The 54,976-nt window shown below is 68.1% G+C and carries 56 protein-coding genes and 1 pseudogene (2 of these 57 cut by a window edge); 28 read left to right on the top strand and 29 right to left on the bottom strand.

The features are described from left to right. Positions 1-492, bottom strand: partial view of an aldolase gene (locus F1599_RS17380; protein WP_150083901.1) — the 5' portion only. Its footprint begins 297 nt before the window's first position; the window shows 492 of its 789 coding nt (coding positions 1-492); its start codon is at positions 490-492; its stop codon lies off the left edge, out of view. An 11-nt stretch (positions 493-503) separates the two neighbouring features. Beyond that, positions 504-1,211, bottom strand: a complete 708-nt coding sequence (locus F1599_RS17375; RefSeq protein WP_149315980.1) for a haloacid dehalogenase type II — start codon at positions 1,209-1,211, stop codon at positions 504-506. Positions 1,212-1,313: 102 nt separating this feature from the next. Between F1599_RS17375 and F1599_RS17370 the strand changes: the two genes are divergently transcribed. Beyond that, positions 1,314-2,183 carry a LysR substrate-binding domain-containing protein gene (locus F1599_RS17370; RefSeq protein ID WP_150083900.1) on the top strand — a complete coding sequence of 290 codons (870 nt, stop codon included), beginning with the start codon at positions 1,314-1,316 and terminating at the stop codon, positions 2,181-2,183. Here the strand turns inward: F1599_RS17370 and F1599_RS17365 are convergent. Together F1599_RS17365 and F1599_RS17360 are read right to left on the bottom strand one after the other, a co-directional pair. Continuing rightward, positions 2,166-2,831 carry a Vgb family protein gene (locus tag F1599_RS17365; RefSeq protein WP_150083899.1) on the bottom strand — a complete coding sequence of 222 codons (666 nt, stop codon included), beginning with the start codon at positions 2,829-2,831 and terminating at the stop codon, positions 2,166-2,168. The genes F1599_RS17370 and F1599_RS17365 overlap by 18 nt on opposite strands. An 80-nt stretch (positions 2,832-2,911) precedes the next feature. Beyond that, positions 2,912-4,132 carry a helix-turn-helix domain-containing protein gene (locus F1599_RS17360; protein ID WP_149315983.1) on the bottom strand — a complete coding sequence of 407 codons (1,221 nt, stop codon included), beginning with the start codon at positions 4,130-4,132 and terminating at the stop codon, positions 2,912-2,914. A 140-nt stretch (positions 4,133-4,272) separates the two neighbouring features. On the opposite strand from F1599_RS17360, the gene F1599_RS17355 reads away from it, so the two are divergent. Together F1599_RS17355 and F1599_RS26545 are read left to right on the top strand one after the other, a co-directional pair. Then, complete coding sequence (locus F1599_RS17355; protein ID WP_150083898.1) at positions 4,273-5,052, top strand: DUF899 domain-containing protein; 780 nt, start codon at positions 4,273-4,275, stop codon at positions 5,050-5,052. Further along, a pseudogene (locus F1599_RS26545) lies at positions 4,937-5,873 on the top strand (DUF2182 domain-containing protein). Before F1599_RS17355 ends, F1599_RS26545 begins: the two are co-directional and overlap by 116 nt. 56 nt (positions 5,874-5,929) lie before the next feature. Here F1599_RS26545 and F1599_RS17345 read toward each other — a convergent pair. The 8 genes from F1599_RS17345 to F1599_RS17310 all read right to left on the bottom strand — a co-directional run bounded on the left by F1599_RS17345 (position 5,930) and on the right by F1599_RS17310 (position 13,063). Beyond that, positions 5,930-6,883, bottom strand: coding sequence for a phosphatidate cytidylyltransferase (locus F1599_RS17345; protein ID WP_150083897.1), 954 nt, complete (start codon positions 6,881-6,883; stop codon positions 5,930-5,932). A 39-nt stretch (positions 6,884-6,922) separates the two neighbouring features. Then, positions 6,923-7,549 (bottom strand): lysophospholipid acyltransferase family protein, encoded by a 627-nt coding sequence (locus F1599_RS17340; protein ID WP_149315986.1) that lies wholly within the window; start codon positions 7,547-7,549, stop codon positions 6,923-6,925. 4 nt (positions 7,550-7,553) lie between these two features. Continuing rightward, entirely contained in the window at positions 7,554-8,006 is a 453-nt protein-coding gene (locus F1599_RS17335) for a hypothetical protein (protein ID WP_223819709.1), read from the bottom strand. After that, positions 7,996-9,378 (bottom strand): phosphatase PAP2/dual specificity phosphatase family protein, encoded by a 1,383-nt coding sequence (locus tag F1599_RS17330; RefSeq protein WP_150083989.1) that lies wholly within the window; start codon positions 9,376-9,378, stop codon positions 7,996-7,998. The genes F1599_RS17335 and F1599_RS17330 overlap by 11 nt, the downstream gene beginning before the upstream one ends. Before the next feature lie 101 nt (positions 9,379-9,479). Next, positions 9,480-11,243, bottom strand: a complete 1,764-nt coding sequence (locus F1599_RS17325; protein WP_150083896.1) for a bifunctional alpha/beta hydrolase/class I SAM-dependent methyltransferase — start codon at positions 11,241-11,243, stop codon at positions 9,480-9,482. A gap of 3 nt (positions 11,244-11,246) precedes the next feature. Then, positions 11,247-11,897, bottom strand: coding sequence for a CDP-alcohol phosphatidyltransferase family protein (locus F1599_RS17320; RefSeq protein ID WP_149315988.1), 651 nt, complete (start codon positions 11,895-11,897; stop codon positions 11,247-11,249). Between the two features lie 370 nt (positions 11,898-12,267). Beyond that, positions 12,268-12,681, bottom strand: coding sequence for a GFA family protein (locus tag F1599_RS17315; protein ID WP_150083895.1), 414 nt, complete (start codon positions 12,679-12,681; stop codon positions 12,268-12,270). Next, complete coding sequence (locus F1599_RS17310; RefSeq protein ID WP_150083894.1) at positions 12,671-13,063, bottom strand: hypothetical protein; 393 nt, start codon at positions 13,061-13,063, stop codon at positions 12,671-12,673. The genes F1599_RS17315 and F1599_RS17310 overlap by 11 nt, the downstream gene beginning before the upstream one ends. A 199-nt stretch (positions 13,064-13,262) precedes the next feature. On the opposite strand from F1599_RS17310, the gene F1599_RS17305 reads away from it, so the two are divergent. Next, a complete protein-coding gene (locus F1599_RS17305; protein ID WP_150083893.1) occupies positions 13,263-14,813 on the top strand; it encodes a serine hydrolase in 1,551 nt (516 codons plus the stop codon). Between the two features lie 178 nt (positions 14,814-14,991). On the opposite strand, the gene F1599_RS17300 is transcribed toward F1599_RS17305, so the two are convergent. Together F1599_RS17300 and F1599_RS17295 are read right to left on the bottom strand one after the other, a co-directional pair. After that, entirely contained in the window at positions 14,992-17,205 is a 2,214-nt protein-coding gene (locus F1599_RS17300) for a phosphocholine-specific phospholipase C (RefSeq protein ID WP_150083892.1), read from the bottom strand. A 33-nt stretch (positions 17,206-17,238) separates the two neighbouring features. Then, the gene (locus tag F1599_RS17295) at positions 17,239-17,445 is read right to left on the bottom strand and encodes a hypothetical protein (RefSeq protein WP_149315993.1); all 207 of its coding nucleotides are present in this window, start codon (positions 17,443-17,445) and stop codon (positions 17,239-17,241) included. A 255-nt stretch (positions 17,446-17,700) separates the two neighbouring features. On the opposite strand from F1599_RS17295, the gene phnC reads away from it, so the two are divergent. The 3 genes from phnC to phnE all read left to right on the top strand — a co-directional run bounded on the left by phnC (position 17,701) and on the right by phnE (position 20,599). After that, positions 17,701-18,552 (top strand): phosphonate ABC transporter ATP-binding protein, encoded by an 852-nt coding sequence (gene phnC / locus F1599_RS17290; protein ID WP_149315994.1) that lies wholly within the window; start codon positions 17,701-17,703, stop codon positions 18,550-18,552. A 94-nt stretch (positions 18,553-18,646) separates the two neighbouring features. After that, positions 18,647-19,627 carry a phosphonate ABC transporter substrate-binding protein gene (phnD, locus tag F1599_RS17285; protein WP_150083891.1) on the top strand — a complete coding sequence of 327 codons (981 nt, stop codon included), beginning with the start codon at positions 18,647-18,649 and terminating at the stop codon, positions 19,625-19,627. 162 nt (positions 19,628-19,789) lie between these two features. Further along, positions 19,790-20,599: a phosphonate ABC transporter, permease protein PhnE gene (gene phnE / locus F1599_RS17280; protein WP_150083890.1), complete on the top strand. Its 810-nt coding sequence runs from the start codon at positions 19,790-19,792 to the stop codon at positions 20,597-20,599. A gap of 70 nt (positions 20,600-20,669) precedes the next feature. On the opposite strand, the gene phnN is transcribed toward phnE, so the two are convergent. The 3 genes from phnN to phnF form a co-directional block, all read right to left on the bottom strand. Further along, a complete protein-coding gene (phnN, locus tag F1599_RS17275; RefSeq protein ID WP_150083889.1) occupies positions 20,670-21,269 on the bottom strand; it encodes a phosphonate metabolism protein/1,5-bisphosphokinase (PRPP-forming) PhnN in 600 nt (199 codons plus the stop codon). After that, positions 21,266-21,991, bottom strand: coding sequence for a DUF1045 domain-containing protein (locus F1599_RS17270; RefSeq protein WP_149315998.1), 726 nt, complete (start codon positions 21,989-21,991; stop codon positions 21,266-21,268). Before F1599_RS17270 ends, phnN begins: the two co-directional genes overlap by 4 nt. Before the next feature lie 105 nt (positions 21,992-22,096). After that, positions 22,097-22,831, bottom strand: a complete 735-nt coding sequence (phnF, locus tag F1599_RS17265; RefSeq protein WP_150083888.1) for a phosphonate metabolism transcriptional regulator PhnF — start codon at positions 22,829-22,831, stop codon at positions 22,097-22,099. 208 nt (positions 22,832-23,039) lie between these two features. Between phnF and phnG the strand changes: the two genes are divergently transcribed. Genes phnG through F1599_RS17230 form a run of 7 tightly spaced genes read left to right on the top strand, consistent with a single transcriptional unit; the run spans position 23,040 to position 29,137 of the window. Beyond that, the gene (phnG, locus tag F1599_RS17260) at positions 23,040-23,612 is read left to right on the top strand and encodes a phosphonate C-P lyase system protein PhnG (protein WP_150083887.1); all 573 of its coding nucleotides are present in this window, start codon (positions 23,040-23,042) and stop codon (positions 23,610-23,612) included. Position 23,613: 1 nt separating this feature from the next. After that, positions 23,614-24,231 (top strand): phosphonate C-P lyase system protein PhnH, encoded by a 618-nt coding sequence (gene phnH / locus F1599_RS17255; protein ID WP_150083886.1) that lies wholly within the window; start codon positions 23,614-23,616, stop codon positions 24,229-24,231. 1 nt (position 24,232) lies between these two features. Next, on the top strand, positions 24,233-25,417 hold the full coding sequence (locus F1599_RS17250) for a carbon-phosphorus lyase complex subunit PhnI (protein WP_150083885.1): 1,185 nt from the start codon (positions 24,233-24,235) through the stop codon (positions 25,415-25,417). After that, positions 25,414-26,355 carry an alpha-D-ribose 1-methylphosphonate 5-phosphate C-P-lyase PhnJ gene (locus F1599_RS17245; RefSeq protein ID WP_150083884.1) on the top strand — a complete coding sequence of 314 codons (942 nt, stop codon included), beginning with the start codon at positions 25,414-25,416 and terminating at the stop codon, positions 26,353-26,355. Before F1599_RS17250 ends, F1599_RS17245 begins: the two co-directional genes overlap by 4 nt. Further along, positions 26,352-27,128 (top strand): phosphonate C-P lyase system protein PhnK, encoded by a 777-nt coding sequence (phnK, locus tag F1599_RS17240; protein ID WP_150083883.1) that lies wholly within the window; start codon positions 26,352-26,354, stop codon positions 27,126-27,128. The genes F1599_RS17245 and phnK overlap by 4 nt, the downstream gene beginning before the upstream one ends. Positions 27,129-27,131: 3 nt before the next feature. After that, entirely contained in the window at positions 27,132-27,869 is a 738-nt protein-coding gene (phnL, locus tag F1599_RS17235; protein ID WP_150083882.1) for a phosphonate C-P lyase system protein PhnL, read from the top strand. A 53-nt stretch (positions 27,870-27,922) separates the two neighbouring features. Beyond that, positions 27,923-29,137, top strand: coding sequence for an alpha-D-ribose 1-methylphosphonate 5-triphosphate diphosphatase (locus F1599_RS17230; protein WP_150083881.1), 1,215 nt, complete (start codon positions 27,923-27,925; stop codon positions 29,135-29,137). A 158-nt stretch (positions 29,138-29,295) separates the two neighbouring features. On the opposite strand, the gene F1599_RS17225 is transcribed toward F1599_RS17230, so the two are convergent. The 4 genes from F1599_RS17225 to F1599_RS17210 all read right to left on the bottom strand — a co-directional run bounded on the left by F1599_RS17225 (position 29,296) and on the right by F1599_RS17210 (position 33,407). After that, positions 29,296-30,297 (bottom strand): acyl-CoA dehydrogenase, encoded by a 1,002-nt coding sequence (locus F1599_RS17225; RefSeq protein ID WP_150083880.1) that lies wholly within the window; start codon positions 30,295-30,297, stop codon positions 29,296-29,298. Positions 30,298-30,403: 106 nt separating this feature from the next. After that, positions 30,404-31,561 (bottom strand): acyl-CoA dehydrogenase family protein, encoded by a 1,158-nt coding sequence (locus F1599_RS17220; protein ID WP_150083879.1) that lies wholly within the window; start codon positions 31,559-31,561, stop codon positions 30,404-30,406. A 135-nt stretch (positions 31,562-31,696) separates the two neighbouring features. Further along, entirely contained in the window at positions 31,697-32,155 is a 459-nt protein-coding gene (locus tag F1599_RS17215; protein WP_149316009.1) for a MaoC family dehydratase, read from the bottom strand. 28 nt (positions 32,156-32,183) lie between these two features. Beyond that, positions 32,184-33,407 (bottom strand): CaiB/BaiF CoA transferase family protein, encoded by a 1,224-nt coding sequence (locus F1599_RS17210; RefSeq protein WP_150083878.1) that lies wholly within the window; start codon positions 33,405-33,407, stop codon positions 32,184-32,186. A gap of 301 nt (positions 33,408-33,708) precedes the next feature. Between F1599_RS17210 and F1599_RS17205 the strand changes: the two genes are divergently transcribed. From F1599_RS17205 to F1599_RS17190, 4 genes are all read left to right on the top strand, one after another. Continuing rightward, positions 33,709-34,683 carry a Bug family tripartite tricarboxylate transporter substrate binding protein gene (locus F1599_RS17205; protein ID WP_370639495.1) on the top strand — a complete coding sequence of 325 codons (975 nt, stop codon included), beginning with the start codon at positions 33,709-33,711 and terminating at the stop codon, positions 34,681-34,683. Between the two features lie 85 nt (positions 34,684-34,768). After that, complete coding sequence (locus F1599_RS17200; protein WP_149316012.1) at positions 34,769-35,563, top strand: crotonase/enoyl-CoA hydratase family protein; 795 nt, start codon at positions 34,769-34,771, stop codon at positions 35,561-35,563. 68 nt (positions 35,564-35,631) lie between these two features. Continuing rightward, positions 35,632-36,555 (top strand): LysR family transcriptional regulator, encoded by a 924-nt coding sequence (locus F1599_RS17195; RefSeq protein ID WP_150083877.1) that lies wholly within the window; start codon positions 35,632-35,634, stop codon positions 36,553-36,555. A gap of 133 nt (positions 36,556-36,688) precedes the next feature. Further along, entirely contained in the window at positions 36,689-37,180 is a 492-nt protein-coding gene (locus F1599_RS17190; protein WP_149316014.1) for a flavodoxin family protein, read from the top strand. Positions 37,181-37,201: 21 nt separating this feature from the next. Here the strand turns inward: F1599_RS17190 and F1599_RS17185 are convergent, their stop codons facing one another. From F1599_RS17185 to F1599_RS17175, 3 genes are all read right to left on the bottom strand, one after another. Next, positions 37,202-38,575, bottom strand: coding sequence for a HipA domain-containing protein (locus tag F1599_RS17185; RefSeq protein WP_150083876.1), 1,374 nt, complete (start codon positions 38,573-38,575; stop codon positions 37,202-37,204). After that, positions 38,572-38,886 carry a helix-turn-helix domain-containing protein gene (locus tag F1599_RS17180; protein ID WP_150083875.1) on the bottom strand — a complete coding sequence of 105 codons (315 nt, stop codon included), beginning with the start codon at positions 38,884-38,886 and terminating at the stop codon, positions 38,572-38,574. The genes F1599_RS17185 and F1599_RS17180 overlap by 4 nt, the downstream gene beginning before the upstream one ends. A 306-nt stretch (positions 38,887-39,192) precedes the next feature. Then, complete coding sequence (locus tag F1599_RS17175) at positions 39,193-40,086, bottom strand: LysR family transcriptional regulator (protein ID WP_150083874.1); 894 nt, start codon at positions 40,084-40,086, stop codon at positions 39,193-39,195. A 101-nt stretch (positions 40,087-40,187) separates the two neighbouring features. Between F1599_RS17175 and F1599_RS17170 the strand changes: the two genes are divergently transcribed. The 4 genes from F1599_RS17170 to F1599_RS17155 all read left to right on the top strand — a co-directional run bounded on the left by F1599_RS17170 (position 40,188) and on the right by F1599_RS17155 (position 43,989). After that, on the top strand, positions 40,188-41,105 hold the full coding sequence (locus F1599_RS17170; protein WP_150083873.1) for a dihydrodipicolinate synthase family protein: 918 nt from the start codon (positions 40,188-40,190) through the stop codon (positions 41,103-41,105). A gap of 80 nt (positions 41,106-41,185) precedes the next feature. Next, on the top strand, positions 41,186-42,145 hold the full coding sequence (locus tag F1599_RS17165) for a Bug family tripartite tricarboxylate transporter substrate binding protein (RefSeq protein WP_150083872.1): 960 nt from the start codon (positions 41,186-41,188) through the stop codon (positions 42,143-42,145). Between the two features lie 115 nt (positions 42,146-42,260). Beyond that, positions 42,261-43,691: an aldehyde dehydrogenase family protein gene (locus F1599_RS17160; RefSeq protein ID WP_150083871.1), complete on the top strand. Its 1,431-nt coding sequence runs from the start codon at positions 42,261-42,263 to the stop codon at positions 43,689-43,691. A gap of 79 nt (positions 43,692-43,770) precedes the next feature. Beyond that, positions 43,771-43,989, top strand: coding sequence for a hypothetical protein (locus tag F1599_RS17155; protein WP_223129656.1), 219 nt, complete (start codon positions 43,771-43,773; stop codon positions 43,987-43,989). A 15-nt stretch (positions 43,990-44,004) separates the two neighbouring features. Here F1599_RS17155 and F1599_RS17150 read toward each other — a convergent pair whose 3' ends face one another. From F1599_RS17150 to F1599_RS17140, 3 genes are all read right to left on the bottom strand, one after another. Further along, a complete protein-coding gene (locus tag F1599_RS17150) occupies positions 44,005-44,415 on the bottom strand; it encodes a PIN domain-containing protein (RefSeq protein WP_150083870.1) in 411 nt (136 codons plus the stop codon). Beyond that, positions 44,402-44,635 carry an AbrB/MazE/SpoVT family DNA-binding domain-containing protein gene (locus tag F1599_RS17145; protein WP_149316020.1) on the bottom strand — a complete coding sequence of 78 codons (234 nt, stop codon included), beginning with the start codon at positions 44,633-44,635 and terminating at the stop codon, positions 44,402-44,404. The genes F1599_RS17150 and F1599_RS17145 overlap by 14 nt, the downstream gene beginning before the upstream one ends. 99 nt (positions 44,636-44,734) lie before the next feature. Next, positions 44,735-47,050 (bottom strand): ATP-dependent DNA helicase, encoded by a 2,316-nt coding sequence (locus F1599_RS17140; RefSeq protein WP_150083869.1) that lies wholly within the window; start codon positions 47,048-47,050, stop codon positions 44,735-44,737. Between the two features lie 293 nt (positions 47,051-47,343). Here F1599_RS17140 and F1599_RS17135 point away from each other — a divergent pair, with 293 nt between their 5' ends. The 5 genes from F1599_RS17135 to F1599_RS17115 all read left to right on the top strand — a co-directional run bounded on the left by F1599_RS17135 (position 47,344) and on the right by F1599_RS17115 (position 52,420). Further along, complete coding sequence (locus F1599_RS17135) at positions 47,344-47,598, top strand: hypothetical protein (protein ID WP_150083868.1); 255 nt, start codon at positions 47,344-47,346, stop codon at positions 47,596-47,598. Positions 47,599-47,692: 94 nt separating this feature from the next. Next, positions 47,693-48,205, top strand: coding sequence for a Csu type fimbrial protein (locus tag F1599_RS17130; RefSeq protein ID WP_190286388.1), 513 nt, complete (start codon positions 47,693-47,695; stop codon positions 48,203-48,205). A gap of 23 nt (positions 48,206-48,228) precedes the next feature. Further along, complete coding sequence (locus tag F1599_RS17125; protein ID WP_223819708.1) at positions 48,229-49,014, top strand: fimbrial biogenesis chaperone; 786 nt, start codon at positions 48,229-48,231, stop codon at positions 49,012-49,014. Positions 49,015-49,028: 14 nt separating this feature from the next. Continuing rightward, complete coding sequence (locus F1599_RS17120; RefSeq protein ID WP_150083866.1) at positions 49,029-51,461, top strand: fimbria/pilus outer membrane usher protein; 2,433 nt, start codon at positions 49,029-49,031, stop codon at positions 51,459-51,461. Continuing rightward, positions 51,458-52,420 carry a Csu type fimbrial protein gene (locus F1599_RS17115; RefSeq protein ID WP_223819707.1) on the top strand — a complete coding sequence of 321 codons (963 nt, stop codon included), beginning with the start codon at positions 51,458-51,460 and terminating at the stop codon, positions 52,418-52,420. The genes F1599_RS17120 and F1599_RS17115 overlap by 4 nt, the downstream gene beginning before the upstream one ends. A gap of 51 nt (positions 52,421-52,471) precedes the next feature. On the opposite strand, the gene F1599_RS17110 is transcribed toward F1599_RS17115, so the two are convergent. After that, positions 52,472-53,401 carry a Bug family tripartite tricarboxylate transporter substrate binding protein gene (locus tag F1599_RS17110; RefSeq protein ID WP_223819726.1) on the bottom strand — a complete coding sequence of 310 codons (930 nt, stop codon included), beginning with the start codon at positions 53,399-53,401 and terminating at the stop codon, positions 52,472-52,474. 277 nt (positions 53,402-53,678) lie between these two features. Then, positions 53,679-54,599: a LysR substrate-binding domain-containing protein gene (locus F1599_RS17105; protein WP_150083864.1), complete on the bottom strand. Its 921-nt coding sequence runs from the start codon at positions 54,597-54,599 to the stop codon at positions 53,679-53,681. A gap of 190 nt (positions 54,600-54,789) precedes the next feature. Between F1599_RS17105 and gtdA the strand changes: the two genes are divergently transcribed. Next, a protein-coding gene (gene gtdA / locus F1599_RS17100; RefSeq protein ID WP_149316023.1) for a gentisate 1,2-dioxygenase crosses the window boundary here: on the top strand, positions 54,790-54,976 show its beginning. 860 nt of this gene lie beyond the right edge of the window; the window shows 187 of its 1,047 coding nt (coding positions 1-187); its start codon is at positions 54,790-54,792; its stop codon lies off the right edge, out of view.

Below are 54,976 nucleotides of genomic sequence, written 5' to 3'. Positions count from 1 at the left end.
CTCCAGTTCGTCCAGCGCCAAGCCGTTGAAGGGTACCGTGGCGACCCGGCCGTAGAACTTCAGCGCGGTCTGCCCGGCCCAGACCAACGGTTCGCCGTCGACCATCGCCAGCGCGGTCGCGTTCGGCATATGCGTATGGAAGGCCGCCACCGCCGCCGGTTTGCGCATATGCAGCCGTGCGTGGATGAAGAAGGCCGTGGCCTCGGGTTCGCCTTCGCCATCGATCACGCGCCCGTCGACATGGCAGACCAGCAGGCGCGAGGCCGTGACCTCGCAGAAGGCAAGCCCCAGCGGATTGACAAGGAACAGCCCCGGGTGTCCCGGCAAGGTGGCCGAGAAATGGTTGCAGATCCCCTCCGCCATCCCGAGCCGTGCCGCCATGCGCAGGCACGCCGCCAGATCGGTGCGAGCCTGCAGGACAGCGGGATCGCTGCGCAATGCCGCCGCCATGCCGGCATCTCCCGCCGCCTTGCTGGAAAGTTGATGCGCCATGGATCGCTCCTTCAGGGTTGCACCCACCCGAGCGTAGCAAATAACTGGCGCAGGCCGGCCAGATCGGGCAACACGGCGTCCGGCCGATAGTCGGGCAAGGGCTTGCGGGCCGTGCCGCGATCGATCCAGACGCAGCGGAACCCCATGTCCCGCGCGGCGGCGAGATCCAGATGCGGACTGGCACAGATATGCAGCAGCCGGTCCCGCGACACGCCGATCGCGTCATGGGCATGCTCGAACAGCCGCGGCGACGGCTTGTAGGCCCCAGCCTGCTGCGCCGTCACAATACGGTCGATCTGGCCCCCGAGCTGCGCGACATTGCCCGCGATGATGGCGTCGTCGGTATTCGACACGATGCACAGCTTGAAGCCCTGTGCCTTCAGCCATGCCAGCGTCGGCACGACCTCGGGAAACGGCGGCATTGCGGCGATATGGCGGGTCAGCGCGTCGGCGTCGCTGGCCTCGAACGGCAGCCCGAACGCCTCCAGTGCGGCGCGCAGCGAGTGGGCCGAGACTTCGGCGAAGGAGCGATGCGGCGGCGTCTGCTCCAGCCGGTGCTCGTGCTCGTCATAGACCCGGATGAACTCGTGCGGATCGACGCCGCGCCATCCCTTGCGGGACAGCAGGCGATCGACGTAGGCCAACAAGCCTTCGTCCCACTGGATCAGCGTGCCGTAGCAGTCGAAGGTCAGCCATTCGGGCCGATGGGAAGGTTGCATGGTCGGGCTCCAGCTCTCACGTTGCGAATGGCTGCATGCTAAGCTGGCACCGATAAATTCGAAAATTCGATTTTCAGCGCAACTTCATCGATCCATCGAATCATGCTCGATCTCGAACTGCTCAAGACCTTTGTCAGCGTCGTCGACGCGGGCGGCTTCACGCGCGCCGGCGAGCGGGTCCACCGCACGCAGTCGACCGTCAGCCAGCAGATCCGCAAGCTGGAGGACCAACTGGCGCAGCCGCTGCTGCTGCGCCAGCGCGCCGGCAAGTCGGTTGCACTGACGGAGGCCGGCGAGCGGCTGCTGGGCTACGCGCGCCGGCTGGTCGATCTGGCGAGAGAGGCCGAGACGATGATGCAGAGGCGGGGCAATGCCGGAGTGATCCGGCTCGGCGTGCCTGACGATTTCGATGTCAAGCGGCTGATTCCGCTGCTGTCCGGCTTCGCCAAACGCCATCCGGCGATCCGGCTCGATACCGTCAACGGGCTCAGCGTCGAACTTGGCAACCGGATCGCGCGGCAGGAGCTGGACCTGGCGCTGCTCAAGCGCGACGCCGATGGCGCGCCCGTACTGCTGCGCCGCCCGGAAACGCTGAAATGGGTCGTGGGCCGGGACTTTGCGATGGACACCGACCCGCTGCCGCTGGTGGTGTTCGGCCATGGCTGCCTGTATCGGGATCGGGCGATCCACGCGCTCGAATCGTCGGGCCGCAGCTGGCGCATCGCCTTCACCAGCCAGAGCCTGGTCAGCATCCAGGCTGCGGTCGCGGCGAATCTCGGCCTGAGCCTGCTGCCGGCCACCGCGGTGCAGGACGATCATGTGGTGCTCGGCGCCAGGGCCGGATTGCCGGCCCCGCCGCCGACCGAGCTGGCGCTGGTCGGCAGCGCGCGGCTGCTGACGCCCGCGCAGCAGGCGCTGGTGGACTATCTCGATGAGAAGCTGCCCGGACGCCGCCTACGCGCGCGACGCTGAGGTTTCGTTCGACCCGCGCCCCTTGCGCCGTACCGCCCTGACCTTTCCGCTGGGGCCGCCGCCGCAGTAGAACCGATCCGCGCCATCGGATTCGAGCCCGGACACGCCCATGCCCGCCGGCATCTCGATGCGCTCGATCACTTCGCCGGTAGCGGGATCGACATGGCGCAGATCGCTGGCCTCGCCCTCCCAGGTGCCGTGCCACAGTTCGCCGTCGACCCAGGTGACGCCGGTGACGAAGCGGTCGGACGTCAGCGTGCGCAGGATCGCGCCAGTCTCGGGATCGACCTGGTGGATCTTGCGCTCGCGATGCTGGCCGACCCACAGCGAGCCTTCAGCCCAGGCCAGGCCCGAATTGCCGTCCTTGGTGGGCGCGGGAATCGACGAGACGACCTCGCCAGTCTGCGGGTCGATCTTGTCGATGCGGCCGTCCGCGATCTGGTACAGGTAGCGACCGTCGAACGCGGTGCCGGCGTTGGCCGTGACATCGAGGGTGCGAAGCATCTGGCCGCTGGACGGGTCCATGGCCTTGAGCTTGTCGCCGGTGGCGACCCAGACATGCTGGCCGTCGTACGAAACGCCATGCACGGCGTCGACGCCCGGGAACGGGCCGTATTCGTGAAGGACTTCTGCGGGGGCGGTTTTCATGGGGGCATCCTGGTGGGAAGTTGACGACAGGCGCGTCACCGCGTTCGCAGGCAGCGCGGTAACGACTCGATGCCGTCATGCTAGTCCAGGGTCGATATTGCCGGGAGTAACAAGGTCGTCGTGATTTCCGGCACGGGCGTGGTCATCCAGCGGCGCGCGCGGCCGTGGCCGATCGCCAGTACCTTCCCCGCCTCCGCGAGCGCATCGAGCGCGCGCTGCACGGTGCGCTGGCTGGCGCCGAGCGCCAGCGCCAGCCCCGAGCTGGACCACGACTCGCCGTCGGCCAGCAAGGCCAGCACCGAGCCGTGCCGCTCCTCGACCGGGCGCGCCAGCACCACGACCTGCTGCGTCGCGCGCGGCACCAGGGCATATCCGCGTGGGGTCGCGGCAATCTCCGCCAGCGACGCAATCGCACCGCGCAGCCGGCCCATTTCGACGCGCAGCCGAGCGCGGTGCGTCGCATCGGCGTGTTTCATGCGGAAGGCCAGCGCGATCAGGCTGTCGCGCGGCAGATCGTGCGGCCAGGCCTCGCCCAGGGCCCGCGCCAGCGCGAACAGCACCGGCCGCGTGGCCAGCGAAATCACCGTCCCGCCGTGACGGACGGCATGCCGGCAGGCGTCCACCACCAGCGTGTCCGATGCCAGCAGCGCTTCCACGTCGTCGAGCCGCAACGGCCGCGATTGGCCGCGATCGATCAGGCGGGCGGCGGGGATGTCGAGCATCGCGGTGGCGCGCTCGACCTCCGCGGCAAGCGCCGGAATGCCGGCCATACGCGCGGCGTGGCGAGCGCGTTGCAGCGCAGCGCGCGCGGCCACGGCATGCACGCGCCGCATGGCGATGCCCGCGATGATCAGTTCGTGCGCCGTCCTCATCGCGGGCGGCAGCTGCGCCGGATCTGCGCCGGCCAGCATGTGCTCGGCCTCGTCCAGCCGCCCGATCAACAGCAGCCGCCGGCTCGCCAGATAGCGCGCATGCGCGGCGTTGGCGCGGTCGCCGTGCGCTTCCAGCGTCAGGCGGGCGGCATCGAGGGCCTTGGCCGGCCAGCCGAGGTCGCGCACGGCCAGGGCGATCTCGGCCTCGGCGACGACGCATCTTGCCCGCGCGATCGGCGCTCGGCTGCCGAAGGCACGGGCGGCGCTGCGCACCAGCGCCTTGGCTCGGGCGAGGTCGCCGAGCTGCGCCATCGCGATGCCGCGCAGCGCGAGCGCCGGGGCGTCCTCACGCAGGGCGACGCAATTGAGCGCCCCGAGCGGGTCACCGACCGCCAGCGCGCGGGCCGCTGCCGAGATCGTCGGGTCCATTCGAATCACGCCACACTTGTCACTCCCTCCCTGTCGAAGCCGGCGCCTAATCTAGCACGAGGATCAACCGACCCGGCGTGCCGCTGCCGCGCTGCACGACAGCTTGGCGGCCCACGCCACGTCCACATGGAGGAAGCACGATGACAACCCACCCCACCGCCACCCGGGAACAATGGCTGGCCGCCCGCCTGGAACTGCTCGAGGCCGAGAAGGCCCTGACGCGACGCAGCGACGAGATCGCGCGCCAGCGGCAGGCGCTGCCCTGGCTGCGGATCGACAAGACCTACCGCTTCGACACCGACGACGGCCCCGCGACGCTGGCCGACCTGTTTCGCGGCCGCTCGCAGCTGTTGGTCTACCACTTCATGTTCGGGCCCGATTACAAGGCCGGCTGCCCGTCGTGCTCCGCGATCGCCGACGGCTTCAACGGCTTTGCGGTCCACCTCGCCAACCACGACGTCGCGCTGACCGCCGTGTCCCGCGCGCCCCTTGTCAAGCTGCAGGCCTACAAGCACCGCATGGGATGGACCTTCCCGTGGGCGTCGTCGGACGACAGCGACTTCAACGCCGACTTCCACGTCTCCTTCACGACCGCGCAGCAGCGCGATGGCGACATCGAATACAACTACCGCCGCGAGCCCGCGGTGCGGGGATGGCGCCGCAACATGGAAGGCGGCGGCCAGGCGGCGGAAGACCAGGTCGCCGCGATGTGCGGCACCGACACGGCGACCTTCCACCGCGACCGGCCGGGCCTGAGCGCCTTCGTGATGGAGGACGGCGTGGTCTATCACACCTACTCGGCGTATGCACGCGGGCTGGACGGACTGTGGGGCATGTACCAATGGCTGGACCGCGCGCCGAAGGGACGCAATGAGACGGGTGTCTGGTGGCGCCGCCATGACGAGTACGGCGAGCGTTGAGCCGGGGCACTGCTGCGCGGGCCCCGGGCCGGCGCGCAGGGACGGGAGCCGGCGGGTTTTCTTCGGCGTCTGCACGGTGCTGTTCTGCCTCGGCACGGCGGCCACGGTGTCGCTGCATGGCGCGCTGCATGGCGCGATGCCGTCGATGGCGGCCACGCCGATGCCCGGCGGCTGGACGCTGTCGATGGCGTGGACGCCGATGTGCGGGCAGACCTGGGCCGGCGCCGCGGCGGCCTTCGTCGGCATGTGGGCCGTGATGATGGTCGCGATGATGCTGCCCTCGGTGGCGCCTGCGCTGTGGCGCTATCGGGTGGCCGCCGAAGCAACCGGGCGTGCGACGTGGCTGACGCTGGTGGCAGCGGCGGCCTACTTCGTCGTGTGGACCGCGCTGGGATTGGCGGTCTTCATCCTCGGTGCCACGCTGGTCGCGCTCGCGATGCAGTGGCCGACGCTGGCGCGGGCCATGCCGGCCCTCGCCGGCCTGGTGGTGCTCACGGCCGGCGCCCTGCAATTCACCGCGTGGAAGGCTCGCCTGCTGGATGGCTGCCGGCACGCGTCCGTGCGAGCACCTGCGCAGAACGCGGGGGGCCGCATGGCGGCATGGCATCGGCCTCGGCCTGCACTGCATCCAGTGCTGCGCCGGCGCGACGGCGAGCCTGGCCGCCGTGGGCGTGATGGACCTGGGCGTCATGGCGCTGGCCACCGCGGCGATCAGCGTCGAGCGCCTGGCGCCGGCCCGCGCGCGGATGGCCAGGGCCGTCGGTGCCGCCGGCATCGGCACGGGCGCTTGGCTGGCAATGCGAGGGGCGGGCCTGCTCTAGCGCGGGAGCGGCCGCCAGCGCGCCGGCGCGCCTCTAGCGCGCGGGAAAGGCCGCCATCACGGCACCCACCAATACCGCGTGATATGGAAGAACACCGGCGCGGCGAACACCACCGAGTCGAGCCGGTCCAGCATGCCGCCGTGGCCCTGGATCATATGGCCCCAGTCCTTGATGCCGCGGTCGCGCTTGATCGCCGACATCACCAGCCCGCCGAGAAATCCCATCAGCGCGATGACCAGCGCGATCGCGCCAGCCTGCCATGGCGCAAACGGCGTGATCCACCACAGCGCGGCACCGAGCGCCGTCGCGCTGGCCACGCCGCCGACGAAGCCCTCCACCGTCTTGGACGGCGACAGCAGCGGCGCGATCTTGCGCTTGCCGCACAGCTTGCCCCAGACGTACTGCAGCACGTCGCTGCCCTGCACCACGATCACCAGGAAGGCGATCAGCAGCAGATTGCGGCCTTCAAAACCGGGGATCGGCAGCGTCAGCAGCGCCGGCACATGCGAGATGCAGAACACGCAGATCATCACCGCCCATTGCACGCCCGCGCAGCGTTCGAGAAAACGCGTGGTCTCGGCCGACAGCGCGGCCAGGATCGGCAGCAGCAGGAAAGCGTAGACCGGAATCAGGATCGAGAACATGCCGTACCAGTCCACATAGACCAGCACGTACTGCAGCGGCAGGAACAGGAAGAAGGCCGCCACGATCGCACGATGGTCGCCGCGCCGGGTGGTCGTGATGGTGACGAACTCGCGCAACGCGAAGAACGACAGCAGGTAGAACAGCACGATCACCGCGGTGCGGCCGAGCGCGAAGGCCACGCCCATCACGCCGATCATCCACCACCATGCCCAGACGCGCTGCGCGAGGTTGTCGATCACCGGGTGGGAGCCACCGCCGGCGAGGCGCCAGCGCAGCAGCAGCGTCACGGTCGAGGCGAGCAGCAGCACGGCAAACAGGCCGCCGAACAGCAGCCAGGTCTCGTGGTTCCAATGCAGGGTGGGCATGGCGGGTCAGTCCAGGGTCAGTCCAGGGTCAATCCAGCGTCAATCCAGTACGGGAGCGAGCGCGAGCAGGCCGTCGCGGCATCGGGCGAGGAAGCGTTCCTTGTCGTCGTCCGGCGCCAGTAACACCGGCTGGCCGAACGTGACCGTGCACAGCAGGGGCACCGGCACGAATTCGCCCTTGGGCATCACGCGGTTCAGGTTGTCGATCCAGACCGGCACGAACTCCACCGACGGGCAGGCGCGCGCCAGATGGAAGATCCCGCTCTTGAACGGCAGCAGCCGCGCGTCGGTAGTGTTGCGCGTGCCCTCGGGAAACAGGATCAGCGAATCGCCGCCTTCGAGCGCGCCGCGCATCAGCGCGACCGGATCGCTGCCCGGATCGCTGCGGGTGCGGTCGATCAGCAGTGCGCGAAAGACATCGCGCCCGATGAAGCGCCGCAGCGGCGAGCGGTCCCAGTAGTCGGCGCCGGCCACCGGACGCGTGCGCGGCCGCAGCTCCGGCGGCAGGCAGCCCCAGATCAGCACGAAATCGCCGTGGCTGCTGTGATTGGCGAAGTAGACGCGCTGCACCGCCGCCGGCACGCAGCCCTGCCAGTTGGCCCGCATGCCGGTCAGCAAGCGGGCGAAGACGATGATGGCGCGCGCGGTCACGCGGGCAATCCACATGGTGTTATCCCGGGATCGAAATGAGAAAGGTCAGTACAAGCTGGATCGCGGCCAGCGCGCCGCAGATTCGCACCAGGCGCAGCGCACCGCGGGCGCGGTCGGCCATCGTCCGGCCCTGCCGGCTCGGAGCAATCCAGCCCAGCTGCAACAGCGCGGTGTCCAGGCCCGCCAGATCGGCAGCCCCGTGGCGATTTGCGCTCGTTGCCAGCGCCTCGAACAGATGGCGGTCGATGGCGACGCGCAGCAGCAGCCAGAACTGGGCCAGCGCCAGCAGCAACGGCACGGCCGTCAGCCAGCGCGGCAGCGTGGCGGTCGCCAGCAGCCAGACGGTGGCGAGACCGAAGGCCAGGCCGGTCCCTGCCATCCAGATGGCGCCCGACAATGCGCCGGCGACGGCATGGGCGGTCCAGGCATCGGTGTTGCGGGCAGAGTCTTCCCGCATCGCGTCAGGATGCATGGGAGCGCTCCGGTATGCGGCCCTGCGCGACCCATCGCCGCAACGCGTCGGCATGGGCGTCGCCGAGCACGACCGCGGGACGGTGCGTGCGCAAATGCGCCAGCGCGGCTTCGACGGCCGCCGCGGCATCGGCCCCGCCTTGACGCCTCGCGAACCACGCGGCGACCACCATCGCGCTGCGCGAATAGCCGAGCGCGCAGCTGACCAGCACGCGCCTTCCGGCCGCCTGCCAGGCGTCGAGCTGGGCCACCGCCTGATCGAGCTGCGCCGCGGTGGGCACCGTCAGATCCAGCATCGGCACGCAACGATAGGCGAGCGAATCGCCGCGAACCGCGCGCGGCAGTTCGGCGCTCAGGTCGAGCACGGCATCGGCCCCGGATGCGCGCAGATCGGCTTGCGTGGGAAAGCGTCCGACCCAGACACCCTCCGCGATGGCGCTCGCCTGCGGCGCCCGCCGCGTCCACCAGCGCGAATTGAGGAAAGCGCCCAGCAGATAGGGCGCCAGCACCCAGCGCGCGGCCATCGCCATGGTGCCGCCGCTGTCCTTCTGGAACCAGGCGGGCGCCGCCAGCGCATAGATCCGTGCGACGCAGGCCAGCGCCAACGCGCCCCACAGCAGCAACAGCGCGAGCGTGACCGAGGCGCCCAGCGCCAGCAGCGCGCACAGCAGCGTCGCCACGGCGCCCAGCGCGTAGCGGCGCGCGAGCCGGCGCGTGGCCGCGTCGGGCGCGCTGGCCGCGATCGCGGGCAGCCGCAGCGGAAATAGATAGACGCACAGCCAGCCGACCAGCGCGCCGGTCGGCACGTCGATCAGATGGTGCTGCCAGGTCGTCAGCACCGATACGCCGATCAGCGCGAACCAGCCATGCAGCAGCAAATGCCAGCGCCTGGGCAGATGCGCCGCGAACGCGATCCACAGGACGATCAGCAGGCTGATATGCAGCGACGGAGCCTGGTTGAACGGCAGGTCGAAGCCCCCGAGCAACGTGAACAGCTGCCCCGGCAGGCCGTCCGCCGCGGGGCGCGTGAAGGCGAAGCGCAGCGGGAACGCGATGAAGCAGGCGACCGAGATCAATTGCGCCGCAACGAGGCGCTTGACGTGCGTCAGCAGCGCGGCGCGCGTGCGCCACAGGAAGAACGAGATGCCGTACAGCAGGTCGATCGACCAGTACGGCACGATGGTCCACGGCACGAAAGGGATGCCGCGTTCCCAGCCGAAGTAGAACGACGGCACGTCCGCGCGCTGGCTGGCCAGCCAGTTGGCAAAGCCGTAGCTTAAGAAAAACAGCGCGCCGGCCAGCGCGAGCAGCACGCAGGCCAGGCCCCAGGGGCGGGGCTCGTCGGCGGCGGGCTGCGGCGCGTCGGGGTGCATGCCGTGTTGCGTCGTGGGCTGCGTGCGCGGTCGCGTACCGGGTTGCGTATCGGGTTGCGAGCCGGGTTGCATGCCGGGCTGCGTGGGAGCAGGCAAGGCGCTCATGCCTCGCGCCTGCGCGCCAGGCTGACGGTGAAGATGCCCCAGCGGTCGATCCGCTGCGTCACCTTGTCGAAGCCGGCGCTGCGCACCAGTTCGTCCATCTCGGCCTGCGAGCGGCGCCGCATCACCCACGCCGCACCGGCGCGGTGGCTGGTCAGCGCGCGGGCGATGAACTCCAGCTGCGGGTGCCACGGCTGGCCCGTGTAGACCAGATAGCCGCCCGGCGGCACCGCGCGCGCCAGGCCGTCGAGCGAGCGGCGGATCATCGCGTTGTCGGGGAACAGCTCGTACAGGCCGGAGACGACCGCCAAGGTCGGCGCCGGCGACAGCGCGGCCAGATCGTCGCCATCGAAGGCGTCGCCCTGCTCGAAGCGGGCCATGCCGCCCAGGCCCTTGGCCGCGATCAGCGCCCTGCCCTGCTCGACGTTCAGCGCGCTGTAGTCGCGCAGCAGGATCGATTCGACCGCGGCACGGTCCAGCTTCTCCAGCGCCTCGAGCACGTAGCGGCCGTGGCCGGCCGCGATATCGACGATCCGTACCGGCATGCCGGCCGCCTGCAGCCGGCGCACGGCCTCGGCAATCAGTTCCTCGGCGTGGACCTTGCGCTGGCGGATGCCGCGCCAGCCGATCGCATCGAGGTATTGGCGGTCGGCCATCCGGCCCAGGGCGCCGCGGCCCGATGGCGTGTTGCGATAGACGTAGTCGAGCGTCGAGCCCGAATCGAAGCCGGTTTCATGGCCGAGGCGCACGCCGTCGGACAGCAGGCCGCCGAGCTTCAGGTTGGCGCGTGCCGCGCGCCAGTACCACGCCGCAAGACCGGTCGGTGCCGAGGCGAGCCGGTCCGATTCCTCGCGGAACGGTCCGATCTGATCGGCATCTAGCAGCGAGCGCGGCGCCGACGGCGTGTCGAACTCGCGCAGGATGAAGCGCCGCGCCGCATCGACCGCACGCTGGCGATCGCGCTCGCCCAGCGTGTCGTGATAGAAGCCATCGAGCACGATGCGCTCCTTGACCCGGCTGCCCAGCCGCTCGTAGAAGCGGTCCTGCGGCCCGCGATGGACCACCCAGTCGGCGCCGGAAATCAGCAGTTGCGTCGGCACGGTAATCGCGGCCGCGTCGGCGACGATCCGCTCGGCGGTGTCGTACAGATCGAGCAGGATATTGACCGCGATCGGCCGCGTGATCAGCGGATCCGTGTCATAGCTGGCGATGCGCTCGGGATCGTGCGTCAGGAACTTCGCCTTGACATAGCTGTTGACGAAGAACTTGCCCCGCAGCCGGTGCATCAGCTTCAGGCCCGGGCGCGCGAATGGCACGTACAGCTTGACCTTGAACGCCGGCGAGGCCAGCACCAGCGCGCGGATCGGCGGCGCGTAGTCGTGGACCCAGGTCGCGGCCAGCACTGCGCCGACGCTCTGCGCCACCACCGCCATCCGCTCCAGCGCGATGCCGTGGTTGGCGGCGATGTGGCCGGTGAAGGTCTGGATATCGCGCACGGAATCTGCCAGGCTCGGGCTGTAGCCGCGCTCGCCCGGCGAGCGGCCATGGCCGCGGGCGTCCCACGCAAAGATGTCGTAGGCCGGCAGGTTCAGTTCGTCGGCAAGGTGGGCGACACGGCCGGAATGCTCGTGCCCGCGATGGAACAGCACCACCGCGCCGCGCGGCTGTCCCTCGAGCGCCGGCCAATGCCGATAGAACAGCGTCTGCCCGTCGTGGGTCTCGAACTGCCGCTCCAGCGGCTGGCGCATCGACAGTCGGTCCATGCCTTACTCCGCGGTCTGGCTCGGCGCTTGAGCCCGCGCCTGGGCCTGCGCTTCGGCGACGCCGCGACGGACCCGGTTGACGATGGTCAATACGGACAGCAGTGACAGCAGCAGCCACAGCCACGGCCCGAGCGTGCCGAACCCCAGCCCGACGCCGGCCCACAGCGCAATCGCGCCGACCACCAGAGCGCGATCGCTCTTGCCGAAGGGCCCGTCGTAGCGGCGGCTTGCGCCGGCCAGCGGACCGATCAGCCCTGCGGCCTCGACGATCACCGCCAGCAGCGCAAAGGGTCCGACCTGGGCCAGGTTGAAGTCGGGCAGCGCGGCCAGCGGCAGGATCAGCGCGACATCGGAGACGATGTCGCCCAGCTCGTTCAGATAGGCGCCCAGCGCGCTCTTCTGGCCGTGCTCGCGCGCCAGCATGCCGTCGATCGCATTGAGCGCCATCCGCGCAAACAGCCACAGCGGGAACAGCAGGAACAGCACGGAGGTTTCAGCCACCAGCGCGCCGATCGCCGCCAGCGCCCCGACGGCCAGAGAACCGGCCGCGGCCACCAGCGTCACCTGATTGGCGGTGGCTCCGCGCTCGGCCAGATCCTGGACCAGCGGGCGAAGCCACGCCTGGAATCTGGGCTTGAGTTCGTAGAGCGTCATTGGCCGGCCTCCCGCAGAGCTTGCGCCGGAAGCGGCATGGCGATGCGCCAGGCTGAACCGGTCCCCGGCGCGCTGTGCGGCCGATGGACCGGGACCCCCTTCCGGATTTATTGGTATTGGTATTGGTATTGGTATCTGGTCTTGGCTCGACGCCGCGCCAGCCCTGGGTTGACGGGGCGTCAAGGCCGAGACATTACCAGAACTGCAGTCGGCGGTGAATTCGACGATGTTTAATTCACCCGCCTCGCCGACATCGCCGCCGGCCTCCCGACCGGATCCTGCCACGGACAATGCTGCCGCCGGCGATATCTACCGATGGGAGATCGGGGCTGGGCGCGATGCTGCGAATCATTGCGAGGCCGCGGCAGGTTCATTGCGGGCGGGATTGCGCAATGTCTTGCAGACAAAGCCATCGGTGCTTGCGCTTCGCCCAATGCAGCAATTGCGGCGCCGGAAAATCCCTGTCCTCGAGGCAACCGGCCGATACGGAAATAGCTGCCTTCAATGCTTCGGCTCGCATCAGCACCACGGATCCGCACCTCGCGCAAAATTCCTGCTCCAGCCATTGTCCCGATGTCCCGGTGCGCCGCCACGTCCTGGTTTCGCCTTTTCGGCTGACGATGGCCGATTCGGCATAGATCGCGCGGTAAGAGAACGCGGAACCGGTGCAGCGCTGGCATTCGAGGCAGCTGCAGGCGTAGACGCGGTGCGGCTCGCCGGCCAGAACGAGTTCGACGCCGCGGCAGGAACATGCCGCGGTGCGCGTGCGGACGTCAGCTTGCATGGGCCAGCTCCGCCGTGCCATGCCGGTAAAGGGAATGGCGCCGGTTCATTAAAATGCGGAAGACGGGCGAGCCCAGCCACCCCGCGCTGCGGAGGGGAAAATACGATGTCATGGAAAGTTCTCCGGCGATCGAATCCTGTCGTATCGACCGCGCCAGTTTTTCGAGATGGGCCCGATTCGATGATATCGATTCGTCCCGGCGCCGGGAAGAACGCACTTCGAAGTAAGTATCCGGTCTGGTGATATCCGGTCCATTGATGACTGGCATGCGGCGATCGCGCACGCCCGAACGCTTCCGGGCGCCGATCCGCAGCTGGAGGCGGTGCGACGGATCGTCGTGGCGGATCAGGTCAGCTTCCTGCGTACGCAGCTGGATAGGCACGGCACGTCAGGCACGGCCTGAGGAGCAAAGGCAAGCACGGTTCGCCCAAACGTGGGCAGCGGCATACTGCCCGGCACATCCCTCGACGCGCAGCGCAATTACCCTCGACTTTCATTGCCGCAGCTTCTACTGTCCAGCAAGACAGGAACGCTGCGTAGCGGCGCATCGGCCTGCCCGAATAACACGAGGGGAATTCGCCATGACGACCTTGCATTCGCGCCGCACGTTTCTCGTCGCCACGCTGGGATCGGCGCTCGCCGCCTGCGGTGGCGACGACGACGATCCCCCGCCCTCCCCGCCATCTCCTCCCGTGCCGGAAGCCCGGATCGCGCAGGCCATCGCCAGCGTCGACAAGCTCGTCACCGACCAGATGTCCCGCACCGGTGTGCCGGGGGTAGCGACGGCGGTGGTCCGCGGCAATCAAGTCGTCTATGCCAAGGGATTCGGCAAGCGCGCCGTCGACGAGGGCGCGGCGGTCGACGCCGATACCGTGTTCCAGCTCGCCTCGATGTCGAAATCGCTCGGCGCCATGGTGGTCGCGCATCAGGTCGGCATCGGACGCCTCCGGTGGGACACCCCCGTGCAATCGCAATTGCCCTGGTTCGCCCTGTCCGATCCCGAGGTCAATCCGGTGCTGACGGTGGCGGACCTGTATTCGCACCGCTCGGGCCTGCCGGACCATGCGGGCGATCGGCTCGAGGACATGGGCTATGACCGTCGCCAGGTACTGGAGCGATTGCGCTTCCTGCCGCTGCATCCGTTTCGCGCCTCGTACCAGTACACCAATTTCGGCCTGACCGCCGCCGCCGAAGCGGTCGCCACCGCGGCGGCGATGGACTGGGCCACGCTGTCGGAGCAGACCCTCTATCGTCCGCTCGGCATGGCGCGCACCAGTTCGCGCCACGCCGACTATCTGGCCCGCGACAATCGCGCGGTCGGCCATGTGCGCGAGAACGGCGCGTGGATACGCGGTCCGGTGCGCGATCCCGATGCGCAATCGCCGGCCGGCGGGGTCAGCGCTTCGGTCAACGACGTGGCGCGCTGGCTCGTCATGATGCTCGGCGAAGGCATGTTCGAAGGCAGGCGCATCGTCGACGCCAGTGCGCTGAAGGAAGCGATCGCGCCGCACAACCAGTCCACGCCGCCGGCCGACGGGCGTCCGGCGGGCTTCTACGGCTATGGCTTCAACGTCGGCACGAATCCTGCCGGCCGCGCGATGTACAACCACTCCGGCGCGTTCGCGCTCGGTGCCGCGACGGCTTTCCTCGCGGTGCCCTCGCTGAATCTGGCGATCGTCACGCTGACCAACGGCTTTCCGATCGGCGTGCCGGAGACGATCAACAACCAGTTCTTCGATCTGGTGGATTACGGCGCGATCCAGCGCGACTGGGCGACCATCATCGAGGAGGCGCTGGCGCCCGTGCTGGCGCCGGAAGGCGGGCTGGTGGGCGCCACGCCGCCGGCCTCGCCGCTGCCGCCGCGAGCGCTGTCGCTCTATGCCGGCGACTATGCCAACGATTACTACGGGCCGATCACGGTACGCGAATCCGCGGGTGCACTGGTGCTGACGATCGGCCCCACGCCGCTGGTGCTGCCGCTGTCGCACTGGGACGGCGACGTCTACACGTTCCGGCTGCGCAACGAGAACGCGACGCCGGGCACGATCTCGCGCGTCTGGTTCGGCAGCGACCGGCTGACGCTGGAGTACTACGACCAGGAGGGGCTGGGGACCTTCATGCGGACGAGCTGAAGCGCGGTCCTGCCCCGGGGCGGGACCGCGCTTCGTTCAGCGGACGACTTCAGGGAACGACTTCACGAGCCGGCTTGGGGACCGACTCGGGAGCGGACTCGGGAGCCGACTCAGCGCCGACTCAGCGCCGACTCAGCACCGACTCAGCGCCGACTCAGGAGACGGCTTCCGGCACGCCTCAAACCTGTCCGACCTGCCCCATCGCCGGATCGCTGACCAGGTCCTTGCCCGTTTCCATCCGCCCGGCAAAGCGGCGGCGGAACGCCGGACTCGCGTCGCAGGTCACGACGAAGTCGTACCAGCAGCCGGCGTCCGCGATCGCCCATTCGAACTCGACGACCTTGCCAGGCGGGACCATGCGCGTCCACGGGCCGTCGCTGCGATACGCCAGCGCTTCGGCCGTGAAGCGAATCGGCCGGCGGCCGTTGTTATGCAGCTTGACCTGCACGGTGGGCCGATCGCACGGGTTGTAGCAGACCTGGATTTCCGGCATGGCCTCGCCCTGCTCCGCCGCATCGCCGACGAAGCTGCGGTGAAAGCCGTTCGGGCCCAGCACCCACAGGTCGTACTTGCCTCCGTCCGCGCCGATATCCCAGACGTCGTCGAGCGTCTTGCCGGCCTCGACGACGATGCGGCGCGGAATGCGGTCCAGATGCAGGCGGTCGTAGACGTGGAAGACAGCGCCGACGCTGCGCGCGCTGGCGTTGGCAAACAGCAGTTGCAGCCGGTTGTTGCGGGCATCGACGCGCGCGCTGGTGTGCAGTTCGTACGGCAGCGCCCGCGAGGGACGCGTGCCCGGGTCCTGCACCGGCAGCGCCGGCGTGGCCGGCACCGGGATCTTCGGCATGGCGTGTTGCGCGGCCGTCAGGCTGGTGGCCTCGGCGCGCGTGGTGCGGCCCGCCAGCTCCGGCAGCGGGTTGGCGTTCGGCGTGGCGAAATTGAATGCGCTGGTCAGGTCCCCGCAGACCGCGCGGCGGTACGGGCTGATCTGCGGCTCCATCACGCCGAAGCGCGCCTCGAGGAAGCGGATCACGGAGGTATGGTCGAACACCTCGGAATTGACCCAGCCGCCGCGGCTCCACGGCGAGACGATCCACATCGGCACGCGCGGACCCGGTCCGTAAGGCCGGCCGTCGCGGGCCGGCTGCTTGGGCGTCGCCGGCTGATAGTCGTGGTATTCGAAGGCCATCTGCGCATCCGACAGCGTCGATTTGCCGGCGACGGTGCCATCCGGATTGCGCGACGGCGCGGTCGGCGGCGGCAGGTGGTCGAAGAAACCGTCGTTCTCGTCGTAGTTGATGATCAGCGCGGTCTTGCTCCATACCTCGGGATCGGAGGTCAGCGCATCGAGAATCGCCTGCACATACCAGCCGCCCTTGGCCGGGCTCGACGGCCCGGGGTGCTCGCTGAATTCGGCCGGCGGGATGATCCACGACACTTCGGGCAGGCGTCCGTTCTGCACGTCGTCGCGCAGCGCCTGCAGGAAGCCGCCGTCGGCCATCGTGTTGCAGAAGCCCTTGGCAAAGGGGCTGTAGCGATCGTCGATCGCCGGATCGTACGGCGGATTGAAGCCCGGCGCGTTGGTGTTCGACACCTGCCGTCCGGCCGGCATCTTCTCCATCTCGGCGCGCCAATGACGGAAGCTCATCATCTGGTTGCAGCCGAAGTTGTCGGGGATGTTCTGGTAGACCTTCCAGCTGACGCCGGCGGCCTGCAGACGGTCCGCATAGGTGTCCCAGGTCCAGCCTTCCGTCGAAGGACCCACGTCGGCGCCGCCGTTGAACTCGTTGACCGTCACCGCGACGTTGTCGCCGGTAGGGCCGTTGGAGCCGGTCCAGTAAAACAGGCGGTTGGCGATGGTGCCGGTATGGATGCCGCAATGGTAGGCATCGCACAGCGTGAAGGCATCGGCCAGCGCGCGCTGGAACGTCACCTCGGCCTCGTCGTAGTAGCCCATCGACAGCGGCTGCTTGGCCACCGGCCAGCGGTCCATGCGGCCATGGTCCCACGCCGCCTGCGAGTCGGCCCAGTTGTGCGGCGTGCCGCCGGCGCGCTGCGCGTTGCCGATCGATTCGTCGAGGTGATAAGGCGTCAGGATGTTGCCGTTGGCATCGGTCTGGTACAGCGCGGTGCGGCCGTTGCGCAATGGAATCGGGAAGCGATCACCGTAGCCGCGCACACCCTTGAACGTGCCGAAATAGCTGTCGAACGAACGGTTCTCGAGCATCACCATCACGACGTGCTTGACGTCCTTGATGGTGCCCGTCGCATTGTGGGCCTCGATCGCCAGCGCGCGCCGGATGCTCGGCGGGAAGCTCGCCAGCACGGCGGCCGCGGCGCCGGTGCCCAGCGATGCCTTCAGGAATTGTCGCTTCGACGGATTGAATGTCATGGCGGATTCTTTTTCGTTGGGGGCGGAGGAGAGTCAGGGCGCGCAGCGGCTCGAGCAGCTGCCGGGCTTGCCGGGCAGCTTGCCGTTCGGGTTGGTGGTGTCGGGTGCGGCCGATGGCGACAGGGTCGCGCCATCGTCGCCGCCGCCGCAGCCGGCCAGCAGCAGCGCGGCCAGGATGGCAGAGGCCGCGAGCGGCAGCGTGGGGCCGCGCCGCCAAAGGGAAGCGAAGGAGGGGAGCATGGCTGGAGTTCCGTGGTGGGGAAAAGGGACAGCGTGATCGTTGGCCTGCATTGTTGGTAGCCCAAATGTCAGTTCCTTGACACATGAGCACAACTACGAATCCTCGTTGCCGATTCCGCTGCCGGCCTCGCGCGACCCTCCGCTTGGCCCGCCGCTTCGCTCCGCGCTTGCCGCGGCGCCACCCTTGCCCTGCCGTCATCGCTCTGTCATCACCTCCCCCCAGAATGCGCTCGTCATTCCAGCAAGGGAGTCGACATGACCCATGCAATAGAAGTGCGCGGCCTGAGCAAGTCGTTCCGAGCCGACCGCAAGGCCCTGGACGACGTCACGCTGCAGGTGGCGCCCGGTGAAATGGTGGCCCTGCTGGGCGCATCTGGCTCCGGCAAGTCCACGCTGCTGCGTCACGTGGCAGGCTTCGTCGCCGCCGACAGCGGCGAGATCGTGGTGCATGGCCGCACCGTGCAGCGCGATGGCCGGCTGGCAGCGGAGGTCCGCAAGGCCCGCGCCGAGATCGGCTTCGTTTTCCAGCAGTTCAATCTGGTCGGGCGGCTGCCGGTGATCACCAACGTGATGATCGGCATGCTGAGCCGCATCCCGAAATGGCGCGGCCTGCTTCGCTATTTCAAGGCCGATGAACTGCGCGCCGGGCTCGATGCGCTTGCGCAAGTTGGTATAGACGACTATGCCTTTCAACGTGCTTCGACGCTGTCGGGCGGCCAGCAGCAGCGCGCGGCCATCGCACGGACGCTGGTGCAGAACGCCCGCGTGATCCTCGCCGACGAGCCGATCGCCTCGCTCGATCCGGAATCGTCGCGCCGCGTGATGTCGCTGCTCACGCAGATCAATCGCACGCACAAGGTCGCCGTGGTGGTGTCGCTGCATCAGGTCGACATCGCCATGCGCTACTGCCCGCGCGTGGTGGCGTTGCGCCATGGCAAGGTCGTCTACGACGGTCCGTCGCATGCGCTGACGCAGCGCATGCTGCGCGATCTCTACGGTACCGAGGCAGACGAGCTGCTGCATGACCTGCTGCCCGACCGGATCGCGATGCCGATCGACGGCTCGCCCGTGCCTGCCACCGTCACGATGGATCTTGCGGCCGCCTGATTGCGGGCTGCCATTCGCGGCCATTGGTAGTCATTCCGGCCCCTTCCGGCTCCTTCCGTCCCTTTCCGCTCCTACTTTCGCATCGGAGTCACCCATGCTTCGCAGAACCTTCCTTGCCCTGATTACCTCCGCGATTGCCGCCGCCCCTGCCCTGGCGCAGGACGCCAGGCCGCTGAGCATCGGCTTCATCTCGACCGAGTCGTCGTCCAACCTGAAGACCGCGTGGCAGCCGCTGATCGACGATCTGAGCAAGGCGCTCGGCGTGCCGGTCAAGCCGTTCTTCGCGTCGGACTATGCCGGCATCATCGAGGGCATGCGCTTCAACAAGGTGCAGATCGCCTGGTTCGGCAACAAGTCGGCGATGGAGGCGGTCGATCGCGCCAACGGCGAGGTGTTTGCCTCGGTGGTCGACAAGGACGGCAATCCCGGCTACTGGTCGCTGCTGATCGTCAGCAAGGACAGCGACCTGAAGTCGGTCGAGGACGTGATCAAGCGCGGCAAGGAGCTGTCCTACGGCGCCGGCGATCCGAATTCGACCTCCGGCACGCTGGTCCCCGGCTACTACCTGTGGGCCGCCAACAAGGTGGAACCGAAGACGCTGTTCAAGGCCGTGCGCATCGGCAACCACGAGGCGAACCTGCTGTCGGTGCTGAACAAGCAGGTCGATGTCGCGGTGAACAATACCGAAAACCTCGGGCGCTATCGCGTCAACACCGGCAAGAATCCCTATGACCAGCTGCGCGTGCTGTGGAAATCGCCGCTGATTCCGGCCGATCCGATGGTGTATCGCAAGGACCTGCCGGCCGACATGAAGCAGAAGATCCAGACCTTCTTCGTCAACTACGGCAAGGGCGCCGACGCCGCGCGCGAGAAGCAGGTGCTCGCCACGCTGACCTACCAGGGCTTCCGCCCCTCCAGCGATGCGCAGCTGGTGCCGATCCGCCAGATCGAGCTGGCCAAGGAGAAGGCTCGCATCGAGTCGGACGGCACGCTGGCCGCGGCCGACAAGGAGAAGCGCCTGGCCGATGTGTCGCGCCGCCTGGCCGAGCTCGACAAGGCCGTCGGCACGCAGTGATTGTGCAGTGACCGTGCAGTGATGGTTCGGTGATTGCGCGGTGACCGTGCAGCAAGCGCGCAATCATCGGGCAATCGTCGCGCAGTCATTGCCGATCGTCGGATATACCGCAGGGCTTGCGACGTGCACGGCCCTGCCCCTTGCCTTCTACGGATTCCCCTCATGACCGCCACCGCCAAGCCCGGCCTGCCTTCACCGCAAGCGAGCGGCCGGCCGCCGCGCACCTCCCTTTACGCGATGCTCGTCTGGGCCATCGTGCTCGCCATGCTGGCCCTGTCCTGGCAAGGCGCCGACATGCGCCCGCTGGATCTGCTGCGCGATTCCGGCAATATGGCGCAGTTCGCCGCCGACTTCTTCCCGCCCGACTTCCGCGACTGGCGCCACTATCTCGACGAGATGCTCGTCACCGTGCAGATCGCCGTCTGGGGCACCGCGCTGGCGGTCGCGGTGGCGGTGCCGCTGGGCCTGCTGTGTTCGACCAATATCGTGCCGGCCTGGGTCTACCAGCCGGCGCGGCGCCTGATGGACGCCTCGCGCGCCATCAACGAGATGGTGTTCGCGATGCTGTTTATCGTGGCCGTCGGCCTCGGTCCGTTCGCCGGCGTGCTGGCCATCTGGATCCACACCACGGGCGTGCTGGCCAAGCTGTTCGCCGAGGCGGTCGAGGCCATCGATCCGCGTCCGGTCGAGGGCGTGCGCGCCACCGGTGCGGGCCGGCTGGAAGAGATCGTCTATGGCGTGATCCCGCAGGTGCTGCCGCTGTGGCTGTCGTTTGCGCTCTACCGCTTCGAGTCCAATGTCCGCTCGGCCTCGGTGGTCGGCATCGTCGGCGCCGGCGGCATCGGCACCGTGCTGTGGGAGATCATCCGCAGCTTCCAGTACGCACAGACCTGCGCGGTGATGCTGCTGATCATCGCCTTCGTGACGGTGATCGACGTGCTGTCCGCGCAGATCCGCAAGGTGCTGGTCTGAGGACGAGTCGCCAAGCCGGCGATCAGGCGCGTCGCAAGGCGGGTACTCAAGCGAGTCGCCCGGCGGGGCGTCAGGTCAGTTCGCCGGCCCGACTGGTGGCCGGCGTCATGCCGATGGCCTTTGCCAACGCCTCGACGGCGGCTTGCAGCGCCCCGCTGTTGTCGATCTCGACAAGTCGGCAACCGGCCGGCACATCGAACGCAGCGGTGGCACGCGCCAGACGCCGTGCGATCGCCTCCTCCGACTCCCGGCCGCGCTGACGCAAGCGTGCGGCCAGCGCGGCCGGCGACACGCGCACATGGAGCGCGCACAGCTTCGGATAGCGCGCCACCGCCTGCGGCAGGTACTCGCGCGAGCCGTTGACCACGACCTTGATGCCGCGCTGGAGCCATTGCTCGATCTCGATGCCGATGCCGTAGTGCAGGCCATGGCTGTGCCAGTGCATCGCCATGCAACCCAGCGCGACGCGGCGCTGGAACTCCTCCGTCGTCAGCGCGACGGAGGCCTCGTTGGCATCCGCGGGACGCGTGATATAGCGGTGCGCCACGACCAGCCGGTCGTCGCCGCCCAGGCGCTCGCGCAGCGCGCGCAGCAGCGAATCCTTCCCGCTGCCAGAAGGCCCCATCAGATAGAACAGGCCAGTGCCGTCAAGGCGATGCGGCGCGCTCATGCCGGCAGGTACGCCGCGCCGGCGCCATCGCGGGTTCGTCCATCGAAGCCATAGTGGCGCGCCGCCACGAAATCGGCCCCGGGCTCGGGCTGCACGAACACGCTGACGCTGTCCACACGGAGCGGCGTGTCGAGCAGCGTGCCGGCCGCCGACGACAGTTGGGCCAACGCCGCGGCCTGCCGCTCGGCGTCCAGCATGCCGGTCAGCGTGATATGGAAGGTGAAGGCGTCGAACAGATAGGGATAGCCCCAGTCGCGCAGCATCTGCCGCTCCAGCGGGGACAACCGCTCCGGCTTGCGCCGCGCGATCTCGTCCGGCGTGGGCGGCGCGCGGAATCGGTCCATGTCCCGCACGCTGGCGTCGGCCAGCTGATGCACGGCGCGTATGGCTTCCGGCTCGTCGGCAAGGCACCACGCCAGGAAGCCGCGCAGCGCGCGCAGCGTCAGCGGAACGTCGAACGGAGTACGAGTGCCGGCAAACTCGCGCATGGCGTCGTCCAGCATCGCGGGCCCGGTCCCTTCGGCGAGGCGGAACGGCGGCTTCAGCGTGGCGTGCAGGCCGTAATGGGCCGGCGCCTCGACCCACTCGGCGGGACGCGCGGCCATCTCGCGCGGCGGCGGCGACGGCTCGCCGGTATCGGCGTCGCGGCCCAGCCAGTGCTGGCCGAAGGTCCGGAACGGCTCGTTGGGAGCCAGGTAAATGGCGTATCGATGCGCCGGCATGTTGGTGTCAGTCGGTCGGTAGGTCGAAGCGGCAGGCTAGCGCGGCAAGGTGACAGGCGGATGTCTAGACCAATCGACAAGCCAGGCCGTCCCGCGCGCCGCGGATCAGTCGTTATCCGATACGGTCAGCTGAACCCAGTCGCCGGCGAACCGCGTGATGCTGTACTGCACCGGCGCGCCGTCGATATCGACGTTCAGCGCCTCGACCTGCAGCACGGGCCTGGTTTTCGGCTGGTTCAGCAGCCGCGCGACCGGCGCGCTGGGCAGCGCCGCCGTGATGCGCGACCACTTGCGAGTGTAGTCGGCGATGCCGCATTGCGCGAGGGCGCGCGAGATCGAGCGCTGGTCGCGCAGTTGATCCTCCAGCTCCGGGAAGCGCTGGTAATCGAAGTAGTGTTCGGCCACGTCGATGGGGCGGCCTTCGGCCTTGCCGACCATCTGCACATGCAGCACCGGCGCCGTGCGCGCGATCCCCAGATGCCGGGCGACCTCGGGCAGGCGGCTGACATGGCTGCCGACGAATTCGACATGGCCGCGTATGCCTTGCGCGGCGAGATTCTGCGAGAAACGGGTACGCCGCGCGATCGCGTAGTCGATCGCATGCTCCTGCACGAAGGTGCCGCGGCCCTGCTCGATCCGCACCAGGCCGCTTTGCTCGAGTTCGCTCATGGCCCGCCGCACGGTATGGCGATTGACGGCGAAGCGCATCGCCAGCTCGGACTCCGGCGGCAGCTGCTCGCCGGGCCCGTACAGCTTCTTGCGGATGTCATCGGCCAGCGCCTCCCCGATCTGGCGCCATACCGCGACGCCCGAGCCCCGTTCGACTTCTCGTTCCGACATCGTCCTGATTCCTCTTGTCATTGCGCGCTGTCATTGCGCGCTGTCATTCAGCAGCCATCGCATCGTGCGATTGTGCCCGAGCCGCATGCACTCGTGCGAGGTGCCCGATCACGATTCGGGCTCGTCATCAAACAGTCATGCCGCCGTGGTCTAGTAGCGCCGTGTTGTTGCAGCTGACATCTAAACGTATAGACGTATAGGGATGACGATGAAAGGCAAGATCGGCGAACACGGCGAGCGCGGCGAACACGGCCAGAGAGGCGGCCAAATCGGTGAAGTCGGCCAAACCGGCGACATCGGCGACAGCGCCGACGCGTCACGGGCCGCATGGCTGCGGATCCTGGCGCTGGCAGATACCGAAACCCTCGATGGCGCCTACCGGCGGCTGGGCCAGCAGGGACCGCTGCCCGCCTACCGCCTGCTGCGCAAGCCGGAGTCCGGCATGGCGATGGTGCGCGGGCGTACCGGCGGCACCGGTGCGCAGTTCAACCTCGGCGAGATGACCGTGACGCGCTGCGCGGTGGTGCTGGAACCGGGCCCGACGCCGACCGAAGAGGCGGCGATCGCCGGCGTGGCCTATGTCATGGGCCGCTGTCCCCGCCATGTCGAACAGGCGGCCGTGCTGGACGCGCTGCTGCAGCGGCCGGAATGGCACGCTCGCGTCCAGCAGATCGTGCTCGAACCGCTGGCGCGCACGCTGGCCGAACGCGACGCGGCGCAGGCGGCCGCAGCCGCGCAGACCCGCGTCGAATTCTTCACGATGGCCCGCGGAGAGGACTGAGATGCCGACCCTGCATTCCATGCCGAGCCAATCCACCGCGTCGCTGCTGCCCGGCTTCGATCATCCCGTCGACGACGCGCAGGTGGTCTTTCGCGCGACGCTGCAGGCGTTCGCCCATCCGGGCCGCATCGAAGCGCTGACGGCGGATTGCGGTGTGCCAGACGGTCTGTCTCCCGCGATGACCGCCCTGCTGCTGACGCTCGCCGATCCCGATACGCCGGTCTGGTTGCCGGCCGACATGGCCGCGTCGGCCGGCGCGTTCCTGCGCTTTCACTGCGGCTGCCCGCTGGTCGACGATGTCGCCGCCGCGCAGTTCGTCTGCGTACCGGCCGGCCATGACATGCCGGCGCTGCGGGGCTGCGCGCAGGGCGATCCTGCCTTTCCCGACCGCTCGGCCACGCTGATCGTCGAGGTCGCTTCGCTCGACGAAGGCAGCATGCTGACGCTGCGCGGCCCCGGCATCGAGACCACGCGCACGCTGCGTGTAGCCGGCCTGCCCGAAGACTTCCGCCGGCAACGGCAGGCCAACCATGCCGGCTTTCCGTTGGGCGTGGACCTGCTGCTGACCGCCGGCGAACGGATCTGCGCGTTGCCGCGCACCACACTGGTGGAGGACTGACATGTACGTCGCAGTCAAGGGCGGAGAACGCGCCATCCTGAATTCGTACCGCATGGTCGACGCGTATCGCCGCGGCGATCCTGCGGTGCCGGAGCTGACGCTGGCCCAGATCCGCGAGCAGATGCCGCTCGCCATCTCCCGCGTGATGGCCGAGGGCTCGCTGTACGATCCGCATCTCGCCGCGCTGGCATTGAAGCAGGCCGCCGGCGACCAAATCGAGGCGGTGTTCCTGCTGCGCGCGTATCGCACCACGCTGGCGCGCTTCGGCTACACGCTGCCGCTCGATACCGGCGCGATGCGGCTGCGCCGGCGAATCTCGTCGACCTTCAAGGACGTGCCGGGCGGACAGGTCCTCGGGCCGACCTACGACTATACGCAGCGCCTGCTGGACTTCTCGCTCGAAGCCGATAGCGCTCCGCAGGCGTGCATCGCCCCGCCGATCACGGACACGGCAGAGGAAGTTCAAACGATGCCGCGCGTAACCGACCTGCTGCAAGCAGACGGCCTGGTCGAGGCCGAGCCCATTCCGCCGGGCGATCCCGCTCCAGCCGACCTGACCCGCGAGCCGCTGACCTTCCCGGCCAGCCGCGCGGCCCGTCTGCAGAACCTGGCGCGGGCCGACGAAGGCTTCCTGCTGTCGATGGGCTATTCGACGCAACGCGGATACGGCAATTCGCATCCGTTTGCCGCCGAGATTCGCTATGGCACCGCGGAGGTCGAGCTGTTCGTCGAGGAACTGGGCTTTGCCGTGACCATCGGCGAGATCGAACTGACCGAATGCCAGATGATCAACGACTTCGCCGGCAACGCCAAGGAAGCGCCCTGCTTTACCCGCGGCTATGGCCTGGTATTCGGCTACAACGAGCGCAAGGCGATGTCGATGGCGCTGGTCGATCGGGCGATGCGCGCCGCGGACCTCGGCGAGGCCGCCGACAACCCCGCCAACGACATCGAATTCATGCTGTACCACAGCGACAACGTCGAGGCCTCGGGCTTCGTCCAGCATCTGAAGCTGCCGCACTACGTGGACTTCCAGACCAATCTCGAACTGCTGCGCCGGCTGCGTGCGCAGCGGCAAGCGGCCGAACCGGCCGCCGATACACGAACGGCAGCCCCTTCCGCCCGCGCCACCGACCGCGACGAGACCGCACCGCAGTGCCAGCCCCAGGAGGAGAGCGTCGCATGACCGCCGCCATCGCCCCGCTCTCCGCGGAAGTCACCACGCGCGACGCGCACTACAACTTCGGCTACCTCGACGAATCGACCAAGCGCATGCTGCGCCGCGCCCTGCTGAAGGCGGTGGCGATTCCCGGCTACCAGGTCCCGTTCGGCAGCCGCGAGATGCCGCTGCCCTATGGCTGGGGCACCGGCGGCATCCAGGTCACCGCCGCCATCATCGGCCGGCAGGATGTGCTCAAGGTCATCGACCAGGGCTCGGACGACACCACCAATGCCATCAACATCCGCCGCTTCTTCGGCCGGGTGACCGGCGTACGCACCACGGAGCGCACCGCCGAGGCCAGCATCATCCAGACCCGCCATCGCGTTCCGGAAACGCCGCTGCGCGAAGGGCAGACCATGGTGTTCCAGGTGCCGATCCCCGAGCCGCTGCGCTGGCTGGAGCCGAGCGAGACCGAGACGCGCACGATGCATGCGCTGGCGGAATACGGTGCCATGCACGTCAAGCTCTACGAAGATATCGCCCGTCACGGCCATATCGCCACGACCTACGACTATCCGGTCATCGTCAACCAGCGCTACATGATGCGGCCCTCGCCGATCCCCAAGTTCGACAACCCCAAGCTGGACCGCAACCCGGCCCTGATGTTGTTCGGTGCCGGCCGCGAGAAGCGCGTGTACGCGGTGCCGCCCTACACCTCGGTCAAGAGCCTGGACTTTGCCGACCATCCCTTCACGGTCGAGAAGTGGTCGAGCTGCTGCGCGCAGTGCGGCGCCACCGACAGCTACCTGGACGAGATCATCACCGACGACGCCGGTACGCGTATGTTCGTCTGCTCGGACACCGAGTACTGCGCCGATCGCCAGGCACAACAGACCATCAAGGCAGCCGAAGCCACCGAGGCCGCCGAGGCCGCCGATCCGGCCGCGGGAGGTGTGCGATGAGCGCGACGCCATTGCTGTCGGTGCGCGGGCTGACGCGCACCTGGGACGGCGTCCATGGCTGTCATGACGTCAGCTTCGATCTGTATCCCGGCGAAGTGCTGTGCATCGTCGGGGAATCCGGCTCGGGCAAGAGCACGCTGCTGCAGGCCCTGTCGATGCAGGCGCCGGCGCAGCGCGGCACCGTCAGCTACGACATGCGCGAGTCCGGCCTGACGGATCTCGCCACGCTGTCGAGCGCACGCCTGCGCCTGCTGGCGCGTACCGACTGGGGCTTCGTGCACCAGCATGCCCGCGACGGCCTGCGCATGCAGGTCAGCGCCGGCGCCAATATCGCCGAGCGGCTGATGGCGGTCGGACAACGCCACTACGGCGAGCTGCGCGAGATCGCGGGCGCCTGGCTGGAAAAGATGGAGATCGATCTGGCGCGGCTGGACGACACGCCCCATGCCTTCTCCGGCGGCATGCAGCAGCGCCTGCAGATCGCACGCAATCTGGTCACGCATCCGCGCCTGGTCTTCATGGACGAGCCCACGGCCTCGCTCGACGTCTCGGTACAGGCGCGCTTGCTCGACCTGCTGCGCCGGCTGGTATCGGACCTCGACCTCGCCGCCATCCTGGTGACCCACGACCTCGCCGTCGCGCGGCTGCTGGCCCACCGCACGCTGGTGATGCAGGGCGGGCGCGTGGTCGAGCAAGGGCTGACCGACCAGATCCTCGACGACCCGCAGCATCCGTATACGCAGCTGCTGGTCTCTTCCATTCTGCAGGGTTGAACCATGAGCCAAGCACAGCAGGCAGAGCATGCACAGACGCTGATCGAGGTCCGCGGCCTCGGCAAGATGTTCACCTTGCACAACCAGGGCGGCATCCGGCTGCCGGTGCTGCAGTCGGTCGATTTCGAGGCGGCGCGCGGCGAATGCCTGGTGCTGTCCGGACGGTCCGGCACCGGCAAGAGCACCTTGCTGCGATGCCTGTACGGCAACTACCTGGCCACCAAAGGCAGTATCCGGTTGCGCGATACCAGCGCGGAAGGCGCACCCTGGGTCGAGCTGACCAACGCGCCGGAGCAACGTGTGCTGAGGCTGCGCCGCGACGTGATCGGCTACGTCAGCCAGTTCCTGCGCGCGATTCCGCGTGTCGGCGCGCTCGACGTCGTGGCCGAGCCGCTGCAGCAGCGCGGCGTCGACCGCAACGTGGCCCGCGCGCGCGCCGCGGCGCTGCTGGAACGCCTGAACCTGCCGCGCCGACTGTGGGAGCTGCCGCCGGCGACCTTCTCCGGCGGCGAACAGCAGCGCGTCAATATCGCGCGCGGCCTGATCGGCGGCCACCCGATCCTGCTGCTCGACGAGCCCACCGCCTCCCTTGATGCCGACAACCGCGCCGTCGTCATCGCGCTGATCCGCGAGGCGCTTGCCGAGGGCCGCTGCCTGATCGGCATCTTCCACGACGAAGCGGTCCGCGATGCGGTCGCCACGCGCCTGCTGCCGTTGCAGCCGGCCACCGCGATCGCGTGATTCGCGGCCACCAACCCTATCCGCACCCTAGCCGAACCAACACGGAGCCGGACATGTCCGCCACTTACCTGACGCACGTCACCCTGGTGCTGCCCGACCGCGTGCTGCAAGACAGCGCGCTGCTGATCGAAGACGGGCGTATCGCCGCCATCGAACCCGACCCGGCCACGGTGCCGGCGCTGGCCAACGTGATGGCGCTGCCCGGACACACGGTGATGCCCGGCCTGATCGACGTCCATTGCGACGCGATCGAGAAGGAAGTGGAACCGCGCGCCAACGTGCTGTTCCCGATGGACTTCGCCGTGGCACAGGTGGACCGGCGCAATGCGGCGGCCGGCATCACCACGCCCTACCATGCGCTGTCCTTCGCCAACAATCAGTTCGGCGTGCGCAACAACGACACCGCCGCCGCGCTGGTGCGCACGGTGGCGGCGTATCGCGACCACAGCCTGGTCGACAACCGCATCCACTGCCGCTATGAGGTCACCGATCCGGCCGCGGTGCCGGTGCTCGAGATGCTGATGCTGGAGGGCGTCGTCGACCTGCTGTCGGTGATGGACCATTCGCCGGGACAAGGCCAGTTCAAGACCCTCGACGCGTACCTCGCCTACATGGTCGGCAACCATGGCATGAGCCGCGAGGAAGCGGCGGACGCCGCGGCGAAGAAGGCCGAGCAGCGCGACGGTGCGCACGACCGGGTGCGCCGGCTGCTGTCCCGCGCGCATGAACTCGGCGTGCCGACGGCCAGCCACGACGACGATTCGCCGCAGCGGATCGCGGCGATGCAGGCCCTCGGCGTGCGGATGAGCGAGTTTCCAATCAACCTCGACACCGCACAGGCGGCCGCCGCACAGGCCTTGCCGACGATCTTCGGTGCGCCCAACGTGCTGCGTGGCCGCAGCCAGAGCGGCTCGATGCGCGCGATCGATGCGATCCAGGCCGGCGTCGGCCATATCCTGTGTTCCGACTACCAGCCGTCGACGCTGATCGCCGCCGCGTTTGCCGCGGCTCGCCTGGCCGAGTTGCCGCTGAACGAGGCGGCTGCGCTGGTCACCGCCAATCCCGCGGACGCGTGCCTGTTGCACGATCGGGGCCGCCTGGCGCCGGGCTTGCGTGCGGACGTGACTGCAGTGGCCCATGTAGCCGGGCAGCCGATGATCACGCATACGTGGTCGGCAGGCCGGCTGGTGTTCGCGGCTGGGTATCGGGCATTGCCCGGCAGCGCCGGGCGGCCAGCGATGCGAGAGAAGGTGTTCGAAGCGGTGTGATTGGAGGCCGCGCCCGCACGCTGGCTCGCGGCTGACGGTGGCTGGCTGCCGGCTGCTGGCTGCTGGCGGTCGGCGGTCGGCGGTCGGCAGTCGGCGGTCGGCGGTCGGCGGTCGGCGGTCGGCGGTCGGCGGTCGGCGGTCGGCGGTCGGCGGCGACGTCAGTGTGCGGGGCAGTCCGTCACCGCACGAATGAAGTCCACCACCGTGGCGTGTCCGGACGCCAGGCAGGCCGCGCCAACCACCGGCTCCCAGAACGCCTCGGAGCCGTGGGCCATCCGCCATTGATGCAGCCGCCGGCTCAGCAGCTGCAGATCGTATTCCTCGGTGATGCCGATCGCGCCGTGCAAGGCGTGCGCGGCGGCGGCGATGCTCGCGGCGGCCTCGCTGGTGCGAGCCTTCGCCACGGCCGCGGCAACGCGGTCGGGCTGGTCGCCATCGCCGGCAAAGGCGATCTGCGCGGCGATATGGCTGGCAGCCACCAGTTCGGCCATCACGCTGAGCTGGTGCTGCACCGCCTGGAATTTGCCGATCGCGCGGCCGAACTGCGTGCGGTCATTGCAGTATTGCAGCGTGAGATCGAACACCCGACGCGCGGCGCCGGCGATCAGCGCGGCATGCAGCGCCGCGCCCCATGCCCCGACGTCGGCACCGGAGGCCGGCACGGGCTCGGGCACCGACTGCGCCGGCCAGCGCAGCGTCGCGGCCTGGTCGCGGTGCACGCCGGTGGCAATACGGCTCGCCGCGCCGGCATCGAGCAGCAACAGCCCGTCGTCGAGGCCCAGCACCACGTGGTCGGCGATCGCACCGTACGGCGTGATCGGGCACACCAACCCGCCATCGGCTTCGCGTGCGCCGGCCTGTGCCAGCGTGATCATTCCCGGCGGGACCGTCAGCCCGGCTCGGCGCAACAGCCCCCGCGCAGCCACCGACTGCGCCAGCGGCACCGGCAGCGGATGGCGCCCCATGGCAATCAGCACGGGCGCGAGCTCGGACAGTGCCAGGCCGGCGCCGCCGTCCTGCTCGGGCATGAGCAGCTCCACGAATCCGGCATCCGCGATGGCGTCCCATAGCCCCCGCGGGCTGCCGCCGTCCTCGATGGCCCGCACCGCGGCGCTCGTGCAGGCATCCTGCAGAATCGATTCGATCGCTTCGACGAACATGGTGGTCTCTCCTCGCGCCTGGCGTCCTCGCGCCCTGACGCGTCAATGCCCTAGCGCTCTAACGCCCTAACGCTCCAACGCCCTAACGCCCTAACGCCCTAACGCCCTAGCGTAGTCCCAGGCTGCGGGCAATCATCCCGCGCAGGATTTCCCGCGTGCCGCCGCGCAGCGAGAACGTCGGCGAGATCTGGCTCAGATAGCTCACGGTGCGATACAACTCCGCGTCGGCAAGGGTGCGCGTATCGCCGGCGATGACGGCCTCGAACGCGGCCGGAATCTGCTGCTCCAGCGTCGTGCCCAGGTCCTTGACCAACGCGGCCTCCGCCACGGGGCTTTCGCCGGCCGCCAGCCGCGCGGTCACCGCGATCGACATCTGCCGCAGCGTGGCCAGCTGCGAGCAGAAGCGGCCCAGCAGCGCCTGCTGTTCCGGCGTGGCGCCATCGCGGCGAAGGCGCGCCGCCCACAGGTCCAGCAGCACCACGCTCGAGTAGATCCGTTCCGGACCGCTGCGCTCGAAGGCGAGTTCGGCATTGACCTGTTCCCAGCCGCTGCCCTCGTTGCCGATCAGCGCATCGTCGTCCAGCGGCACGTTGTCGAATACGACCTCGGCGAAATGCGCGTCGCCGGTCAGGTCCTCGATCGGCCGCACGGTGACGCCGGGCAACGACAGGTCGACGATGAACTGCGACAGCCCTTTCTGCTTGTCCTCCAGCACGCCGGAGGTGCGCACCAGCGCGATCATGTACTGGCAGTGCGGGGCATTGGTGGTCCAGATCTTCTGGCCGTTCAGCGTCCAGCCCCCGGCCGTGCGGGTCGCGCGGCTGCGCACGCTGGCCAGATCGGACCCCGAGTTGGGCTCGCTCATGCCGATGCAGAAGAAGCTCTCGCCGCGGCAGATGGCCGGCAGATGGCGGCGCTTCTGCGCCTCGGTGCCGTAGCGAAGAATCAGCGGACCGCTCTGGCGATCGGCGATCCAGTGGGCCGCGACCGGGGCGCCGGCGGCCAGCAACTCCTCCACCAGCACGAAACGGCGAAACGGATCGAGTCCCGCGCCGCCGTACTCCGGCGGCAGCGTGATGCCGACCCAGCCGCGTGCCGCCAGCCGGCGACTGAAGGCCGCGTCGAACCCCATCCACGACCGCGCGCGACGATCGGCGGGCGCATCGGGCAGCTGTTCGGCGAGAAAGCGTTTGACTTCGGTGCGGAAGGCCTCCGCCTCGGGCGGCAGGCTCGCACGAACGAAGTTATCGAGAAGGCTGGACACTGCGTCTGGCTCCGATGCGTTCCATGTTTGGCAGCTTCATGGTGGTTTCCAGGCCTCACACGTCCGATGCCGTGAGGGGCGTGAGGGGCGTGATTGGCGTGATTGGCGTGATCGGCTTCACTGGCCTCGATGGCGTCAATATCGCATCTGGATCAGCCAGGTCGCCACCATCGCCGGCCGCTCCGCGCCCTCGACCTGCAGCTCGACCTGCCAGAAACACCGCACCTCCCCCGGCCGCACGTCCTCGATCCGCTGCAGCGCGAAGGTGCCACGCAGCCGCGAGCCGGCCGGCACCGCGCCGGTGAAGCGGACGCGGTCGAAGCCGTAGTTCAGCGACAGCTTGCGATTGGGGAAGCGGTAGCACTGCCCGAACGCGGCGGTGACCATCGACAGCGTCAGCAGCCCGTGGGCGATCGTGCAGCCATACGGCGATTCGGCCGCCGCGCGCACCGGGTCGACGTGGATCCACTGCCGGTCGTGCGTCAGTTCGGCGAACGTATCGATGGTGCGCTGATCGAGCGTGAAATAGCCGCTGACCGCGGCCGGCGCGCCGACCGCCGCGCGCAGTTCGTCCAGCGATCCGATGGTCTGCATGACGTCAGTCCGCCTTCAGGTCCATGGGTCAGATCACGCCCTTGGCGCGCAGCGAGTCGAGTCGCGCGTCGTCGAAGCCGAGCTTGTCGCGCAGCACCGCCTCGGTATGCTCGCCCAGCGTCGGCGCGGCGCGTTCGTACTGGATCGGCGTGGCCGACAGCCGGATCGGATTGGCCAGCCCCGGGGCCTGCACGCCTGCGCCATGGGGCAGCGACAGCTGCATGCCGCGATGGCGCACCTGCTCGTCCTCGAACACCTGCTGCATGTTGTAGATCGGCCCGCACGGCACGTTGGCCGCCTCCATGCGTTCCACCCACTCGGTCATCGTGCGCGTCAGCATCGCTTCGGCGATCTGCGGAATCAGCGCGTCGCGGTTGCGGTTGCGTTGGCCGGCGGAGGTGAAGCGCGGGTCCGTGGCGAGTTCCGGGCGGCCGATCACCTCGCACAGCGCGCGGTATTGCGCATCGTTGCCGACCGCGACGATGACGTCGCCCTCGCGGCAGCGGAACACCTGGTACGGCACCATGTTCGAATGCGCGTTGCCCATCCGCTGCGGGATCTTGCCGGACAGGAAGTAGTTGATCGCCTGGTAGGAGTTGATGGTCACCACGCAGTCGAGCAGCGCCATGTCGATGTACTGCCCTTCGCCGCTGACATTGCGATGCTCCAGCGCCGCCAGGATTGCGGTGCTCGCATACATGCCCGTCAGCAGGTCCGTGATGGCGATGCCCGATTTGATCGGCCCGCCGCCGGGCTCGCCGTCCGGCAGGCCGGTGATGCTCATCAGCCCGCCCATGCCCTGGAACACGAAGTCGTAGCCGGGCAGCGCGGCATAGGGGCCGGACTGGCCGAAGCCGGTGATCGAGCAGTAGACCAGGCGCGGATTGAGCGCGCGCAGGTCGTCGTAGCCCAGGCCGTAGCGCGCCAGCGTGCCGACCTTGTAGTTCTCCACCACCACATCGGCCTCGCGCGCCAGCTCGCGGATGATCTGCTGACCCTCGGGCGCGGCCAGATCGACGGTAATGGACTTCTTGCCGCGATTGGCGCTGAGGAAATACGAGGAATCGGCGGTTTCCCGACCCTCCGCGTCCTTCAGGAACGGCGGGCCCCAGGCACGCGTATCGTCGCCGACGCGCGGACGCTCGACCTTGATGACTTCGGCGCCCATGTCGGCGAGGTTCTGCGTCGCCCAGGGGCCGGCCAGAATGCGGGTCAGGTCCAGAACCTTGATATGTGCCAGTGCGCCTTTCACCGGTGGTCTCCTGTGGCTGCGATTGCGCTGCGATTGCGCTGCGATTGCGCTGCGATCGGGGATGCGAATGCGGCAAGCGTAGTGAAGGCGTACGCGCGGCGTCCAATATCGAATCGCCATCGATTGATAGCGATCGTTTATCGCAGTGGGCCCGTAGGAGCGCCGAGATGGGCGACGCAGCGATAAGTTTTGTATATCGCCTCGCGCCGAATTCATATTGGACACGCCGCGGAAGTGTCTCTTAGCCTTGCGCTCGAGCCTCGCAGCCATGACGGGGCGCCGACTGGAGAGAGACATGCTGATGACCCGCCCGGGCCGGCTGCTGGCCGCCGCCCTCTGCCTCGCCGCGCTTTCGCTGAGCGTTGCCGCGCCGGCGCGAGCCGACTACCCGAACCGGCCGATCCGTCTCGTCGTGTCGTTTCCGCCGGGCAGCGGCACCGATTCCACCGCCCGCTACGTGGCCCGCAAGCTCGAGGAAAAGACCGGCCAGTCGGTGGTGGTCGAGAACCGGCCCGGCGGCAACAGCTTCATCGCGGTGCAGACCGTGACCCGCGCCGAGCCTGACGGCTACACGCTGCTGCTGGCCAGCAATTCGCCGGTGGCGACCAATGTCGCGATGTTCCGCCAGCTGCCCTACGATCCGGTCGTGGAACTGGCGCCGATCGCACGGCTCGGCGTGGGCGCGATGGCGCTGGTGGTCAATCCGGCCTCACCGTTCCATACGGTGGCCGAACTGGTCGCGCATGCCCGCCAGCAGCCGGGCAAGCTCAATTACGGCGCCGGCAGCGCGTCCTATCAGATCGCGACGGAACTGTTCCTGACGCAGGGGCAAATCAAGGCCAACCACGTCCCCTACAAGGGCGCGGCGCCGGCGCTGACCGACGTCGCCGCGGGCCAGGTCGATTTCGCCTTCGCCGACTATGGCGCGGTGCTGCCGCTGCTGCAGGCGGGCAAGCTGCGGCTGCTGGCCGTGACCAGCGAAAAACGGCTGGCCACGCAGCCGAATACGCCTACGCTGCAGGAGAGCGGTTTCCCCGGCTATTTCATGGTCAACTGGACCGCGGCCTTCGCGCCGGCGAAGACGCCGCGCCCGGTGGTCGAGAAGCTGGAGAAGCTGCTGCTGGAAATCAACGCCGCGCCGGAGACCGCCGAGTTCTTCGCCCGCACCAACTGGGATGTCTTCACCGGCAACGCCGCCGAGCTGCGGCGCTTCCAGCTGGCGGAGATCCGCAAATGGTCGGACGCGGCGACGCGGGCCGGCATTCCGAAGCAATAGCGCGGACCGACAACGACACCAACACCGACGACGACAACCACGGCGACGGCGACCGCCGGCGGCAACCCACCGAACGAGGACGACCATGAGCCAGTTCCTGGACTATGCGCAGCAGGGTCATATCGTGACCCTTACCCTGAACGAGCCCGCACGCCGCAATCCGCTGACCGGCAACACCGCGGTGGCCGAACTGGTGGCAGCGGTGGACCGCATCGATGGCGACGACTCGGTGCGCGCGGTGATCCTGACCGGCGCCGGCACCGTGTTCTCGACCGGCGGCGACATCCGCGACATGGAGCGCCAGGCGTCGGGCACGGTGCCCGGCATGGAGATCCGGCGCGACTATCGCCGCGGCATCCAGCGGCTGCCGCTGGCGCTGTTCAATCTGGAGGTGCCGGTGATTGCCGCGGTCAACGGCCCGGCCATGGGCGCCGGACTGGACCTGGCCTGCATGTGCGATCTGCGCATTGCATCCGAGACCGCGCAATTCGCCGAGAGCTTCGTGCGGCTGGGCATCATTCCCGGCGATGGCGGCGCCTGGCTGCTGCCGCGCATCGTCGGCCTGTCGCGCGCCGCCGAAATGATCTTCACCGGCCTGCCGATCGATGCCGCGCGGGCGCTGGAATGGAACCTGGTATCCCAGGTGGTGCCGGCCGACCAGTTGCTGCCGACCGCGATGCGGCTGGCCGAGGCGATTGCCGCCAATCCGCCGCAAGCGGTGCGCCTGGCCAAACGGCTGCTGCGCGAGGGGATGCACACGCGGCTCGACACGCTGCTGGAAATGTCCGCGACCTTCCAGGCGATGTGCCACCAGACCGAGGAGCACCGGCAGGCGGTGACGGCCTTCCTCGAGAAACGGAAACCGGCGTCCCGAAGCTGAGCGGCGGGCGCGGCAGCGGCGATCGGTAAGATGTGGGCTTCGCCACTCCCCGCGCGCCGCCCTGCCCCATGGATTTCCGACGCATCCGGCATTTCGTCGTTCTCGCGGAAACGCTGAACTTTCGCCGCGCCGCCGAACGGCTGCATATCGCGCAGCCCGCGCTGACCGTTTCGATCCAGAAACTGGAACAGGAACTGGAAACGCAATTGTTCGTGCGCGAGACGCGCGGTGTCACGCTGACGCCGAGCGGCCATGCGGCGCTCGCCGAGGCGCGGCGCATCCTGTTCCATGCCGGCCATTTCCGCGAGGCCGCGCACGCCGCGGCCAGCGGCATGGGTGGGACGCTGCGTATCGGTTTCGTCGGCTCCACCACCTATCACCTGCTGCCGCAACTGGTGTCGCACTTTCGTGCCGAGTATCCCGCGGTGGAACTGACGCTGAAGGAGGCCACCTCGGCGTCGATCGTCAAACAGCTCGAGGACGAGGCGCTGGACGTCGGCCTGGTGCGCATCCCGCTGCTGCAGGCCGGCAGGATCACGCTGGCTCCGCTGGAGCACGACTGCTTCGTCGCCGCGCTGCCGCGCCATCATCCGCTGGCCGGGCACCGATCGCTGTCGCTGTCCGAGCTGGCCGGCGAACGGTTCGTGATGTACGCGCGCGAGGAAGCCTCGGGGCTGCACGCGGCGGCGATGACGGCCTGCCAGCTGGGCGGCTTCCAGCCCCGCATCGCGCAGATCGCGACGCAGATCCAGACCGTGATGGCGCTGGTGGAGAGCGGGCTTGGCATCGCACTGGTGCCGTCGATCATGCATCGCTTCGCCAACGAGCGGCTGGTGTGTATTCCGGTGGACGACATGCCCGGTGCCGCAGCCATCGGGCTGGCACTGGCCTATTGCGACGAAACCGAGACCCCGGCGGGACGGCACTTCCGCCAGGTCGCGCAGTCCGCCTTTCCCGTCGGAGGGGCGGCCGAGGCGCCATCGTCGCGCTGACGTTCGCGCGGCACGGCACGCCGGAGACGGCGTGCTACATTGCCCTCGTATCGCGGACCGAAACCCATACTGGCATGGATTCCCGCCACATACCGGCACACATACCCGCATACATACCCGCACACAGGCACCGATGAAGACGCTGCTGATCGTCTACCACACGATGACCGGAGGCACGCAGCAGATGGCCGAAGCCGCGGCCAACGCCGCGCGGACGCAGCCGGACGTCGAGGTCAGGCTGCTGCGCGCCACCGAGGCGCAACCCGACGATGTGCTGAAGGCCGACGGCTATCTGTTCGCGACGCCGGAGAACCTGGCCGCGATGTCAGGGTTGATGAAGGACTTCTTCGACCGCTGCTATTACCCGGTGCTCGACCGCGTCAATGGCCGCCCCTATGCCGCGATGATCTGCGCCGGCAGCGACGGCCAGAACGCGCTGCGCCAGCTCGACCGCATCGCCACCGGCTGGCGTTTGCGCTCCGTGGCGCCCGGGCTGATCGTCTGCACGCATGCGCAGACGCCGGAGCGCATCCTGGCACCGAAGCAGATCGGCGCCGACGACCTGGCGCGCTGCGCGGAACTCGGCGAAGGCCTCGCCGGCGGGCTGGCGCTGGGGGTGTTCTGAAGAACGACTCCGGCTCGGGTTTCAGAGGAGGTCGGCTTTCACGCGGCGTACTTGCGTTGCGATCTGAGCCATGCGCCGCGCCTGCGCTTGCACAAATTCCGCAATGCGCCGCACGAGTTCACGCTCCTGCCCAACATAGGTATCCGATTCCGCGAGCCTCGGCGCAAGATTGGTCGCCGCCTGGGCCATCCGGGTCATTTCCCGCTGCAACAGGGACGCCTTGACGCCGATGCGGCTGCCGAAGTCCGCCATCGCGAACGGCGTCAGCGCTTCCAGCTGGAATTCGTCGCCATACGCGATGGCCAGCTCCTGCTCCACCGCATCGCCATAGACACCCACAGACACCAGGTCGTACAGCGGTGCCGGGCTGATGCCCTTCGCGCTGACAAAAAACGAGATGTTCTTGCCGTGCGCGTCGCAGTTGCCAAGCAGGACATTGAGCAGCGCCCAGCGCAACATGAACGCGCGCGCCATGGCCGGCACGGCGAAAAAACGGTTCAGGGCAAACAGCTTCTCGAAACTGGCTCCATCCCGGACATGCATAACGTCCTTCGTGCTGCCGAAGTTGCGCTCGTATTTGTAGCCCACGGGCAGGTCCATCGCCTGGCACCCGTCGATGACGTGCAACCGTCGCACATCCCGTACCGTCTCTCCGTCGGCGGCATCCCATGTCACGACGCGATCGAAACGCTGTATCAGCAGTATCGGCGCAGGAATCCGCCATATCTGCACGGGTGCAACGGGCAGGCCCATCTCGGCGGCGAGCCTCATGCAATAGTGTTCGTTCGCGACCAGGCTCTCCCACTTCGCATTGATGGACTCCGGCTTCAGGATATGGGTAGAACTGAGTCGGCCGTCCGCCAGCGCAATGCGGTCCCCTTCCACCAGCACCTGCAATTTGTCCTGGAATCCGGCGACTGAGAGCCTGACCCTGCCATCCCAGACAGGAAAGGGCACATCGCGATTGCGATCGGCGATGCGCTGATTCAGTTCTTCCCGCGAGATCTGGCGTTTTTCCGGCATGAACGCGGTGTGCTGCTCTGCCGGGTCCGGGGAGGGCTCGTCCTCCGGCACGAAGCTCAACGCGCCAACCGGCTCCTTGCCGAGCAAGCGGATCAGGGCGAAGGTATTCGACTTCGCGATGTGATGATGCGCAGCGGCGACCTCCAGCGCCCTGCCCTCGGGCAGCAGATTGGCGAGAAAACGCGCGACCGTATCGGGATCGCTTGGCTCCCCACGCAGGGGCAGGTGCGGGGAAAGCGGAAATCGATCGTTGCGGCGAAGCCAGCCTGGGTCGTACGCGAACGCGTAACGGCCAGCCAGGCCTTGGCGGGGCTCGTAAGTCAGGCGGCCCACGGTCGCCTGCTGCGAAACCACGCGGAGTGAGTAAGTCATGCGCTGCCTTTGTCAGTGGAATTTGCGGCGCGCTCGGCCAGCTGCTCCTCGACCAGCAAGGCGTCGCCCTTGGGAACGACAAGCATCTTCAGGCCCAAACCGTCCAGCACCTTCATCAGGCTGTCCAGGCTGACGGACCTGCCGTTCTCCAGACGGGACAGCAGGTCCTTCGACACCCCCAGCAAATCGGCCGCATCGTCGATTCGCAACTGACCCCGTGCGCGCTGGCTGCGCACCAGCGAACCGAGCGAGTCAAGAGTTTCCACGACCGGGCTTAGGGACTCGTCGGGCAGAGGTAGTTTTCTCACCATGATTAACGTTCCGTTGCCGTGCAGACCACACATAGGCGCGCCGTCACCATTTCATAGTTCCGACATTCACGGAACAATATGGTCCGATGTGTAAAATATAGCACATTGTTCCACAATTACAAGGAATAATGAGCCAGATGATCTCGGATATTTCTTAGTTCCTGATTTTACGGAAGTAAGGCGACAGGACCGGAACTCGCACCCATTGTTCCTGATCCATCGGAACAATAAAGCGACATTGGGGAGCCATCAGACCGATCGGTACCAACCGCGCACTTCTGCGGTCACGGCAATACGCGCTGCTTTTCAACCCGGCGGTGACTTGCGCTCCAGCACCCCCCGCACGGCCGCCGCCACCCGATGCGGATTGCCCTTTCGCCAAACGAGATGCAGTTCGACATCGAGCCCGACCTGGTCGTCGATCGGCCGAAAGCGCACGCCGGCATAGCCGAGGCGCCATGCCGACTGGGGCACCAGCGCGACGCCCATGCCGGCGTCGACCAGCGACAGGATCGAATGCGTATGGCTGAGCGTCTGCACCGTGTCGGGCGCCACGCCCTCGGCGCGCAGCCGGCCGGCGACGATCTCGTACAGATAACGCGATTCGGAGCGGCAGAACTCGATGAAGGGCTGGCCTTCGAGCGCGGACAGCGGCAGGCGCTCGGCCTGCAGCAGCGGATGCCCGACCGGCGCTGCCAGCACGAAGGGCTCGCGCAGCAGCGGCGCCGATTCGACGAAGCTGCGCGGCGCAAACGGGCGCACCAGGCCCAGTTCGATGCGATCGGCGGCGATTGCCTCGAGCTGCGCGTCGGTCTGCATTTCGCGCAGCGACACGTGGACCTCCGGCAGGCTCGCGCGGATCGCGCCCAGCAATTGCGGCAGCAGCGCGAAGCTCGCTGCCGGGATGAACCCCATCGATACGCTACCGGCATCGGCGCGCATGGCCCGGCGCGCGGCCAGCTTGGCCGCCTGGCTGCGCCGCAGGATGTCCTCGGCCTCGCGCAGGAAGATCGCGCCCGCCGGCGTCAGGCGAACCCCGCCGCCCGAGCGGTCCAGCAATTGCACCCCGACCTCATGTTCGAGCAGCTGGATATGCCGCGTCAGCGGCGGCTGCGTCATGTTCAGCAAGGCCGCGGCCCGGCCGAAATGCAATTCGGTCGCGACGGCCACGAAGCTGCGCAGATGGGATAGCTGGAACACGATTCAAATCTTGAATTGGGTAATCGCCAGTTTGGATTGGACGGCAGCAGCGGGGGCTTTCTACAGTAGCGCCTCTCATGTCCATTCCATCAGGAGTTCAAGTGGCGACTTTCGAAGGTTCCGCGCTGCGCGAGGCGCTCAATGGCATTTCCGGAATCCTGGTCACGCCGTTCGACGCGAATGATACCGTCTCGCCCGGACCGCTTTCGGCCGTGGTCGACCGGGCCGTCGGCGCCGGCGTGCATGTGCTGGTCGCCAATGGCAATACCAGCGAGTTCTACGGCCTGCGGGAGCAGGAGGCGGTGCGCATGGTCCATGTCGCCGCCGAATACGTGGCCGGCCGGGTGCCGCTGCTGGCCGGCGTCGGACGCAGCGTCCACGAAGCCTGCGCGCTGGCCCGCGCCTCCCGCGAAGCCGGCGCCGACGCGCTGATGGTCCATCAGCCGCCCGATCCCTTTGTCGCGCCGCGCGGCGTGGTCGCCTATGTGCAGAAGATCGCCGAGGCCGGCCAGGGCCTGCCGCTGGTGCTCTATCTGCGCAACGACAACATCGGCCTGGCCGCCATCGAAGCGCTGTGCCGCATTCCCGAAGTCATCGGCGTCAAGTGGGCCTCGCCAACGCCGATGATGCTGGCCGAAGCGATCCGCCGCACCGCCGACCGCGGGCTGGCCTGGGTCGGCGGACTGGCCGAGGTCTGGGCGCCGCCCTTCTATGCGGTCGGCGCACGCGGCTTTACCTCCGGCCTGATCAACGTGATGCCCGAGCGTTCGGTGGCGATCCACCGCGCGCTGGAAGACGGCAACCATGCGCTGGCGATGCGCCTGATCGGCGAGATGCTGCCCTTCGAGGATCTGCGCGCCCAGGAAAACAACGGCACCAACGTCACGGTCGTCAAGGCAGCGCTGCGGCTGATGGGCAACGACTGCGGCGCCGCACGGCCGCCCTCGGCGTGGCCGCTGACCGAGGCCCAGCAGCGCCGCCTGCACGAGCTGATGTCCGGCTGGGGGCTCGCACGCTGATTTCATCGCGGGCGACTGCCCGCTGCGCAGTGAGGGGACGTGCCACGTCCCACTACAAGAAACTTCATTGGAGACTATCGATGCCATTTCGTCGCACCCTGCTTGCCTTCTGCGCCTTTGCCTCGCTGACCGGCGGCGCGCTCGCGGAAACCTATCCCGCCCGTCCCATCACCATCGTCATCGGCTCCAGCCCCGGCAGCGCCACTGACGGCCTGGCCCGCGCCCTGGGCAACGAGGTGACCCGGCTGACCGGACAGGCCGTGGTGATCGAGAACCGCGCCGGCGCGATGGGCGGCATCGCGGCCCAGACCGTTGCGCGTGCCAAGCCCGACGGCTATACGCTGTTCATCACGACCAACACCACGCAGGCCGCCAATCCGCATCTGCTGAAGAAGCTGCCCTACGACCCGATCAAGGATTTCACGCCCGTCTCGATGCTGACCAAGGGCTACCAGCTGCTGGTCGTCAATCAGAACGTCAAGGCCAACAGCGTCGCCGAGCTGATCGCCCTGGCGAAGAAGGAGCCGGGCAAGCTGACCTACGGTTCGGGCAGTTCGTCGGCACGCGTCGCCGCCGAACTGTTCCAGCAGATGAGCGGCACCGAGATGACCCACGTCCCGTACAAGGCCAATCCGCCTGCGGTGGTGGACCTGGTCGCGGGCCAGACCGACCTGATGATCGTCGACCTGCCGGCCAGCCTGCCGCAGGTGCGCTCCGGCAAGCTGCGGGTGCTGGGCTTCAGCGGTCCCAAGCGCTCGGCACTGGTGCCCAATGTGCCGACCATCGCCGACACGCTGCCCCGCTATGAGGCCGGCTACTGGAACGCGCTCTATGCGCCCGCCAATACCCCGCAGCCGGTGGTGCAACGCCTGAGCGAACTGGTCCATCGCGCGCTGGCCACGCCGAGCGTGCGGCAGGTCGTCGAGCAGAGCGGCCAGGAAATCGCGCTGTCGAGCGCCGAGGAGCTGGGCCGCTTCCAGCTCGCCGAACTCGACCGCTGGGGCCGCATCATCCGCACCGCCGGCATCGAGAAGGAATGATCGCCGTCGTTCCCGCGCCGGCGGGAATCCAGCGTCTGCGCAAGCCGCTGGGTTCCCGTCTTCGCCGGGGCGACGTCGATGCCGCAGCGCCGATCCGTTGAACAAGGAAGCTACCGTGAAATCGCACTACATCGCCGGCGAATGGGTCGCCGGCAACGACAGCAGCGCCAACGTCAATCCGTCCGATGTGTCGGACATCATCGACCACTACGCGCAGGGCGATGCCGCCCTAGTCGACCAGGCGGTCCGCGCCGCGCGGCAGGCCTTCGGCAAGTGGTCGCTGTCGACGCCGCAGCAGCGCTTCGATGTGCTCGATTTCGTCGGTAACGAGCTGCTGCAGCGCCGCGCCGAGCTGGGCGACCTGCTGGCGCGCGAGGAAGGCAAGACGCTGCCCGAGGCGACCGGCGAGGTGGTGCGCGCCGCGCAGATCTTCAAGTTCTTCGCTGGCGAGGCGCTGCGTACCGCGGGCGAGGTGCTGCCGTCCGTGCGCCCCGGCATCGGTGTCGAGATCACGCGCGAGCCGATCGGCGTGGTCGCGCTGATCGCGCCGTGGAACTTCCCGATCGCGATTCCCGCGTGGAAGATCGCCCCGGCGCTGGCCTACGGCAATTGCGTGGTGTTCAAGCCCGCGGAGCTGGTGCCGGGTTCGAGCTGGGCGCTGGCGGAGATCCTGAGCCGCTCGGGCCTGCCGGCCGGGGCGTTCAATCTGGTGCTCGGCCGCGGACGCGATGTCGGCCAGCGGATGGTCGAACATCCGCAGGTCGACGCGATCAGCTTCACGGGCTCGGTGACCACCGGGCGCAGCATCGCCGCGCAGGCCTGCCAGCGCATGGCGAAGTTCCAGCTGGAGATGGGCGGCAAGAATCCGCTGGTGGTCACCGACGATGCCGACCTCGAGCTTGCGGTCGAAGTCGCGCTGCAGGGCTCGTTCTATTCGACCGGCCAGCGTTGCACCGCGTCGAGCCGCATCATCGTCACACAGGGCATCCACGACCGCTTCGTTGCCCGGCTCGCCGAGCGGACCGCGGCACTGGTGGTCGGCGACGCCCGCGATGCGCGCACGCAGATCGGCCCGGTGGTCGACGCGCGCCAGCTCGAACAGGACGAGCGCTACATCGCCATCGGCAAGGCCGAAGGCGCGCGGCTGGTGTGCGGCGGCGAACGGCTGTCGCTCGGCAAGGACGGCTTCTACCTGAGCCCGGCGCTGTTTGTCGAGTGCAGCAACGACATGCGGATCGCGCGCGAGGAGATCTTCGGGCCGGTGGCCGCGGTGATCGCGGCCCGCGACTACGAGGAAGCGCTGGCGCTCGCCAACGATACCGAATTCGGGTTGTCCGCCGGCATCTGCACCACCTCGCTGAAGCTGGCGACGCATTTCAAGCGCCACGCGCAGGCCGGCATGGTGATGGTCAACGCGCCGACCGCCGGCGTGGATTTCCACGTGCCGTTCGGCGGACGCAAGGGATCGAGTTATGGTCCGCGCGAACAGGGGCGGTATGCGCAGGAGTTCTATACGACGGTGAAGACGGCGTATGCGGCGGCTTGATGGCTACCCCATGGCGGCTTGACGCACCGGCCGCCCCGCTTAGAATGCGGCCATTCCACCATCAAGCGGGGCATGGCCAATGGAGTCGGTCATCGGGTTCGTGGCGCGGTTCGCGATGTACGTGCTGTTCCAGTTCGTCCTCTACTGGCCGGGCTGGCTCGTACTGAAGATCGTCACGCTGGGGCGATATCCTGCCTCGCCACTGCGGCGCGAAGCGTGGTACGAGTTCGAGCTCGTTGCGGTCGTGGGCATGCTTGCCGTCGCGGGGATCGTGATGGCCATCGCGGCGCTGGCGTAGCGGGCAATCGGCAGCCTAGAGAAAAGGATTCCGTATCGTCAGGCCGTCCTCGACGATCAGCCCGTCGTGCATGTCCTCTGTGTACAGGATCTGACATCCGCTCATGGAAGCGGTAGCGACGATGCAGGCATCGTAGAACGCGAAGCCATGCCGTTCAGCCAGTCGCCGTGCAGAGTCGTGGATATCGACTGTGAGTGGGACCACAGTGCAAAAACTTTTCACCGCGTCCACCAGGTCCGCGATCTCGTGCCAAGCCATATCCAGCTTTCGGACGCATACGCTGGTCACCTCGTTCAGCACTTGAACGCTGATCATCGGCCGCGTCCTCAGCAAGGCTTCAGAACGGTTCGCTTTCCTGGCGTCCTCCGACAGCAAATAAAGAACGACGTTGCTATCAATGAACGCGCTGCCTTTAGGTTCTCTCATTCGCCTCATCCCGACTGAACTTGAAGTCAGCTGGCAGCCTTCCACGCAGCTGTCTCACCCGCTCCAGCAACACATCGGCACCGGGCTTTTTTCGGACAGCGAAGGTCCGCGGGTCATCGACCACAATCTCGATGTCGTCACCTTCACGCAATTCGAGCGCCTCCACGACGCTGGACGGCAGACGCACAGCCAAGCTGTTACCCCACTTCGCTACCTGCATGGCTTTCTCCTTGGATATACATTGGAAATTGTATATCCAGAGCAAACCGAATGCTAATGCCTTCTTAGGCACACCAGCATGCGCATGGCCGCTCCCGAATTACGCATCGACCCGCCACCATCTCGGCAACAACTCCCGCACCGACCGCTGCGCAAACCGGTCGTCGATCAGATACACCACGCCGCGGTCCTCGCTGGTGCGGATCACCCTGCCCGCCGCCTGCACGACCTTGCGCAGGCCTGGATACAGGTACGCGTAGGCATAGCCGTCGCCGAACGTGTCCTCCAGCCGGCTGCGCAGCTGCTCGTTGACCGGATTGAACTGGGGTAGGCCAAGCGTGGCGACGAAGGCACCGATCAGGCGGTCGCCTGGGAGATCGACGCCCTCGGCAAAAGGCCCGCCCAATACGGCAAAACCCACGCCGCGGCCGCCGGGCCGGAAGGCGGCGAGGAATTCGGCCTGCTCGGCCTCGCCCATGCCGCGCGCCTGCGACCAGCTCGGGATATCGGCGTGCCGCTGCGCGAACAGGGCCAGCGCATCGCCCAGGTAGTCGTGGCTGCTGAAGAACGCGAGATAGTTGCCCGGACTGTCGCGATACTGCGCGGCGATCAGTTCGACGATATCGGGCAGCGAGCGCTGCCGATGCGCGAAGCGGGTCGAAATATGCGACGCGACGCGAACGCGCAGCTGGTCCGGCTGGAAGGGCGACGGCACCTCGTGCCAGACCCATCGCTCCGGCAGGCCCAGCATATCCGCGTAGTAGGAGGCCGGCGCCAGCGTGGCCGAGAACAGCGAGACCGAATGCGCCGCCGCCAGTCGCGGCCGCAGGAAATGCGCCGGCACCAGGTTGCGTACCCCCAGACGGACATTGCCGTGCGCGCCGCGCGCCGGCATGCGCGTCATGTCGAACACGGAATGCGGACCGATCTGTTCGGCGAGCCGGCAGAATTGCAGCACATCGAAATAGAAGCGCTGCAGCGCCGGGTCCTGCTCGGTGGGCCGCTCCGTGAACCGCTCCCGCAACGCAGCGCACAGCCCTTCGAAGGCATCGAGCAACGGCGCCGGGACTTTCGCCTCGGCCCGATAGTCGCCGGCCAACATCTTCGCCGCGGCATTCCATTGGCGGCCGACGCGATCGAACGCGCGGCGCAGCTCCACCGGCGCTTGCCGCCGCAGCGCGCGGAATTCGGCCTGATCGAGCGTGGCGCTGTACATGTCGCGCGCCCGCTCCGGCAATTGATGGGCCTCGTCGACCAGCACGCTGACGCGCCAGCCGTCGTGCAGCGCAAAGGCATGCAGCAGCGCCGTGCGGTCGAAGTAGTAGTTGTAGTCGGCCACCACCACATCGCTCCAGCGCGCCATTTCCTGGCTCAGGTAGTACGGGCAGATGTCGTGGGCCAGCGCGATCTCGCGGATGTGGCCGCGGTCCAGCATCGTCCGCTGCGCCGCCTGCGCACGCGCCGCCGGCAGGCGGTCATGGAAGCCGCGCGCCAGCGGACACGCTTCGCCGTGGCAGGCACGCCCCGGATATTCGCAGGCCTTCTCGCGGGCCACCATCTCCAGCACGCGCAGGGGCATCGCTTCCCGCTGCGCGGCCAGCCCGCGTGCGGCTTCCAGCGCCAGCGCCCGGCCGGTCGAGCGGGCCGACAACACGAACAGCTTGTCGATCTTCTGCTTCGGCATCGCCTTCAGCGCGGGGAAGATCGTGCCGACGGTCTTGCCGATGCCGGTGGGCGCCTGCGCGAGCAGGCAGCGGCCGGAGAGGTTGGCGCGATAGACCGATTCGGCGAGCTCGCGCTGGCCGGCCCGGAATCCGGCATGCGGAAAGGCAAGCGCCTCCAGCGACAGATCGCGCTCGGCGCGATGCGCCAGCTCCTGCTCGGCCCAGCCGATGAAGGCACGGCATTGCGCCTCGAAGCAGTCGCGCAGCGCCACCGCGGTAAAGCGCTGCGCCTCGGTTCGCTCGCGCCCGCTGACGATATCGAAATAGACCACCGCGATCTCGATGTCTTCGAGATCTTCGCGCTGGCACATCAGCCAGCCGTAGACCTTGGCCTGCGCCCAATGCAGATGCCGATGATGGGCCGGCACCTCGGCCGCATCGCCGCGCACGGTCTTGATTTCCTCGAGCCGCCGCAGCGCCGGATCGTAGCCGTCGGCACGGCCGCGCACGCGCAGCGGACCGAAGTCACCGCTCAGCGCGATTTCGGTCCGATAGCCGGCAGGCCGGCGGAACGTCACGGTGGCATGGCCCGCCACGCCCTCCTGCGCGGTCGGCGAAGGGGTGAACCGCAGGTCCAGATCGCCGGCGCGGGCGGTGAATTCGCAAAGCGTGCGGACCGCGACGATGTAGCGTGGTTCGCCCTCGGTGCCACCGGCGGGAGCGTCGTTGCCGCAAGACGAATCGGCCGGCATGCCTGGCGGCGGATCGGCGGAGCAGCGGGATAAGGACACGGGAACGGACATCGCGACGGCAGGCGGACAAGGCATTCCGCGGCGCGCGGAACAGCTGTACAAATATACAGTACCGCACCTTCCGTTGTCGACGCCGATGGCATCGGCAAACGCGGCCGTTTCCGCTGTCAAGCTTTCGGATTTCCTGCCGTTAACATCCAGATATTCCGCTGTACCCCATCATGAGCTTCCGCCGTTCCCCGCTTCTTCCCGCCCCAGCCCTTGCCACACCGCTTGCAGCCGCCCTTGCCGTAATGGCAGGCTCCCTGTGCATCGCGGGAAGCGACGCGCATGCCGCCACACGCTCGCGCATGGATGTGCGCCTTACCATCGCCGACACCTGCCTTGTGCAGCATCTACCGGACTCACAGCCGCGCGTTTCCTGCGCGCTGGACGCCGCGTATCGGGTGGTGGCGCCGCAGCCCACGCCCGCCGCACCGACCGCGTCGGCGGACGCCCTCGTTGCACCGCCGACCGCCGGCAAGTCCTTGGTGGAAATACAGTTTTAAACGTCACGCAGCGCTGTAACAAAGCATTGCAAGGTGAAACATCTCCATTCTTGTGCGTTAGCCTTGGCTTAACACCAATAAGGAGATGGATATCATGCGATTCTCCCTGTTGCGTCCACAGCACAAATACGGACGTCTCGCCGCCGCGGCCATCGCGGCGTTTTTCCCGGCGTGGCTTGGTGCCGCCACCAAGACCACGACTTTCCAGGTGCGGCTGACCCTGGCAAACGATTGCGCAATTTCCGCATCGGACCTGGATTTCGGCTCGCAAGGCGTCCTTGGCGCCAATATCGACCAGACCACGACGGTCAGCGTCACCTGTACGACCGGGGCGCCCTACAACGTTGGCCTGGATGCCGGCACTGCGGCCGGGTCCACCATCGCGAACCGCCGCCTGGCGGGCCCGGCCGCCTCATCGGTCGGCTATCAGCTGTATCGCGACGCCGCCCGCACCCAGATCTGGGGCAACACTCCCGGCACCGATACGGTGGCCGGCACCGGCAACGGCGCGGCCCAAATCCTGACGGTCTATGGTCGCGTACCGCCGCAGGCGACGCCGGCGGCCGGCGCCTACACGTCCACCATCACCGCGACGATCAACTTCTGATGGGAAACCCACCCGCGACGCGGGTGCGGCGTTCGCCGATGCGGCTTTTCCGGCTGCCGGCTGGGCTTCACCTCGCCGTCCTGCTGGCATCGGCGCTCATCGCCGCCGCAGGCCATGCCGCATCCCTGCAGATTTCGCCGATCCGCATCGACCTGCCCTCGGCGCCCGGCGCCGGCGCACTGCAGCTGCGCAACCAGGGCGACGTTCCGATCCATGCGCAGGTGCGGGTCTTCCGCTGGACGCAATCCGGACGCGATGACGTGCTGGAACCGACCGACACCGTGGTGGCCAGCCCGCCGATCATCCGCATCGCGCCGGGCGATCAACAGCTGGTGCGCGTGGTCCATCCGCAAGCCGCCGCTGCCGCCGCGGGAGAAACGACCTACCGCCTGCTGATCGACGAGCTGCCGCAAGGCGACAACGGCCCCGCGTCGGGGGTCCGCGTGCAGCTGCGTTATTCGGTGCCCGTCTTCGTCGGGACGCCGGACGCGGGGGTGGTGCCGCCTCTGCGTTTCGCTCTGCTGAAGGACGGCGGCGAATGGCGCCTGCTCGCCCGCAATGATGGCAATCGCCATGCCCAGATCAGCGATGTCACGCTGCTCGGACGAGGCGGCACGAAATACGCGGTCACCGCGGGACTGCTCGGCTATGCCCTGGCAAAGTCCGGCCGCCAATGGTCGCTGCCTGCCGAGCGCGGAATGGCGCCGTCGGCAGGATGGCGGCTGGAAGCCACGGTCAACGGTACGCGCATTTCCGCTCCGCTCGACGTGGCGTCGGCCGGCCATGCCGTCGGCACCGATGCCCGGTAAGGGACCGCCAGGCAGTGGCACGATGTGTCCGGGAACAGGGATGCCTGCGCGTTGGCGGTCGATGGCGGCGCCTGCCGTGGCCTCTGCTGTGGTCGCTGCTGTGGTCGCTGCTGTGGTCGCTGCTGTGGTCGCTGTCGTCATGGCTGCAACCGAGCCCCGCCGCGGCACAGCCGCCCTCCGCGGCACCGCCCGATTCCCCACGCGATGCTGACGTTGCCGACGCACAGCACGTGGCGCTCGACGTGATCCTGAACGAGGCACCGCTCGGCATGGTCGCGCGCTTCCGCTGGAGCGGCGGTCGCCTGTTCGCCACCGTGCAGGAACTACGGGAGATCGGCATCCGAACCGACGACCTGACTCCCGCGGCGGACGGACATGTCGCGCTCGACGGCATTGGCGGCCTGGCTTACCAATATCTCGAAGCGGTCCAGCAGGTCCGGCTGACCGTCGACGATGCCCGCCGCCTGCCCAACGTCGTCGATACCATGCCGCGGCGGCCCGCCACCGTCACGCCGGGCACCGGCATGCTGCTGAACTACGATGCCTACGGCCAGCCGGGCACAGCGGCGGCGCTCGGCCTCTACACCGAACAGCGTTTCTTCTTTTCCCAGGGCGTCATCAGCAATACCGGTTTCGCCACCTTCTATCGCGACGACAACCGCTATATCCGGCTCGACACGAGCTACGCACGGCCGGACCCTTCGGGGCTGACCACGCTGCAGCTGGGCGACGCCATCTCCGGCGCACTGTCGTGGACCCGCTCGGTCAGGCTGGGCGGCGTGCAGTACCGCCGCAACTTCGCGCTGCGGCCCGATATGGTGACCTACCCCGTGCCGCAGCTGGGCGCGACGGCCGCGGTTCCCAGCGCCGTCGATCTGTACGTCAACAATGTCCGCCAGTACAGCGGCCAGGTACCCAGCGGCCCGTTCGTCCTCAGCGGTGCGCCGGCGCTGACGGGCGCGGGACAGGCGACGATCGTGGTGCGCGACATGCTCGGCCGCGATGTCGCCACCTCGCTGCCCTTGTATGTCGATACCCGCATGATGGCCGCGGGCCTGCTGGACTACTCGGTCGAAGCGGGCTTTCTGCGCGAGCAATATGGCCTGCGCTCGTTCGAGTACGGCAGCCAGCCGGCAGGCAGCGGCTCGCTGCGCTACGGGCTCACCTCGGAACTGACGCTGGAAGGCCATGTGGAGGTGATGCCCGGCAGCTATGTGACCGGCGCAGGCGTCCTGTGGCGGCTGGGCGGTGCCGGCGTGGTCAGTGCGGCCGCGGCCGAAAGCGTTGGCCGAGGCAACGGCACGTTGTTTTCGCTGGGCTATCAGCTGCGCACGCCGTCCCTGACACTTGACCTGCAAGGCAGCCGCACCGCGGGACGCTTCACCGATCTGGCGGCGCGCGCCGGGGCGCCGTTTCCAGGCGCGCTGTATCGCGCGACCTTCGCAATGCCGGTGGCGCGCAACGGCAACGTGGCGCTCAACTACGTACACCTCGACGATGGACTGATCGGCCGCTCGCGCATCGGCTCGCTGGCCTTCACCACGCAGCTCGCGCGCGACTATTCGCTGAGCCTCAGTGCCTATCGCGATTTCGCCGAACCACGCATGCAAGGTGTGCTGCTGACCCTCACCGTGGTGCTGGGGCCTTCCACCTCGGCCTCCGTGTCAGCGGGCAACGATGGCGGCAGGGAAGCCCTTTATGCCAGCGCCAGCCGCACGCCGGCCTTCGACGGAGGATGGGGCTGGCAGGTCCAGGGCAGCAGGAATGCCGGGCTTTCGCGCGGCCTCGCGCAGCTGAGCTACCGCGGCCCGTATGGGGAGGTGCTCGGCGGCGTGCAATCGATCGACGGCGAAACACGCATGGCGGTCAATGCCACGGGGTCGGTCGTGGTGATGGACGGCGCAGTCATGGCGGCACGCCGAGTGACCGACGGCTTTGCGCTCGTGTCCACCGGCGGCCATGCCGGCGTACCGGTACTGGTCGAGAACCGCAGAATCGGCGCGACGGACCGCAACGGCCATTTCCTGGTCCCCAACCTGATGCCGTATCAGTCGAACCGCGTCGGCATCGACGCGCTGTCCCTGCCCGCCAACACGCGCCTGAGCACGCCCACGTTGAACATCGCGCCGGCGTGGCAGGCCGGCGCGCTGGCGCGCTTCGACATCACGCCGATCCGGGCGGGACAGGTAACCCTGACGGACGCCGCGGGCGCGCCGTTGCCGGCCGGCACGGTCGCCCGCATGCTCGCACGCGATGACCCGAATAGCGCGCTGGCCACGACGATCGTCGGCTATGACGGACTGGCGTACTTCGACAACTGGTCGGATCGCAATGTCATCGAGGCCGACCCGCCGAGCGGGAAATGCCGGGCCGAAATCGGCTATCGCGCCTCCACCTCTCCGATACCGATGATGGGCCGCGTTGCCTGCACGCCGACAGGGCCATGAACATGCATCGCATCGCCCGCCTGACTCTGGCCGCCCTGCTGCTCGCACTGGCGAGCGCCGCGCAAGGCCAGACCTGCACCGCCACCGCTTCCAATCTGACGTTCGGCACCGTCAGCCCGGTCTCCGGCGCAGCCTCCACCGCCAACGGCAGCATCTCCATCAACTGCACCGGCTTTGCGCTGGGCCGCGCGCGCGTTTGCCTGGGCATCGGCACAGGCAGCGGCGGCACGGCGCTGCTGCCGCGCACGCTGAGCAGCGGCAGCGGGGCGCTGAACTACAACCTCTATACGAACAGCGGCTACACGACGGTCTGGGGACCGCGCGGAGGGAGCGGGACGAGCTACGTGCAGATCGACATTCCGATGACGCTCGGCACCGGCCAGGCCACCGTCCCGGTGTACGGCCAGGTTCCCGCCAACCAGAGCACGGTACGGGCCGGAGCCTATCAGTCGGCGTTCACGGCGGCATTCACGGAGATGAACTACGCCGAATACGTGCTGGTCGCGCCGAACTGCGCCACGCTGACCAGCCCCGTCGCCAGGTTTCCGTTCACCGTGACGGCAAACGTCATCAGCGATTGCATCATCACGGCAACCAACGTGGATTTCGGCACGCGCGGCCTGCTCTCTGCCGACGCCACCGCCACCGGCACCATTACGGCCCGATGCACCAATGGCAGCCCGTACACGCTGGCCATCAACGCCGGCACCTCGGCCGGCGCCTCCGTGGCGAACCGGCGGATGCAACGCAGCGGCGGCACCGAGCAGATCGGCTATCAGCTGTACCAGAACGCCGCCTACTCCGTGCCCTGGGGAGACGGCACCACCGGAACGAGCGTCCTGTCGGCAACCGGCACCGGCGCCACGCAAAGCTACACGGTGTATGGCCGCGTGCCGGCCCAGCAGACTCCGGTCGCGGGTACCTACGCCGATACGGTCACCGTCACGGTGACGTACTGACGGCGGGCCTCGGCACGACGCGGGGTACGCCCGCCGCCGCGCGCTCGAGCCTCAATCCACCGTGATATTCGCGCTGCGCGCCACCTTGCCGAACTTCTCGTATTCCGCCTGCGTCAGTGCTTGCAGCTCGGCGGCGCTCGACGACTTCGGGTTGAAGCCGGCCTGCACCAGCTTGTCGCGCACCGGCGCACTGCCCAGCGCCTCGACAAACGCCGCATTGAGCTTCTGCACGATGTCGGCCGGCATGCCGGCGGGCCCGTACACGCCGAACCACGGCTCAACCGAATAGCCGGCCAGTCCCGCCTCGGCCAGCGTCGGCACATTGGGCAATGCCGGCGAGCGCGTGCTGCCCGCCACCGCCAGCGCGCGCAGCTTGCCGGCCTGGATATGCGGCAGCGAGGCCGGCAGGTTGTCGAACATCACGGGGATATGTCCGCCAAGCATGTCGTTGATTGCCGGGCTGCTGCCCTTGTACGGCACGTGGGTCAGGCTGGTGCCCGTCATTTGCGCAAACATCGCGCCGGCCAGATGCATCGAGGTGCCGGTGCCCGCGGTCGCATAGGTCAGGCCGGGATTGCGCTTGGCCCAGGCCACCAGTTCGGCGACGGTCTTGACCGGCAGCTGGTTGCCGACCTCCAGCACGATGGTGGATGTGCCGAGCAGGCTCACCGCGGTGAAATCGCGGCGCGGATCGAAAGGCATCGCCTTGTAGATATGCGGGTTCAGTGCATTGGTGGAGATCGCGCCGAAGCCGATCGTATAGCCGTCCGGCGCCGCCTTGGCCACGGCCTCCATGCCGATATTGCCGCCGGCGCCCGGCCGGTTCTCGATCACCACGGGCTGGCCCAGCTTCTCGGCGACACGCTGGCCGACGGTGCGTGCCACCAGGTCGGTGGTGCCGCCCGCGGCGTAGGGCACGATGAAGCGGATCGGCTTGGTCGGATAGTCGGCGGCGCTGGCGGGCTTCGGCAGTCCGAGCATGGCGGTGGCGAGGCCGGCGAGCGCGATGCCGAGAACGGTGCGGCGGGGAAGATGGCGGATGCGAGGCGTCATGGGCGTGATTGGCGTCATGAGGCGGTCTCCTTTCGTGTGGTGATGATTTGCGTTCGTTGTTGTCGTTGTTGCGGCTCGCAGGCCGATGCCGAAGCCGAAGCCGATGCCGAAGCCGATGCCGAAGCCGATGCCGATGCAAGCCGGCGGGCGCCATCATATCCAATCCGCACGTGCGCGTGGGACCGTTCGAGACGGCAGACCACCGTCACACGCTGCCACCCCCGCCCGCTTCGCGCAAGGCATCGAGCGCGGCCACCACCGCGCCGCGGCGGAAGCTGTCCTCGCGCCAATACATCGACACCGAGCCGAAGCCCGACAGCCGCAACGGCACGATGCGCAGCGCGCCCAGATCCTCAAGACGGCGCGCGGTGCGGTGCGAGGCGACGCCGATCATGTTCGTATGGTTCAGCAGCGTCAGGTTCAGGATGGTCGAATTGGACTCGACGCAGCGCGCGGGCAACGGGCGCCCCGCCGCCGCCAACGCGGATTCGAGCGCATTGCGGATCGGCGTGCCGCGCGGCCAGATCACCCATTGGAACGATTCGAGCGCGGTCCAGTCGAGCGCCGCCATCGACAGCAGTGGATGCTTGGGGCGCGCGACGAAGTGGATCGGCTCCATGTACAGGGCCTCGGTACGCAGGCGCGCGTCCTGCAACTCGGGCGCGGAGCGCCCGACCACGATATCGAGCTCGCCGCGCGCGAGCCGGCTCATCAGCTCGTCCATCGTGCTCTCGACCAGGCGGATCTGCGCGCCGGGCATCGCCTTGAGCAGCCGCACCACCGCCAGCGGCACGGTATCGGCCGCCGATGCGCCGGAGGTGCCGATCACCACGAGGCCGCTGCCGCCATCGCGCAGCGCCTGCAGATCGTCGCGCGCGCTATCGAGCTGCGCTTCGATGCGGCGCGCATGTTCGATCAGCGATTCGCCGTAAGGCGTCGGCCGCAGGCCGCGCGCGTGCCGCTCGAACAGCGGCAGGCCGATGTCCTCCTCCAGTTCGCGCAGCCACTTCGACAGGCCGGGCTGCGTGGTATTGAGCGCCGCCGCGGTCTGGCTCATGTTGCCGGTCTCGGCCAGGCTCAACAGCATTTGCAGGTTGCGAAGCCGCAGCCTGTGTGTCCAATCCATCAGGGAAAACCCTCCCAGTCATATCCATATTCGTATGGATCAGATCAACAATTCATTTTTCGAAATATACCTGCACGGCTACAGTCCCAACCAACGAATAACGACGAATGACGCGGACAAGCCGCCCTGCCTCTCATCCGCAGACGGGAGATGGGGGCCTCCGCCGGTGCCTTCTCGATTGGAGACCTCGATGTCGAACAGCAAGCGGGATATCGCCCGCGCGGCCTACTACGAGCAGATCGGGCGCAGCCATATGGCGCCGCTGTGGGAATCGCTGCACGCACTGGTGCCGCCGCAACCGCAGCCGAAGGCGCAGCCGGCGATCTGGAAATACGAGCAGATCCGTCCGCTGGTGATGCAGGCGGGTTCGGTAATCA

It is taken from the genome of Cupriavidus cauae (genome assembly GCF_008632125.1).
GTDB lineage: Bacteria > Pseudomonadota > Gammaproteobacteria > Burkholderiales > Burkholderiaceae > Cupriavidus > Cupriavidus cauae.
The sequence above is the reverse complement of the archived record's forward strand: the minus strand, read 5'-3'. Positions and strand labels throughout refer to the sequence as shown.

What these genes read in the sequence shown, in the direction of transcription:
- F1599_RS17375 (WP_149315980.1), bottom strand. Translation starts at nt 1,211, where the DNA reads ATGCAACCTTCCCATCGGCCCGAATGGCTGACCTTCGACTGCTACGGC.
- F1599_RS17370 (WP_150083900.1), top strand. Translation starts at nt 1,314, where the DNA reads ATGCTCGATCTCGAACTGCTCAAGACCTTTGTCAGCGTCGTCGACGCG.
- F1599_RS17365 (WP_150083899.1), bottom strand. Translation starts at nt 2,831, where the DNA reads ATGAAAACCGCCCCCGCAGAAGTCCTTCACGAATACGGCCCGTTCCCG.
- F1599_RS17360 (WP_149315983.1), bottom strand. Translation starts at nt 4,132, where the DNA reads ATGGACCCGACGATCTCGGCAGCGGCCCGCGCGCTGGCGGTCGGTGAC.
- F1599_RS17355 (WP_150083898.1), top strand. Translation starts at nt 4,273, where the DNA reads ATGACAACCCACCCCACCGCCACCCGGGAACAATGGCTGGCCGCCCGC.
- F1599_RS17345 (WP_150083897.1), bottom strand. Translation starts at nt 6,883, where the DNA reads ATGCCCACCCTGCATTGGAACCACGAGACCTGGCTGCTGTTCGGCGGC.
- F1599_RS17340 (WP_149315986.1), bottom strand. Translation starts at nt 7,549, where the DNA reads ATGTGGATTGCCCGCGTGACCGCGCGCGCCATCATCGTCTTCGCCCGC.
- F1599_RS17335 (WP_223819709.1), bottom strand. Translation starts at nt 8,006, where the DNA reads ATGCATCCTGACGCGATGCGGGAAGACTCTGCCCGCAACACCGATGCC.
- F1599_RS17330 (WP_150083989.1), bottom strand. Translation starts at nt 9,378, where the DNA reads ATGCACCCCGACGCGCCGCAGCCCGCCGCCGACGAGCCCCGCCCCTGG.
- F1599_RS17325 (WP_150083896.1), bottom strand. Translation starts at nt 11,243, where the DNA reads ATGGACCGACTGTCGATGCGCCAGCCGCTGGAGCGGCAGTTCGAGACC.
- F1599_RS17320 (WP_149315988.1), bottom strand. Translation starts at nt 11,897, where the DNA reads ATGACGCTCTACGAACTCAAGCCCAGATTCCAGGCGTGGCTTCGCCCG.
- F1599_RS17315 (WP_150083895.1), bottom strand. Translation starts at nt 12,681, where the DNA reads ATGCAAGCTGACGTCCGCACGCGCACCGCGGCATGTTCCTGCCGCGGC.
- F1599_RS17305 (WP_150083893.1), top strand. Translation starts at nt 13,263, where the DNA reads ATGACGACCTTGCATTCGCGCCGCACGTTTCTCGTCGCCACGCTGGGA.
- F1599_RS17300 (WP_150083892.1), bottom strand. Translation starts at nt 17,205, where the DNA reads ATGACATTCAATCCGTCGAAGCGACAATTCCTGAAGGCATCGCTGGGC.
- F1599_RS17295 (WP_149315993.1), bottom strand. Translation starts at nt 17,445, where the DNA reads ATGCTCCCCTCCTTCGCTTCCCTTTGGCGGCGCGGCCCCACGCTGCCG.
- phnC (WP_149315994.1), top strand. Translation starts at nt 17,701, where the DNA reads ATGACCCATGCAATAGAAGTGCGCGGCCTGAGCAAGTCGTTCCGAGCC.
- phnD (WP_150083891.1), top strand. Translation starts at nt 18,647, where the DNA reads ATGCTTCGCAGAACCTTCCTTGCCCTGATTACCTCCGCGATTGCCGCC.
- phnE (WP_150083890.1), top strand. Translation starts at nt 19,790, where the DNA reads ATGACCGCCACCGCCAAGCCCGGCCTGCCTTCACCGCAAGCGAGCGGC.
- phnN (WP_150083889.1), bottom strand. Translation starts at nt 21,269, where the DNA reads ATGAGCGCGCCGCATCGCCTTGACGGCACTGGCCTGTTCTATCTGATG.
- F1599_RS17270 (WP_149315998.1), bottom strand. Translation starts at nt 21,991, where the DNA reads ATGCCGGCGCATCGATACGCCATTTACCTGGCTCCCAACGAGCCGTTC.
- phnF (WP_150083888.1), bottom strand. Translation starts at nt 22,831, where the DNA reads ATGTCGGAACGAGAAGTCGAACGGGGCTCGGGCGTCGCGGTATGGCGC.
- phnG (WP_150083887.1), top strand. Translation starts at nt 23,040, where the DNA reads ATGAAAGGCAAGATCGGCGAACACGGCGAGCGCGGCGAACACGGCCAG.
- phnH (WP_150083886.1), top strand. Translation starts at nt 23,614, where the DNA reads ATGCCGACCCTGCATTCCATGCCGAGCCAATCCACCGCGTCGCTGCTG.
- F1599_RS17250 (WP_150083885.1), top strand. Translation starts at nt 24,233, where the DNA reads ATGTACGTCGCAGTCAAGGGCGGAGAACGCGCCATCCTGAATTCGTAC.
- F1599_RS17245 (WP_150083884.1), top strand. Translation starts at nt 25,414, where the DNA reads ATGACCGCCGCCATCGCCCCGCTCTCCGCGGAAGTCACCACGCGCGAC.
- phnK (WP_150083883.1), top strand. Translation starts at nt 26,352, where the DNA reads ATGAGCGCGACGCCATTGCTGTCGGTGCGCGGGCTGACGCGCACCTGG.
- phnL (WP_150083882.1), top strand. Translation starts at nt 27,132, where the DNA reads ATGAGCCAAGCACAGCAGGCAGAGCATGCACAGACGCTGATCGAGGTC.
- F1599_RS17230 (WP_150083881.1), top strand. Translation starts at nt 27,923, where the DNA reads ATGTCCGCCACTTACCTGACGCACGTCACCCTGGTGCTGCCCGACCGC.
- F1599_RS17225 (WP_150083880.1), bottom strand. Translation starts at nt 30,297, where the DNA reads ATGTTCGTCGAAGCGATCGAATCGATTCTGCAGGATGCCTGCACGAGC.
- F1599_RS17215 (WP_149316009.1), bottom strand. Translation starts at nt 32,155, where the DNA reads ATGCAGACCATCGGATCGCTGGACGAACTGCGCGCGGCGGTCGGCGCG.
- F1599_RS17205 (WP_370639495.1), top strand. Translation starts at nt 33,709, where the DNA reads ATGACCCGCCCGGGCCGGCTGCTGGCCGCCGCCCTCTGCCTCGCCGCG.
- F1599_RS17200 (WP_149316012.1), top strand. Translation starts at nt 34,769, where the DNA reads ATGAGCCAGTTCCTGGACTATGCGCAGCAGGGTCATATCGTGACCCTT.
- F1599_RS17195 (WP_150083877.1), top strand. Translation starts at nt 35,632, where the DNA reads ATGGATTTCCGACGCATCCGGCATTTCGTCGTTCTCGCGGAAACGCTG.
- F1599_RS17190 (WP_149316014.1), top strand. Translation starts at nt 36,689, where the DNA reads ATGAAGACGCTGCTGATCGTCTACCACACGATGACCGGAGGCACGCAG.
- F1599_RS17185 (WP_150083876.1), bottom strand. Translation starts at nt 38,575, where the DNA reads ATGACTTACTCACTCCGCGTGGTTTCGCAGCAGGCGACCGTGGGCCGC.
- F1599_RS17180 (WP_150083875.1), bottom strand. Translation starts at nt 38,886, where the DNA reads ATGGTGAGAAAACTACCTCTGCCCGACGAGTCCCTAAGCCCGGTCGTG.
- F1599_RS17165 (WP_150083872.1), top strand. Translation starts at nt 41,186, where the DNA reads ATGCCATTTCGTCGCACCCTGCTTGCCTTCTGCGCCTTTGCCTCGCTG.
- F1599_RS17155 (WP_223129656.1), top strand. Translation starts at nt 43,771, where the DNA reads ATGGAGTCGGTCATCGGGTTCGTGGCGCGGTTCGCGATGTACGTGCTG.
- F1599_RS17150 (WP_150083870.1), bottom strand. Translation starts at nt 44,415, where the DNA reads ATGAGAGAACCTAAAGGCAGCGCGTTCATTGATAGCAACGTCGTTCTT.
- F1599_RS17145 (WP_149316020.1), bottom strand. Translation starts at nt 44,635, where the DNA reads ATGCAGGTAGCGAAGTGGGGTAACAGCTTGGCTGTGCGTCTGCCGTCC.
- F1599_RS17140 (WP_150083869.1), bottom strand. Translation starts at nt 47,050, where the DNA reads ATGCCGGCCGATTCGTCTTGCGGCAACGACGCTCCCGCCGGTGGCACC.
- F1599_RS17135 (WP_150083868.1), top strand. Translation starts at nt 47,344, where the DNA reads ATGGCAGGCTCCCTGTGCATCGCGGGAAGCGACGCGCATGCCGCCACA.
- F1599_RS17130 (WP_190286388.1), top strand. Translation starts at nt 47,693, where the DNA reads ATGCGATTCTCCCTGTTGCGTCCACAGCACAAATACGGACGTCTCGCC.
- F1599_RS17115 (WP_223819707.1), top strand. Translation starts at nt 51,458, where the DNA reads ATGAACATGCATCGCATCGCCCGCCTGACTCTGGCCGCCCTGCTGCTC.
- F1599_RS17110 (WP_223819726.1), bottom strand. Translation starts at nt 53,401, where the DNA reads ATGCTCGGACTGCCGAAGCCCGCCAGCGCCGCCGACTATCCGACCAAG.
- F1599_RS17105 (WP_150083864.1), bottom strand. Translation starts at nt 54,599, where the DNA reads ATGGATTGGACACACAGGCTGCGGCTTCGCAACCTGCAAATGCTGTTG.